Annotated in this window: 57 protein-coding genes (2 of these 57 running past the window's edge); 31 read left to right on the forward strand and 26 right to left on the reverse strand. The window is 65.2% G+C overall.

What is annotated here, in order from left to right; genetic code table 11:
• A protein-coding gene (locus XH96_RS14085; protein ID WP_194393028.1) for an aspartate aminotransferase family protein crosses the window boundary here: on the forward strand, window positions 1–195 show its end. Its footprint begins 1305 nt before the window's first position; only the last 195 of its 1500 coding nucleotides appear in the window; the start codon falls outside the window, past its left edge; it ends in the stop codon at window positions 193–195.
• An 86-nt stretch (window positions 196–281) separates the two neighbouring features.
• Here XH96_RS14085 and flbT read toward each other — a convergent pair whose 3' ends face one another.
• Window positions 282–722, reverse strand: a complete 441-nt coding sequence (gene flbT / locus XH96_RS14090; RefSeq protein WP_194393029.1) for a flagellar biosynthesis repressor FlbT — start codon at window positions 720–722, stop codon at window positions 282–284.
• A gap of 321 nt (window positions 723–1043) precedes the next feature.
• Here flbT and XH96_RS14095 point away from each other — a divergent pair, with 321 nt between their 5' ends.
• The 5 genes from XH96_RS14095 to flaF all read left to right on the forward strand — a co-directional run bounded on the left by XH96_RS14095 (window position 1044) and on the right by flaF (window position 11710).
• Window positions 1044–3314 carry a DUF1522 domain-containing protein gene (locus XH96_RS14095; protein ID WP_194393030.1) on the forward strand — a complete coding sequence of 757 codons (2271 nt, stop codon included), beginning with the start codon at window positions 1044–1046 and terminating at the stop codon, window positions 3312–3314.
• Window positions 3315–3672: 358 nt separating this feature from the next.
• Window positions 3673–5943: a DUF1522 domain-containing protein gene (locus tag XH96_RS14100; protein WP_194393031.1), complete on the forward strand. Its 2271-nt coding sequence runs from the start codon at window positions 3673–3675 to the stop codon at window positions 5941–5943.
• Window positions 5944–6268: 325 nt separating this feature from the next.
• A complete protein-coding gene (locus XH96_RS14105) occupies window positions 6269–8539 on the forward strand; it encodes a DUF1522 domain-containing protein (protein WP_194393032.1) in 2271 nt (756 codons plus the stop codon).
• Window positions 8540–8758: 219 nt separating this feature from the next.
• Window positions 8759–11047, forward strand: coding sequence for a DUF1522 domain-containing protein (locus XH96_RS14110; protein ID WP_131874760.1), 2289 nt, complete (start codon window positions 8759–8761; stop codon window positions 11045–11047).
• Window positions 11048–11341: 294 nt separating this feature from the next.
• Window positions 11342–11710, forward strand: a complete 369-nt coding sequence (gene flaF, locus XH96_RS14115) for a flagellar biosynthesis regulator FlaF (RefSeq protein ID WP_028181463.1) — start codon at window positions 11342–11344, stop codon at window positions 11708–11710.
• A 151-nt stretch (window positions 11711–11861) separates the two neighbouring features.
• On the opposite strand, the gene XH96_RS14120 is transcribed toward flaF, so the two are convergent.
• The 4 genes from XH96_RS14120 to XH96_RS14135 form a co-directional block, all read right to left on the reverse strand.
• On the reverse strand, window positions 11862–12221 hold the full coding sequence (locus XH96_RS14120; protein WP_194393033.1) for a hypothetical protein: 360 nt from the start codon (window positions 12219–12221) through the stop codon (window positions 11862–11864).
• A 157-nt stretch (window positions 12222–12378) separates the two neighbouring features.
• The gene (locus XH96_RS14125) at window positions 12379–12876 is read right to left on the reverse strand and encodes a hypothetical protein (protein ID WP_194393034.1); all 498 of its coding nucleotides are present in this window, start codon (window positions 12874–12876) and stop codon (window positions 12379–12381) included.
• 11 nt (window positions 12877–12887) lie between these two features.
• Complete coding sequence (flgJ, locus tag XH96_RS14130) at window positions 12888–13256, reverse strand: flagellar assembly peptidoglycan hydrolase FlgJ (protein ID WP_028181460.1); 369 nt, start codon at window positions 13254–13256, stop codon at window positions 12888–12890.
• Window positions 13256–14380, reverse strand: a complete 1125-nt coding sequence (locus XH96_RS14135) for a flagellar basal body P-ring protein FlgI (RefSeq protein WP_028181459.1) — start codon at window positions 14378–14380, stop codon at window positions 13256–13258. The genes flgJ and XH96_RS14135 overlap by 1 nt, the downstream gene beginning before the upstream one ends.
• A 282-nt stretch (window positions 14381–14662) precedes the next feature.
• Here XH96_RS14135 and XH96_RS14140 point away from each other — a divergent pair, with 282 nt between their 5' ends.
• Entirely contained in the window at window positions 14663–15076 is a 414-nt protein-coding gene (locus tag XH96_RS14140) for a flagellar assembly protein FliX (RefSeq protein WP_194393035.1), read from the forward strand.
• A 169-nt stretch (window positions 15077–15245) separates the two neighbouring features.
• Here XH96_RS14140 and XH96_RS14145 read toward each other — a convergent pair whose 3' ends face one another.
• Complete coding sequence (locus XH96_RS14145) at window positions 15246–15617, reverse strand: helix-turn-helix domain-containing protein (RefSeq protein WP_028182047.1); 372 nt, start codon at window positions 15615–15617, stop codon at window positions 15246–15248.
• Between the two features lie 165 nt (window positions 15618–15782).
• On the opposite strand from XH96_RS14145, the gene XH96_RS14150 reads away from it, so the two are divergent.
• Together XH96_RS14150 and dksA are read left to right on the forward strand one after the other, a co-directional pair.
• Window positions 15783–16394, forward strand: a complete 612-nt coding sequence (locus XH96_RS14150; protein ID WP_194393036.1) for an NAD(P)-dependent oxidoreductase — start codon at window positions 15783–15785, stop codon at window positions 16392–16394.
• Window positions 16395–16609: 215 nt separating this feature from the next.
• Complete coding sequence (dksA, locus tag XH96_RS14155) at window positions 16610–16975, forward strand: RNA polymerase-binding protein DksA (protein WP_085966600.1); 366 nt, start codon at window positions 16610–16612, stop codon at window positions 16973–16975.
• A gap of 280 nt (window positions 16976–17255) precedes the next feature.
• On the opposite strand, the gene XH96_RS14160 is transcribed toward dksA, so the two are convergent.
• Window positions 17256–17654, reverse strand: coding sequence for a helix-turn-helix domain-containing protein (locus XH96_RS14160; protein ID WP_194393037.1), 399 nt, complete (start codon window positions 17652–17654; stop codon window positions 17256–17258).
• Window positions 17655–17749: 95 nt separating this feature from the next.
• Here XH96_RS14160 and XH96_RS14165 point away from each other — a divergent pair, with 95 nt between their 5' ends.
• The 3 genes from XH96_RS14165 (at window position 17750) to XH96_RS14175 (ending at window position 21135) form a co-directional block, all read left to right on the forward strand.
• Window positions 17750–18778: an aldehyde reductase gene (locus XH96_RS14165; protein WP_194393038.1), complete on the forward strand. Its 1029-nt coding sequence runs from the start codon at window positions 17750–17752 to the stop codon at window positions 18776–18778.
• Between the two features lie 78 nt (window positions 18779–18856).
• Entirely contained in the window at window positions 18857–19636 is a 780-nt protein-coding gene (locus XH96_RS14170; RefSeq protein WP_194393039.1) for a 2-keto-4-pentenoate hydratase, read from the forward strand.
• Between the two features lie 332 nt (window positions 19637–19968).
• Window positions 19969–21135, forward strand: a complete 1167-nt coding sequence (locus tag XH96_RS14175) for a PcfJ domain-containing protein (RefSeq protein WP_194393040.1) — start codon at window positions 19969–19971, stop codon at window positions 21133–21135.
• Window positions 21136–21267: 132 nt separating this feature from the next.
• On the opposite strand, the gene flgH is transcribed toward XH96_RS14175, so the two are convergent.
• Genes flgH through flgF form a run of 4 tightly spaced genes read right to left on the reverse strand, consistent with a single transcriptional unit; the run spans window position 21268 to window position 24758 of the window.
• Complete coding sequence (gene flgH, locus XH96_RS14180; protein ID WP_131874771.1) at window positions 21268–22032, reverse strand: flagellar basal body L-ring protein FlgH; 765 nt, start codon at window positions 22030–22032, stop codon at window positions 21268–21270.
• 3 nt (window positions 22033–22035) lie between these two features.
• On the reverse strand, window positions 22036–23181 hold the full coding sequence (gene flgA / locus XH96_RS14185; RefSeq protein WP_194393041.1) for a flagellar basal body P-ring formation chaperone FlgA: 1146 nt from the start codon (window positions 23179–23181) through the stop codon (window positions 22036–22038).
• A gap of 10 nt (window positions 23182–23191) precedes the next feature.
• A complete protein-coding gene (gene flgG, locus XH96_RS14190; RefSeq protein WP_028182232.1) occupies window positions 23192–23980 on the reverse strand; it encodes a flagellar basal-body rod protein FlgG in 789 nt (262 codons plus the stop codon).
• Between the two features lie 16 nt (window positions 23981–23996).
• Window positions 23997–24758 carry a flagellar basal-body rod protein FlgF gene (gene flgF, locus XH96_RS14195; protein WP_131874789.1) on the reverse strand — a complete coding sequence of 254 codons (762 nt, stop codon included), beginning with the start codon at window positions 24756–24758 and terminating at the stop codon, window positions 23997–23999.
• A gap of 383 nt (window positions 24759–25141) precedes the next feature.
• On the opposite strand from flgF, the gene fliL reads away from it, so the two are divergent.
• The 5 genes from fliL to XH96_RS14220 all read left to right on the forward strand — a co-directional run bounded on the left by fliL (window position 25142) and on the right by XH96_RS14220 (window position 31783).
• Entirely contained in the window at window positions 25142–25639 is a 498-nt protein-coding gene (gene fliL / locus XH96_RS14200; RefSeq protein ID WP_194393042.1) for a flagellar basal body-associated protein FliL, read from the forward strand.
• Between the two features lie 19 nt (window positions 25640–25658).
• On the forward strand, window positions 25659–26861 hold the full coding sequence (fliM, locus tag XH96_RS14205; protein ID WP_061883026.1) for a flagellar motor switch protein FliM: 1203 nt from the start codon (window positions 25659–25661) through the stop codon (window positions 26859–26861).
• Window positions 26858–27304, forward strand: coding sequence for a DUF6468 domain-containing protein (locus XH96_RS14210; protein ID WP_035675328.1), 447 nt, complete (start codon window positions 26858–26860; stop codon window positions 27302–27304). Before fliM ends, XH96_RS14210 begins: the two co-directional genes overlap by 4 nt.
• 9 nt (window positions 27305–27313) lie before the next feature.
• Window positions 27314–28072, forward strand: a complete 759-nt coding sequence (locus tag XH96_RS14215) for a MotE family protein (protein ID WP_194393043.1) — start codon at window positions 27314–27316, stop codon at window positions 28070–28072.
• Between the two features lie 102 nt (window positions 28073–28174).
• Window positions 28175–31783: a tetratricopeptide repeat protein gene (locus tag XH96_RS14220; RefSeq protein WP_194393044.1), complete on the forward strand. Its 3609-nt coding sequence runs from the start codon at window positions 28175–28177 to the stop codon at window positions 31781–31783.
• A 196-nt stretch (window positions 31784–31979) separates the two neighbouring features.
• On the opposite strand, the gene fliP is transcribed toward XH96_RS14220, so the two are convergent.
• Window positions 31980–32738, reverse strand: a complete 759-nt coding sequence (gene fliP, locus XH96_RS14225) for a flagellar type III secretion system pore protein FliP (protein ID WP_131874777.1) — start codon at window positions 32736–32738, stop codon at window positions 31980–31982.
• Window positions 32735–33709 carry a flagellar biosynthetic protein FliO gene (locus XH96_RS14230; RefSeq protein ID WP_194393045.1) on the reverse strand — a complete coding sequence of 325 codons (975 nt, stop codon included), beginning with the start codon at window positions 33707–33709 and terminating at the stop codon, window positions 32735–32737. Before XH96_RS14230 ends, fliP begins: the two co-directional genes overlap by 4 nt.
• A 353-nt stretch (window positions 33710–34062) precedes the next feature.
• Between XH96_RS14230 and flgB the strand changes: the two genes are divergently transcribed.
• The 9 genes from flgB to XH96_RS14275 all read left to right on the forward strand — a co-directional run bounded on the left by flgB (window position 34063) and on the right by XH96_RS14275 (window position 42588).
• Window positions 34063–34467 carry a flagellar basal body rod protein FlgB gene (flgB, locus tag XH96_RS14235; RefSeq protein WP_194393046.1) on the forward strand — a complete coding sequence of 135 codons (405 nt, stop codon included), beginning with the start codon at window positions 34063–34065 and terminating at the stop codon, window positions 34465–34467.
• 36 nt (window positions 34468–34503) lie between these two features.
• Entirely contained in the window at window positions 34504–34929 is a 426-nt protein-coding gene (gene flgC / locus XH96_RS14240) for a flagellar basal body rod protein FlgC (RefSeq protein WP_028180906.1), read from the forward strand.
• Between the two features lie 16 nt (window positions 34930–34945).
• Window positions 34946–35254 (forward strand): flagellar hook-basal body complex protein FliE, encoded by a 309-nt coding sequence (gene fliE / locus XH96_RS14245; RefSeq protein WP_028180905.1) that lies wholly within the window; start codon window positions 34946–34948, stop codon window positions 35252–35254.
• A gap of 93 nt (window positions 35255–35347) precedes the next feature.
• The gene (fliQ, locus tag XH96_RS14250; RefSeq protein ID WP_028180904.1) at window positions 35348–35611 is read left to right on the forward strand and encodes a flagellar biosynthesis protein FliQ; all 264 of its coding nucleotides are present in this window, start codon (window positions 35348–35350) and stop codon (window positions 35609–35611) included.
• Between the two features lie 17 nt (window positions 35612–35628).
• Window positions 35629–36399 (forward strand): flagellar biosynthetic protein FliR, encoded by a 771-nt coding sequence (gene fliR / locus XH96_RS14255; protein WP_194393047.1) that lies wholly within the window; start codon window positions 35629–35631, stop codon window positions 36397–36399.
• A gap of 12 nt (window positions 36400–36411) precedes the next feature.
• On the forward strand, window positions 36412–37491 hold the full coding sequence (gene flhB, locus XH96_RS14260) for a flagellar biosynthesis protein FlhB (protein ID WP_194393048.1): 1080 nt from the start codon (window positions 36412–36414) through the stop codon (window positions 37489–37491).
• 154 nt (window positions 37492–37645) lie between these two features.
• Window positions 37646–40225: a cell cycle histidine kinase CckA gene (cckA, locus tag XH96_RS14265; protein ID WP_194393049.1), complete on the forward strand. Its 2580-nt coding sequence runs from the start codon at window positions 37646–37648 to the stop codon at window positions 40223–40225.
• A 393-nt stretch (window positions 40226–40618) separates the two neighbouring features.
• Window positions 40619–41632: a Tim44 domain-containing protein gene (locus tag XH96_RS14270; RefSeq protein ID WP_194393050.1), complete on the forward strand. Its 1014-nt coding sequence runs from the start codon at window positions 40619–40621 to the stop codon at window positions 41630–41632.
• 248 nt (window positions 41633–41880) lie between these two features.
• On the forward strand, window positions 41881–42588 hold the full coding sequence (locus tag XH96_RS14275) for a glutathione S-transferase (RefSeq protein ID WP_194393051.1): 708 nt from the start codon (window positions 41881–41883) through the stop codon (window positions 42586–42588).
• A 27-nt stretch (window positions 42589–42615) separates the two neighbouring features.
• On the opposite strand, the gene XH96_RS14280 is transcribed toward XH96_RS14275, so the two are convergent.
• From XH96_RS14280 to XH96_RS14290, 3 genes are all read right to left on the reverse strand, one after another.
• Complete coding sequence (locus tag XH96_RS14280) at window positions 42616–43290, reverse strand: isoprenylcysteine carboxylmethyltransferase family protein (RefSeq protein ID WP_194393052.1); 675 nt, start codon at window positions 43288–43290, stop codon at window positions 42616–42618.
• A 118-nt stretch (window positions 43291–43408) separates the two neighbouring features.
• Complete coding sequence (locus tag XH96_RS14285) at window positions 43409–43582, reverse strand: hypothetical protein (protein ID WP_194393053.1); 174 nt, start codon at window positions 43580–43582, stop codon at window positions 43409–43411.
• Window positions 43583–43885: 303 nt separating this feature from the next.
• On the reverse strand, window positions 43886–44359 hold the full coding sequence (locus XH96_RS14290; RefSeq protein WP_131871364.1) for a hypothetical protein: 474 nt from the start codon (window positions 44357–44359) through the stop codon (window positions 43886–43888).
• A gap of 211 nt (window positions 44360–44570) precedes the next feature.
• Here XH96_RS14290 and XH96_RS14295 point away from each other — a divergent pair, with 211 nt between their 5' ends.
• Window positions 44571–46226: a fumarate hydratase gene (locus XH96_RS14295; protein ID WP_194393054.1), complete on the forward strand. Its 1656-nt coding sequence runs from the start codon at window positions 44571–44573 to the stop codon at window positions 46224–46226.
• 170 nt (window positions 46227–46396) lie between these two features.
• Here XH96_RS14295 and XH96_RS14300 read toward each other — a convergent pair whose 3' ends face one another.
• The 6 genes from XH96_RS14300 to XH96_RS14325 all read right to left on the reverse strand — a co-directional run bounded on the left by XH96_RS14300 (window position 46397) and on the right by XH96_RS14325 (window position 50776).
• A complete protein-coding gene (locus XH96_RS14300; RefSeq protein WP_194393055.1) occupies window positions 46397–47320 on the reverse strand; it encodes an SH3 domain-containing protein in 924 nt (307 codons plus the stop codon).
• Window positions 47321–47337: 17 nt separating this feature from the next.
• Window positions 47338–47634, reverse strand: coding sequence for a hypothetical protein (locus XH96_RS14305; RefSeq protein ID WP_028181202.1), 297 nt, complete (start codon window positions 47632–47634; stop codon window positions 47338–47340).
• Between the two features lie 205 nt (window positions 47635–47839).
• On the reverse strand, window positions 47840–48394 hold the full coding sequence (locus XH96_RS14310; RefSeq protein ID WP_194393056.1) for an inner membrane-spanning protein YciB: 555 nt from the start codon (window positions 48392–48394) through the stop codon (window positions 47840–47842).
• Between the two features lie 12 nt (window positions 48395–48406).
• Window positions 48407–48982, reverse strand: a complete 576-nt coding sequence (locus tag XH96_RS14315) for a hypothetical protein (RefSeq protein ID WP_194393057.1) — start codon at window positions 48980–48982, stop codon at window positions 48407–48409.
• 75 nt (window positions 48983–49057) lie between these two features.
• Window positions 49058–49321 carry a hypothetical protein gene (locus XH96_RS14320; RefSeq protein ID WP_194393058.1) on the reverse strand — a complete coding sequence of 88 codons (264 nt, stop codon included), beginning with the start codon at window positions 49319–49321 and terminating at the stop codon, window positions 49058–49060.
• Window positions 49322–49384: 63 nt separating this feature from the next.
• Window positions 49385–50776, reverse strand: coding sequence for a carotenoid oxygenase family protein (locus tag XH96_RS14325; protein WP_194393059.1), 1392 nt, complete (start codon window positions 50774–50776; stop codon window positions 49385–49387).
• 105 nt (window positions 50777–50881) lie between these two features.
• On the opposite strand from XH96_RS14325, the gene XH96_RS14330 reads away from it, so the two are divergent.
• The gene (locus XH96_RS14330; protein ID WP_194393060.1) at window positions 50882–51607 is read left to right on the forward strand and encodes a TetR/AcrR family transcriptional regulator; all 726 of its coding nucleotides are present in this window, start codon (window positions 50882–50884) and stop codon (window positions 51605–51607) included.
• Between the two features lie 55 nt (window positions 51608–51662).
• Here XH96_RS14330 and XH96_RS14335 read toward each other — a convergent pair whose 3' ends face one another.
• On the reverse strand, window positions 51663–52268 hold the full coding sequence (locus tag XH96_RS14335; RefSeq protein WP_194393061.1) for a hypothetical protein: 606 nt from the start codon (window positions 52266–52268) through the stop codon (window positions 51663–51665).
• A 163-nt stretch (window positions 52269–52431) separates the two neighbouring features.
• Here XH96_RS14335 and XH96_RS14340 point away from each other — a divergent pair, with 163 nt between their 5' ends.
• Window positions 52432–52998, forward strand: a complete 567-nt coding sequence (locus XH96_RS14340; protein WP_194393062.1) for an SET domain-containing protein — start codon at window positions 52432–52434, stop codon at window positions 52996–52998.
• Between the two features lie 169 nt (window positions 52999–53167).
• Here XH96_RS14340 and XH96_RS14345 read toward each other — a convergent pair whose 3' ends face one another.
• Together XH96_RS14345 and XH96_RS14350 are read right to left on the reverse strand one after the other, a co-directional pair.
• Window positions 53168–53566: a hypothetical protein gene (locus XH96_RS14345; RefSeq protein WP_194393063.1), complete on the reverse strand. Its 399-nt coding sequence runs from the start codon at window positions 53564–53566 to the stop codon at window positions 53168–53170.
• Window positions 53567–53604: 38 nt separating this feature from the next.
• Window positions 53605–53835, reverse strand: coding sequence for a hypothetical protein (locus XH96_RS14350; RefSeq protein WP_194393064.1), 231 nt, complete (start codon window positions 53833–53835; stop codon window positions 53605–53607).
• A gap of 101 nt (window positions 53836–53936) precedes the next feature.
• On the opposite strand from XH96_RS14350, the gene XH96_RS14355 reads away from it, so the two are divergent.
• Both XH96_RS14355 and XH96_RS14360 read left to right on the forward strand, forming a co-directional pair.
• A complete protein-coding gene (locus XH96_RS14355) occupies window positions 53937–54758 on the forward strand; it encodes a helix-turn-helix domain-containing protein (protein ID WP_194393065.1) in 822 nt (273 codons plus the stop codon).
• A 70-nt stretch (window positions 54759–54828) separates the two neighbouring features.
• Window positions 54829–55494, forward strand: a complete 666-nt coding sequence (locus tag XH96_RS14360) for a DsbA family oxidoreductase (RefSeq protein ID WP_061026198.1) — start codon at window positions 54829–54831, stop codon at window positions 55492–55494.
• A gap of 5 nt (window positions 55495–55499) precedes the next feature.
• On the opposite strand, the gene XH96_RS14365 is transcribed toward XH96_RS14360, so the two are convergent.
• Window positions 55500–55647 carry the final stretch of a GNAT family N-acetyltransferase gene (locus XH96_RS14365; protein WP_194393066.1) on the reverse strand. The gene runs 1022 nt beyond the window's last position, so only the last 148 of its 1170 coding nucleotides appear in the window; its start codon lies beyond the right edge, outside the window; its stop codon occupies window positions 55500–55502.

A 55647-nucleotide genomic window follows, 5' to 3' on the forward strand; every position in this document is an offset into this window, starting at 1 on the left:
GTCCAGGAGTCCGGCGTCGCAGCGCCGTCGAGCACGACGCTGGACGGCAGGCTCGCGATCCGCGCCGCGATCGTCAATCACCGGACCGAGGAGACGGACATCGATGCGCTGCTCGCGGCCGTGCTGGAGTTCGGTCGAAGGCGGTGCGGCGGCGGACTGATTGAGGTCGAGGCGCCGCCGCTCGCGGCGCAGTAGCATCGATGTGTGCCTGAAACGACGACGGCCCCGGAGATGATCCGGGGCCGTTCGTCGTTCGTGCTTGGGCGCGCGAAATCGTGTGGTCAGGCGGCGGAGCTCACGTCGGCCTTGTCCGCTTCGGCCTTGGGATGCGTGGCGGCGTACTGATCCCGCAGCTTCTCTTCATAGGCAATCAGCTTGCGGGCGTCCTTCAGCGCCCGGTAGAGGTCGCCATTGAGGATGTTGTTGTTGATGCCTTCGATGATCGGCCAGGAGCTCGGCACCGCAGTGACGATGTCGCGCACCAGGTTGAAATAGGTGCCGTGCTGGGTCTGCGGATCCGGTGAGATGTACATGAGCTGGACCGCAAGATAGACGAGCTTGGCGGGCGTATTGGCGGTCTCCGGCGTGAGGATGTCGCGCTCGCGCAGGATCGGCACGTTGTCGCCGTCGATCAGGAGGCGGGCGCGCTGGTCCGTGTTGGTAATCACGCAGTTACCGACGATGATGCGTTCGTGCGGTCTGAGCTCGACCTTGAGGGCCATGCCTGTTCTCCATCAACGCTTTCGTAACCGAGCGTTCGTTGCGGCTCATCAAGGCCTGATTCTCGCCCGGAATTAGTTAACGAGCTGTAAATCTCCGGCATTCGCGAGAAAAAGCTCAATCTTCCCAACGTCATGTCTGTGTGGCGGTGTGGCGATGTGCGCGGCTCCGGCGCCCCGAATCACGTACGACCCGGCAAAAGCGCGGGTTTCATTTCATGCTTCGTTAGAAGTCTCGGCGCCACGGTCCGCCGGTCGCTGGGTCAATCTCGATCCAAGCAGACGCGTAACAGTAGCGTCGTTTACCAGAAAGGTAACAGAGTCATGTCCGGTATCGTTCTCTCCGCATCGGTTCGTCAGAACCTGCTCTCCCTCCAGTCCACCGCTGACCTCCTCGCCACCACACAGAATCGTCTGTCGACCGGCAAGAGCGTCAACTCGGCCCTGGACAATCCCACCAACTTCTTCACCGCCCAGTCGCTCGACAACCGCGCCAGCGACATCAACAATCTGCTCGACGGCATCGCCAACGGCGTGCAGGTGCTGCAGGCTGCCAACACCGGCATCACCTCGCTGCAGAAGCTGATCGACAGCGCCAAGTCGATCGCCAACCAGGCGCTGCAGACCACCGTCGGCTACTCCACCAAGTCCAACGTCTCCACCACGATTGCGGGTGCGACCGCCGCCGACCTGCGCGGCACGACGTCCTATGCCAGCAACACCGCGCTCAGCAGCGTGCTGTACAGCGGCGCTGCCGGCGGCACGACCGCTGCGACGGGCACGACGACTCTCGGCGCGACCCAGGGCACGTTCTCGAACGCGGTTGCCGTGAACGCCGCCGACGGCACCACCGCTGTGACGGGCACGATGACCCTGATCGGCACCACCGCCGCCACCAAGATCGGCACGGCTCCCGCCGACGGCGACACGCTGACGGTGAACGGCAAGACCATCACCTTCCGCGCCGGCTCGGCCCCGCTCGCTGCCGCGGTCCCGAGCGGCTCGGGCGTCAGCGGCAACCTCGTGACCGACGGCAACGGCAACACCACCGTCTATCTCGGCACCGCCGGCACCCCGGCCGCGACCGTCAATGACGTGCTGACCGCGATCGACCTCGCCAGCGGTGTGCAGACCTCGACGATCACCAACGGTGCAGCGACGATCGGCGCTGCCTCCGCTGCGACGCCGTCGTCGATGGCCGCAGGCATCGTGACGCTGAAGAGCTCGGCGGGTGCGGACGTATCCGTGACCGGCAAGGCCGACCTGCTCAAGGCGTTTGGCCTGACCACTGCGACGGGTGGCGGCAACGCCACGGCGACGGCGACCCGCACGACCAGCTCGGGCTCGCTGGGCGCTCTGATCACGGACGGTTCGACGCTGAACGTCGACGGTCACGTCATCACCTTCAAGAACGCGCCGGTTCCGGGCTCGACCAACGCCCCGGCGATCCCGACCGGCTCCGGCAAGAGCGGCAACGTGATCACCGATGGCAACGGCAACTCGACGGTCTACCTCCAGGCCGGCACTGTCGCCGACGTGCTCAACGCGATCGACCTTGCCACCGGCGTGCAGACCGCCACCATTGCCGCCAACGGTGCCGCGACGCTTGCGGCCGCCTCGGGCCAGATCGCCTCGTCGATCAACGCCTCCGGCCAGCTCAAGCTCTCGACCGGCATCAATGCCGACCTGGCGATCACCGGCACCGGCAACGCGCTGAACGCGCTTGGCCTTGCCGGCAACACCGGCACCGCCACTGCGTTCTCGGCGGCGCGCACCTCCGGCATCGGCGGCATCAGCGGCAAGACCCTGACCTTCACCTCCTTCAACGGCGGCACCGCGGTTGACGTCACCTTCGGCGACGGCACCAACGGCACGGTCAAGACGCTCGACCAGCTCAACTCGAAGCTTCAGGCCAACAACCTGTCCGCGACGATCGACGCCAACGGCCTGCTGACGATCTCGACCACCAACGACTACGCGTCCTCGACCATCGGTTCGAGCGCCGCAGGTGGTGCGATCGGCGGCACGCTGACCTCGTCGCTCACCTTCTCGACGGCTTCCACCCCCGTCCAGGACGTCGTCGCGCAGACCTCGCGTGCCAATCTGGTGTCTCAGTACAACAACATCCTGAACCAGATCGACACGACGGCGCAGGACTCCTCGTTCAACGGTGTCAACCTCTTGAACGGCGACCAGCTGAAGCTGGTGTTCGACGAGACCGGCAAGTCGAACCTGAGCATCACCGGCGTGACCTACAACTCCAAGGGTCTGGGCCTTGCTGCGCTGACCAGCGGTGTCGACTTCATCGACAACGCTGCCACCAACAAGGTGCTGACCAACCTGAACGCTGCGTCGAGCACGCTGCGCTCGGAAGCCTCGAGCCTCGGTTCGAACCTCTCGGTGGTGCAGGTGCGTCAGGACTTCAACAAGAGCCTGATCAACGTGCTGCAGACCGGTTCGGCCAACCTGACCCTGGCCGACACCAACGTCGAGGCGGCCAACAGCCAGGCGCTGTCGACCCGTCAGTCGATCGCGGTCTCCGCGCTGTCGCTGGCCAACCAGTCGCAGCAGAGCGTGCTCCAGCTGCTCCGCTAAGTCGCGGTCAACATCGCAAGCAGGATCCGGCGGCGGGGCTTCGGCCCCGCCGCTTTGTTTTTGCATCGGCATCTGAGTGCCGCTCGCCAAGACGGGACGGTGCATCTGGATACAGCAATTGCGTACTCTTAGTTATGGTTGACGAGTGGCAAATGCCTTCCCATTGGGCAAGAAAGCGTCGTCTTATCAGGGCGATATGCGCGAGCTCGACGGAGCGTGACACTGCCATATGGTGAATCCGCGCAAGGTTTGGCGCGACACGCTTTATGCTTTGTTAGCCGTCTGCGTTCACCGTCCCGCACATCGATTAATCCTAATCGAAGTTTTGTTGCGTTGCGTACCAGAAGGGTAACACTCAATGTCCGGTATCGTTCTCTCCGCGTCGGTTCGTCAGAACCTGCTCTCCCTCCAGTCCACCGCTGACCTTCTCGCCACCACGCAGAGCCGTCTGTCGACCGGCAAGAGCGTCAACTCGGCTCTGGACAATCCCACCAACTTCTTCACCGCCCAGTCGCTCGACAACCGCGCCAGCGACATCAACAATCTGCTCGACGGCATCGCCAACGGCGTGCAGGTGCTGCAGGCCGCCAACACCGGCATCACCTCGCTGCAGAAGCTGATCGACAGCGCCAAGTCGATCGCCAACCAGGCGCTGCAGACCACGGTCGGCTACTCCACCAAGTCCAACGTCTCCACCACGATCTCGGGTGCGACCGCGGCCGACCTGCGCGGCACGACGTCGTATGCCAGCAACACCGCGCTCAGCAGCGTGCTGTACAGCGGCGCTGCCGGCGGCACGACCGCTGCGACGGGCACGACGACTCTCGGCGCGACCCAGGGCACGTTCTCGAACGCGGTTGCCGTGAACGCCGCTGACGGCACCACCGCTGTGACGGGCACGATGACCCTGATCGGCACCACCGCCGCCACCAAGATCGGCACGGCTCCCGCCGACGGCGACACGCTGACGGTGAACGGCAAGACCATCACCTTCCGCGCCGGCTCGGCCCCGCTCGCGGCCGCGGTTCCGAGCGGCTCGGGCGTCAGCGGCAACCTCGTGACCGACGGCAACGGTAACACCACCGTCTATCTCGGCACCGCCGGCACCCCGGCCGCGACCGTCAATGACGTGCTGACCGCGATCGACCTCGCCAGCGGTGTGCAGACCTCGACGATCACCAACGGTGCAGCGACGATCGGCGCTGCCTCCGCTGCGACGCCGTCGTCGATGGCCGCAGGCATCGTGACGCTGAAGAGCTCGGCGGGTGCGGACGTGTCCGTGACCGGCAAGGCCGACCTGCTCAAGGCGTTTGGCCTGACCACTGCGACGGGTGGCGGCAACGCCACGGCGACGGCGACCCGCACAACCAGCTCGGGCTCGCTGGGCGCTCTGATCACGGACGGTTCGACGCTGAACGTCGACGGTCACGTCATCACCTTCAAGAACGCGCCGGTCCCGGGCTCGACCAACGCCCCGGCGATCCCGACCGGCTTCGGCAAGAGCGGCAACGTGATCACCGATGGCAACGGCAACTCGACGGTCTACCTCCAGGCCGGCACTGTCGCCGACGTGCTCAACGCGATCGACCTTGCCTCCGGCGTGCAGACCGCCACCATTGCCGCCAACGGTGCCGCGACGCTTGCGGCCGCCTCGGGCCAGATCGCCTCGTCGATCAACGCCTCCGGCCAGCTCAAGCTCTCGACCGGCATCAATGCCGACCTGTCGATCACCGGCACCGGCAACGCGCTGAATGCGCTCGGCCTCGCCGGCAACACCGGCACCGCCAGCGCATTCTCGGCGGCGCGCACCTCCGGCATCGGCGGCATCAGCGGCAAGACCTTGACCTTCACCTCCTTCAACGGCGGCACCGCGGTTGACGTCACCTTCGGCGACGGCACCAACGGCACGGTCAAGACGCTGGATCAGCTCAACTCGAAGCTTCAGGCCAACAACCTGTCCGCGACGATCGACGCCAACGGCCTGCTGACGATCTCGACCACCAACGACTACGCGTCCTCGACCATCGGTTCGAGTACCGCGGGTGGTGCGATCGGCGGCACGCTGACCTCGTCGCTCACCTTCTCGACGGCTTCCACCCCCGTCCAGGACGTCGTCGCGCAGACCTCGCGTGCCAATCTGGTCAACCAGTACAACAACATCCTCCAGCAGATCGACTCGACCGCGCAGGACTCCTCGTTCAACGGTGTCAACCTCTTGAACGGCGACCAGCTGAAGCTGGTGTTCGACGAGACCGCCAAGTCGAGCCTGAGCATCACCGGCGTGACCTACAACTCCAAGGGTCTGGGCCTTGCTGCGCTGACCAGCGGTGTCGACTTCATCGACAACGCTGCTACCAACAAGGTGCTGACCAACCTGAACGCTGCGTCGAGCACGCTGCGCTCGGAAGCCTCCGCTCTGGGTTCGAATCTGACCATCGTGCAGGTGCGTCAGGACTTCAACAAGAACCTGATCAACGTGCTGCAGACCGGTTCGTCCAACCTGACCCTGGCCGACACCAACGTCGAGGCGGCCAACAGCCAGGCGCTGTCGACCCGTCAGTCGATCGCGGTCTCCGCGCTGTCGCTGGCCAACCAGTCGCAGCAGAGCGTGCTCCAGCTGCTCCGCTAAGTCGCGGTCAACATCGCAAGCAGGATCCGGCGGCGGGGCTTTGGCCCCGCCGCTTTTTCGTATGTCATTCGACCTTTCGAGAAACCAGGGAGACGCTCTGAAAAGTAACCAGCGGTTATGGTTAATGGAGCGTAAGCGCAGAGAAACGCCAGTTATTTCAGACGGATTGTCGATGCCATCCGCGCCTTCCGGCAGCTTATGGTGAACCGCCGCTTATGCAGGCGAGACGCGTTTCACCCTTTGTTAGCCATGTCCGCGCAGGCTGTGCCCGTCACTCGATCCGAAGCGATCGAACGAAGACGCGTAAGCCAGAAGGGTAAGAGTCATGTCCGGTATTGTTCTCTCTGCGTCGGTTCGTCAGAACCTGCTCTCTCTCCAGTCCACCGCCGACCTCCTCGCCACCACACAGAACCGTCTGTCGACCGGCAAGAGCGTCAACTCGGCTCTGGACAATCCCACCAACTTCTTCACCGCACAGTCGCTCGACAACCGCGCCAGCGACATCAACAACCTGCTCGACGGCATCGCCAACGGCGTGCAGGTGCTGCAGGCCGCCAACACCGGCCTGACCTCGCTGCAGAAGCTGATCGACAGCGCCAAGTCGATCGCCAACCAGGCGCTGCAGACCACGGTCGGCTACTCCACCAAGTCCAACGTCTCCACCACGATCGCGGGCGCAACCGCCGCCGACCTGCGCGGCACGACCTCCTATGCCAGCGCGACCGCCTACAGCAACGTGCTGTATAACGGCACGGCGGGCGGCGTTACCGCGGCCGTCGCAACCACCACCCTTGGCGCGACGCAAGGTACGTTCTCGAATACGGTTGCCGTGAACGCTGCCGACGGCACCACCGCCGTGACAGGCACGATGACCCTGATAGGCACCACCGCCGCCACCAAGATCGGCACGGCTCCCGCCGACGGCGACACGCTGACGGTGAACGGCAAGACCATCACCTTCCGCGCCGGCTCGGCTCCCTTGGCGGCCGCCGTTCCGGCCGGCTCGGGCCTCAGCGGCAACCTCGTGACCGACGGCAACGGCAACACCACCGTCTATCTCGGCACCGCCGGCACCCCGGCCGCGACCGTCAACGACCTCCTGACCGCGATCGACCTCGCCAGCGGCGTGGGTACCTCGGTGATCGCAAGCGGGTTGGCGACGATAGCGACGAGCGCGGGCCAGACACCCTCCTCGATCGCCGCAGGTATCGTGGCGCTGAAGAGCTCGACGGGTGCGGATCTGTCGTTGACCGGCAAGGCCGACCTGCTCAAGGCGCTGGGCCTCTCCAGCGCAACGGGCGGCGGCAATGCGTCGCTGAGCGTCAACCGGACCACGACCGCGAGCTCGCTGGGATCGCTGATTTCCGATGGTGCATCCCTGAATGTCGACGGCCACGTCATTACCTTCAAGAACGCGCCGGTTCCGGGCTCAGCAGGTGCGCCGGCCATTCCAGCCGGGTTCGGCAAGAGCGGCAACGTGATCACCGACGGCAACGGCAACTCGACCGTCTACCTCCAGGCCGGCACTGTCGCCGACGTGCTCAACGCGATCGACCTCGCCACCGGCGTGCAGACCGCATCGATTGCGGCCAACGGCGCGGCGACACTGAATACCGCAACCGGCCAGAGCAAGTCGTCGATCAACACCAGCGGCCAGCTCCAGCTCTCGACCGGCATCAACGCCGACCTGTCGATCACCGGCACCGGCAACGCGCTGGCGGTGTTTGGTCTTTCGGGCAACACCGGCAATGCGACGGCGTTCTCGGCGGCGCGCACCTCCGGCATCGGCGGAATCAGCGGCAAGAGCCTGACCTTCACCTCCTTCAACGGCGGCACTGCGGTCGACGTCACCTTCGGCGACGGCACCAACGGCACGGTCAAGACGCTCGACCAGCTCAACTCGAAGCTTCAGGCCAACAACCTGTCAGCGACGATCGACGCCAATGGCCTGCTGACGATCACGGCGTCCAATGATTATGCCTCCTCGACGCTCGGCTCGACCGCCGCGGGCGGTGCGATCGGCGGCACGCTGACCTCGGCGCTGACGTTCTCGACGGCTTCCACGCCCGTCCAGGATGCGGTCGCACAGACGGCCCGTGCGAACCTAGTATCTCAGTACAACAACATCCTGAACCAGATCGACACGACCGCGCAGGACTCCTCGTTCAACGGCGTCAACCTCTTGAACGGCGATCAGCTCAAGCTGGTGTTCGACGAGACCGGCAAGTCGAGCCTGAACATCACCGGGGTGACCTACAACTCGAAGGGCCTCGGCCTCGCCGCGCTGACCGTCGGCGTCGACTTCATCGACAACGCCGCCGCCAACAGGGTGCTGACCAACCTGAACGCCGCCTCGAGCACGTTGCGCTCGGAGGCCTCGAGCCTCGGTTCGAACCTCTCGGTGGTGCAGATCCGTCAGGACTTCAACAAGAACCTGATCAACGTGCTGCAGACCGGCTCGTCCAACCTGACCCTGGCCGACACCAATGTCGAGGCGGCCAACAGCCAGGCGCTGTCGACCCGCCAGTCGATCGCGGTCTCCGCGCTGTCGCTGGCCAACCAGTCGCAGCAGAGCGTGCTCCAGCTGCTCCGCTAATAAGCCACTGAAATTACAAATCAAAATCGAGCGGCGGGGCCATTTGCCCCGCCGCTCTTTTTGCATTTGGAGGCGGGCAGGAGCCTTCACCCGCCATTAACCCTATCCCTTAAACCGGCGTTAACCATACTTTAAAGGACACCTTCTAAAACTGGACCAAAGCCCCGCTTTGCAGACGGCGCGGCCGATTCGTATCCGGTTCAAGAGGAAGACTCGCCAATGTCCAACATCGTTCTCTCGGCGTCAGTTCGCCAGAACCTGTTGTCGCTGCAGTCGACGGCCGACTTGCTGGCCACGACGCAGGAGCGGTTGTCGACCGGCAAAAAGGTCAATACGGCGCTCGACAATCCAACCAATTTCTTCACGGCGCAGGGGTTGGACAACCGGGCGAGCGACATCAGCAACTTGCTCGACGGCATCAACAACGGTGTGCAGGTGCTGCAGGCCGCCAACACCGGCATCACCTCGCTGCAGAAGCTGATCGACAGCGCGAAATCGATCGCCAACCAGGCGCTGCAGACCACCGTCGGCTACTCCACCAAGTCGAACGTCTCGACTACGATTCCCGGTGCGACGCCGGCCGATCTGCGCGGCACGACGTCGTATGCAAGCGCAACCGCCAACAGCAACGTGCTCTACACCGGTGCGCCCGGTGGCGTGACACCGGTGACGGCCGCCGCCGCACTCGGTGCATCATTGGGCTCGACCGCGGGCACGTTGACCGGCGCCGCTACCAACGCGGCCGACGGCACCACTGCACTGACCGGCACCGCGACGCTGATCGGCACAACGGCAGCCAGCACCCTCGGTTCTTCGCCTGCCGACGGGGACTCGATCACGGTCAACGGCAAGACCATCACCTTCCGGACCGGCGCGGCGCCCGCGACGCAGCCGACCGGCTGGGGCCTGGATGCCAGCGGCCATATCGCCACCGACGGCAACGGCAACTCGATCGTCTACATGGGGACGGCCGCCGCGCCGACCGGCACCGTCAACGACCTGTTGAGCGCGATCGATCTGGCCAGCGGCGTCAAGAGCGCGACGATCAGCGCCGGCGCCGCGACCATCTCGGTCAGCGGCTCGGCCGGTCCCGTCGGCACGCTGCAGGTGGCATCGTCCATCACGGGCGGCCAGGTCACGCTGAAGAGTTCGACCGGCGCCGATCTGAGCGTGACCGGAAAGGCCGACTTCCTCAAGGCGCTCGGTCTGACGGCCGCAACCGGCGCCGGCAATGCCAACGTCACCGCGGCCCGGTCGACCACCGCGGGTTCGCTCGGGACCCTGGTTCAGGACGGCTCGACGCTGAACATCGACGGCCACACCATCACCTTCAAGAACGCGCAAACGCCGCAATCGGCGGCAAGCGTCACGTCGGGTGGCGTCAGCGGCAACATCGTCACGGACGGCAACGGCAACTCGACCGTCTACATCCAGAGCGCGACGCTGACCGACCTGCTCAACGCCGTCGACCTCGCGACCGGCGTCAAGACGGCCAGCATCTTCAACGGCGCGGCGACGCTGTCGACCACGGCGGGCCAGATCCCGTCGTCGGTCAACAGCAGCGGTCAGCTTGCGCTTTCCACCGGCGTCAATGCCGATCTCTCGATCACCGGCACCGGCAATGCCCTCGGTGCATTCGGTCTCAGCGGCAACACGGGAACGGCGACCGCCTTCACTGCGGCCCGTACGTCCGGCGTCGGCGGTATCAGCGGCAAGACGCTGACTTTCACCTCGTTCAACGGCGGCACCCCGGTAAACGTCACTTTCGGCGACGGCACCAACGGCACCGTCAAGACGCTGGACCAGCTCAACGCGCAGCTGCAGGCCAACCACCTGACGGCGACGATCGACGCCAACGGCGTGCTCACGGTGACCACCGTCAACGAATACGCCTCGTCGACACTCGGTTCGACCCTCGCGGGCGGCGCAGTCGGCGGCACGATCACCGGCGTTCTGGCCTTCACCACCGCGCAGCCGCCGGTCCAGGATCCGGTGGCGCAGACCGCGCGCTCCAACCTGGTCAACCAGTTCAACAACATCCTGGCCCAGATCGACACGACGTCGCAGGACTCCTCCTTCAACGGCGTCAACCTGCTCAACGGCGACACGCTGAAGCTCGTCTTCAACGAGACCGGCAGCTCCACGCTGAGCATCAACGGCGTGGTGTTCAATGCGGCGGGCCTCGGTCTCAGCAATCTCGTCAACGGCGTCGACTTCATCGACAACGGCGCCACCAACAAGGTGCTGGCCAGCCTGAATGCAGCCTCGAGCACGCTGCGCTCGGAAGGCTCCACCCTCGGTTCGAACCTGTCGATCGTGCAGGTGCGTCAGGACTTCTCCAAGAACCTGATCAACGTGCTGCAGACCGGCTCGTCCAACCTGACGCTCGCCGACACCAATGAGGAAGCGGCGAACAGCCAGGCGCTTTCGACACGCCAGTCGATCGCGGTCTCCGCGCTGTCGCTGGCCAACCAGTCGCAACAGAGCGTGTTGCAGCTGCTCCGCTAAGTTCGCGGCGCAAGTTCGCTATTCGAGATTTCGCGGCGGAGCTAACGCTCCGCCGTTCTTTTAAGGGAGATCGCTAAGACAAGATTAGCTGAGATCGATGCGCATCACGCCGAGCGAGTTTACATCGTGCGTGCGTGCATCTAGCGTTGCGCCGTCGAAGAGCTCCGTGCCCCGTAATTGTCCGGAGTGCTTCCAAGCACAACACGTAAGCAAATCTTAAGCGGTGCTGCCTAGGGTTGGGAAAGAAATCCTTAAGCGCGTATAACGCGCTAGGTAACGTCCAGGGTGTGATTGATGTCGAATTCCGCTGCCTCGGCTTATGCGCGTGTTGCAACGACCACCGCATCTCCTCGGGACATCGAGGCGCAGACCCTGCTCAAGGCGGCCAACAAGCTCCAGGACGCGGTGAACAACGCCGATCCGCTCAGCGAGCAGACCATGCAGGCCCTGATGTTCAACCGCAAGCTCTGGACCATCTTCCTGAGCGAGGCGATGCGTGACACCAATCCGCAGCCGATCGACGTCCGGCAGAAGATCGCCAACATCAGCGTGTTCGTGCTGAGCCAGACGGCCGCGCTGCAGATGAGCCCGCAGTTCGATCATTTCCGCCCGTTGATCGAGATCAACCGCAACATCGCTGCAGGCCTGTCCGGACGGCCGTGACGGAGAACGGTCGTGGTCGAGCATTTGCCGGCCGCGGACCAAGTCGATGCTGATGGAAGCCGGCGCTGGGGCGGATCAATGACATCGCCACCGAACTTGCGGCGGAATCGACCGGTGTCGATCCGCCGTCGTGACGGTCGACACCTGGTCGTCAGGCGCTGACGTCCGTGCTGAGCGGACGCGAGGGCTCGGACTGCATATCCAGCGCATGGAAATAGGCGCGCCGGCGCAACATCGCCTCGTCGGGGAACTGGGTCACCACCGCGTCGGTCCTGGCGTTGACGACCTGGAAGACGAAGGACGCGGCCGCCTGGTCGAACACGACCTGGCGCGAGACGTTCTCGTGGTTCGGCAGATCATTGCGCACAGGCGCGCCCGTATCGCTCGCGGCGACCGTCTGGCTCACCGGAAGATCCGTTTGCACGGCCTCGTTCGCCGCCACGTTGGACGTCGGTACGATCTGCGCGGGTGCCGGGATCCCCACCGGCCTGATGCTGAAATCTGTACTCATGGCAGCCTCCTGGTTGCCTTACGTGAGTCAAATCCCAACCCCTCTAATAGCGCAACCATGGAACACCAGGTTTGAAGACCTGGTAAGGAAACGTGACTAATCGCGCGACGCTATCGCCACGCAATATTTCGTAAAAATGTCGCTTGTTCCTGCGCGCTCAGAGCGAGCGGCTGACCGCGAGCGGGGTGATGTGGCGCGGCCCCGGCGCGGCGCGGCGTCCCGCGGCCGTATAGGTGTTCGGCACGTTGCGCTTCTGGATCTCGGCGTTGACGCCGCGCACGACGCTCTCGGAGACAGCGTGCGCCGTCGCGAGCACGGTGAGATTGACCTGGAGCATCGCGCGAAACGCGTCGTGGTGGCGATGCAGTGTCGAGAGCAGCTCCGGCGCGGATTTCGCGAGCTGGGCCTGGTTCGCCTTCAGCTGGCCGACGGCGCCGACGTAGTTGCGCGACAGCTCCTGCTTCTTGCTCTCGAGCGTCATCGCCTCGCGGACCTTGCCGGCGCGAACGAGCTCGGTCTCCCGCTCGATCAGTCCGAGCAGCGCGCTCATTGCGTCCATCAGGCCTTCGGCGAGCTTGCGCGCCTCGGTGCTGCCCGGCGCGGTGTTCGGACGCTGGGCTTGCATCGGCTGACGTGAGGCGTTGAAATGGTTCATTTCGTTTGACCTTATGCCGTGCGGATCGTTTTCGCCTGCTGCATGATCAGGGTGCGGTAGACTTCGGTGGCGACGCCGACGCCGCCGGCCTGGGCGAAGCTCTTGGAGTATTGCTCGGTCAGCATCGAGCGCCACACGCCGGTGCCGGTCGTATCGCCGAACGGACCTTCGCCCTTCAGGCCCGAGGTCATCTGCGAGAACATGCTGTTGAGGAACATCGCCTCGAAATCGGTGGCGGTCTTCTGCGCCTTGGCCTGCTGCTGCGGTGAGACTTTCTGCAGCGCGGCGGCGAGCTCGAAGTCCGGCCGGCCGTTGCGGCTCTCCACCGAGAACGCCGAAGCGGTGGCGAGGCGCGGGGTGTTGATGGAGCCTGCCTGCATCACATCACCTCGATGTCGGCTTCGATCGCGCCGGCGGCCTTGATCGCCTGGAGGATGCTGATCATGTCGCGGGGACCGATGCCGAGCCCGTTGAGGCCGTCGACGAGCTGCTGGAGCGAGACGCCGTCCTTGACGACGGCCAGCTTCTTGCCGTCCTCGGTGACGGTGACGCTGCTGCGCGGCGCGACCACGGTGCGGCCGCGCGACAGCGGGTTGGGCTGGCTGACCTGCGGGCTCTCGGAGATGGTGACGGTGAGGTTGCCCTGCGCCACAGCGACGGTGGCGACGCGGACGTCGCGGCCCATCACGATGATGCCGCTCCGTTCGTCGATGATGATCTTGGCGGCGAGATCGGGATCGACCTGGAGCTGCTCGATCTCGGTGAGGAATGCGACGACGTTGCCCTTGAACTCCGGCGGGACCGACAGCTGCACCGTCGAGGGGTCGATCGGCTCGGCGGTCTTGACGCCGAGATAGTCGTTCACCGCAGCCGCAATGCGCTTGGCGGTGGTGAAATCGGCGTTGCGCAGCGCCAGGCGCACGTTCGGCAGCCGATTGAGCGCGAACTCGATCTCGCGCTCGATGATGGCGCCGTTGGCGATGCGTCCGACGGTCGGAACGCCGCGCACGATCTTGGCCGCCTCGCCCTCGGCCTGGAAGCCGGAGATCGCGAGCGAGCCCTGTGCCACCGCATAGACGTTGCCGTCGGCGCCCAGGAGGGGGGTCACGAGCAGGGTGCCGCCCTGGAGGTTCTTGGCGTCGCCGAGCGCGGAGACGGTGACATCCATGCGCGTGCCCTGGGTGGCGAAGGCCGGCAGGTTGCCGGTCACCATCACGGCCGCGACGTTGCCGGTGCGGATGGTGGCGCCGCGGATGTTGACGCCCATGCGCTCGAGCATCGCCTGCAGCGATTGCTTGGTGAAGGGGATGTTGTTGAGCGTGTCGCCGGTGCCGTTGAGGCCGACGACGAGGCCGTAGCCGATGAGCTGGTTCTGCCGCACGCCCTCGATGTTGGCGAGGTCCTTGATGCGCGATGTCGCGCTTGCAGGCGTGACCGAGAGCGCCAGCGCTGACAGCGCGGCGCAGGCCACCCCAACAATCCTCACCCAACGAACGCCTGGCATCCTCTGCTCCCCAAGGCTCCTTGAAAGGCTCCTCAAATCGGAAGGACCCGCACGACACTCCCATGACGAGCTGGTCCGGCGCTTTCCTTGCGAGCGCTGTGCCAACCCGGGGCTTCGGCATAGACCGCTGAATAGGTTGAATAAATCTGTTTCGACCAGTGTCAGCGGGTGTTGTGCCTGAGGAGCGAAACTGCCGCCTGTCGGCAGATTTTGCCGGGCTGTTTACGGGCCGTTAACCATAAAACGGCGAAGCTCCGGCATCGATCACCCGGATTCCTTCCGATGCGCATCTACGGACCGAACGGAACCACGCTTGGAACGCCGGCCAGCCAGGCCAGGCGGACCGGCTCCGGCACCTTCGTGCTGCCCGACACCTCGTCGGCACAGGAGACGCGGAGCGCTGCCGCACCGAAGGCCACCGCCAACATCGACGCGCTGCTGGCATTGCAGGGCGTCGAAGAGGATCCGGTCGAGCGCCGCAAACGCTCGGTCGCCCGCGGCAGGACCGCGCTCGATGTGCTCGACGATCTGAAGATGGGACTGCTGTCCGGAAATCTCGACGCCTCGACCGTGATGCGTCTGCGTGATGCTGCGGCGAACCTCAAATCCTCGTCGGGCGATGCCGGACTCGATTCCGTGCTCTCGGAGATCGAGTTGCGCGTCGAGGTCGAGCTCGCGAAGGCCGGGCAGGTGTAGTCAGGCATATCGAGCTGTCATCGCCCGCGAAGGCGGGCGATCCAGTATTCCAGAGACAGTTGTTGTTGAATCGAGAGGCCGCGGCGTACTGGATGCCCCGGACAGGTGTTCAGGCCGGGGCATGACGGCGGAGTTTGGCGTGGCGCGGAGCGGAGCGCACTCCAGCACCTTACGCCGCTTCCTCCTTCTGCTGCGCATCGTAGCGGCGCTGCGCCGCGAGCACGTCCTTCAGATTCTGCTCGGCCCAATCGCGCAGGTGATCGACCGCCGCGGCCAGCGTCAGCCCGAGTGGCGTGATCGAATATTCCACCGTGACAGGAACGGTCGCGATGGCATGGCGCCTGATCAGGCCGTCGCGTTCGAGCGACTTGAGAACCTGACTCAGCATCTTCTGCGAGATGCCTTCAATCGTGCGCCGCAACTGATTGAAGCGCATCGGCTCCTCGCGCAGCAGCAAGAGGATCAGCACCGCCCATTTGTCGCCGACGCGATCGAGGATTTGTCGGGTGGGGCAGTTCGCTGCGTAGACGTCGGGTTTCATCGTCGGTCCTCATTTCGTCGCAGGCCGTGCGCGTGCCGGCTGTGCGTGATCGGTTATGCGTCCAGGTCACCCTTGCGTAATCAGGTAAGCACAAAGTGCTCTCTTAACACCAGCATCCTTTGCGATATCTAGTCACTGATAGTTACTACAGAAAAGGAGCCTTCCATGAAAATCGCAGTCGCCGGCGCCTCGGGCCGGGCCGGGTCGGAGATCACCAGGGAACTGTCCCGCCGCGGCCACGCCGTCACAGCCATCGCCCGGAACCCCGAGAAGATCGCAGCCCTGCCCAATGTCACGCCGACCAAGGGGGACGTGCTCGACCAGGCCGGCCTCGCCAAGCTGTGGGCCGGGCACGACGTCGCCGTGAGTTCCGTCCACTTCCTGGCCAGTGACCCGCTCAAGCTGATCGGCGCGGCGAAGGACTCCAGGATCGGTCGTTACCTCGTTGTGGGCGGCGCCGGCAGCCTTGAGGTCGCCCCAGGCGTGAAGCTGGTCACAACTCCCAATTTTCCGACCGAATATAAGGCTGAGGCGGAGGCGGGCTCGGCCTTCCTCGACCTGCTGCGGCAGGAAAAGGACCTGAATTGGACCTTCATCTCGCCGTCGGCTTTGTTCGTCGAGGGGGAACGCACGGGCAAGTTCCGGCTTGGGACCGACCAGCTTCTCGCAGATGCGAACGGTAAGAGCTGGATTACCTTCGCCGACTACGCCATCGCGCTCGCCGACGAGATCGAACGGCCCGCCCATCCGAGGCAGCGCTTCACGGTCGGCTATTGAGCCGTCAGCCGCCCCCAGGTCCCTCCAGGATAAACCTTCCTGTGCAAGGGCTTGGGGGCGGCACCCGGGCGATGAGGGGAAATATTGTCTGTCACAAGAGGCCGCTATATAACGCCCCGCTCGACGGACCCCGTCCGTTTGCGAGTCGTTGCTAGACAGATAGGCCTCCCTTGGAAAAGTTGAAAAACTACCGACCGACCGACAAAGAGCCTTTCATGAACGACCGGCAGAAGGAGTACTTCCGTTTGAAGCTCCTCGCCTGGAAGGATGAGATCCTCAAAGAGTCCAAGCTCACCCTGCAGGCTTTGCAGGAGGAGAACGTGAACCACCCCGATCTCGCCGATCGGGCGTCGTCCGAAACCGACCGTGCCATCGAGCTCCGCGCCCGCGACCGCCAGCGCAAGTTGATCGCCAAGATCGACGCCGCGCTCCAGCGCATCGAGGACAACACCTACGGCTATTGCGAGGAAACGGGCGAGCCGATCTCGTTGAAGCGGCTCGAAGCCCGGCCCATCGCAACGCTCTCGGTGGAAGCGCAGGAGCGCCACGAGAAACGCGAGAAGGTCTATCGCGACGAATAGAGCCCGGGCCGCCAAGTGCGGCTCTTTGTTTTTGGCACGCAAGGCGCCGCTTGGCGCCGTGATCCGCATTTTGCCTGCCGCTTGCAGCCGCGCGGCAACGCGCGAAGCGTGATCGCGAAAAGTGAATCACGATCAATGGGCTAGACTCGATTCCTCCGAGCTCACGTGAGTTCGGATGAGAACAGCCTTCACTTCAGGTGGGGCGAGTTTTGCGAGTCGCATCAACGACATCGGCTCGAATGGTGAGACGCCGATCCAGCTGCATCAAGCATCGCTGCAATCAGGTCTGCCGCGCCGCCAGGAGGCGCGCGTCCCCATAGAGCCTGGACCAGCTCAATATTTCCTTAAATGCCGGCAAGAGGCCGTAAGCCGCATCCGTCAGTTCGTACGCGACCCTCAAGGGTTTCTCCGCGAGGACGATGCGCGATACGAGGCCATCCTGCTCGAGTTCGCGAAGCTGCGTCGTCAGCATGTGCTGGGTGATGCCGCCGATCGATCGTCGCAAGGCACCGAAGCGAACCGCGCCGTTCATCAGCGTAAACAGGATCTCCAGTTTCCACTTGCCGCCGAGCGCGTGGATGGCGCGCTTGAAGTCGCCGAGCAGGGCAGAATCTGGGCTGCAATCGCAGCCGTCGTCGCAGTTGCTGGTCAGGTTTTCCATACCGGTCTCGAAATCCATTCTACTTGTCCCCTTGGAGATAGTGACCAGATGCGACCTCGAGCAGGGCCGCGGCGGAACCGATCCGCCGGCCCCGCATCGAGGGGAATTTGGCAATGAGCACTGTTCTGGTCACCGGCGGGTCGGGCTTCGTCGGCATTCACGTCGTCCTGCAACTTCTGGCCGCGGGCCATGCCGTGCGGACGACGGTACGCCGGCCTGATCGTCGGGACGACGTGCTGGCGATGCTGCGCGAGGGCGGGGCGGCTTCGCCCGAAACCGTGTCCTTCTTCACGGCGGACCTCACGGCAGACGCGGGCTGGCGCGAGGCGATCGACGGGTGCGACTACGTCCTGCACGTCGCCTCGCCGCTGTCGACCAGCGTGCCCAAGGACGAGAACGAGATGATCGTCCCGGCCCGCGACGGCACGCTGCGGGTGCTGCGCGCCGCGCGCGAGGCCGGCGTCAGGCGCGTCGTCATCACCTCGTCGCTGGGCGCGATCGGCTACGGCCATCCGCCGCGCGAAAAACCGTTCGACGAGACCGACTGGACCAATCTCGCCGGTGTCGACGGGCAGCCCTACATCAAATCCAAGACGCTGGCCGAGCGGGCAGCCTGGGATTTCATCGCGCGCGAGGGCGGCGGCCTCGAACTGTCGGTGGTCAATCCCGCCGGCATTTTCGGTCCCGTGCTGGGGCCGGACTTCTCCGGCTCGATCGAGATCGTCAAATCGCTTCTCGACGGCATCATGCCGGCGGTGCCGCGGGTCTATTTCGGCGTGGTCGACGTGCGCGATGTCGCCGATCTGCACCTGCGTGCGATGACGGCGCCGGAGGCCAGGGGCGAACGCTTCATCGCGGTCTCCGGTGAAACGATGTCGATCCTCGATATCGCCAAGGTGCTGCGGCAGGAACTCGGGCCGTCCGCACGCCGGGTTCCCCGGATTCAGGCCCCCGACTGGCTGGTGCGGCTGGCCGCGACCCGGATTCCTCTTTTGCGTGCGGTCGTGCCGATGCTCGGCAGGGTGCGGCATTCCACCAGCGCCAAGGCGAGGTCGCTGCTCGGCTGGGAGCCCCGTTCCAACCACGAGGCAATCCTTGCGACCGCCGAGAGCCTGATCCGGCTCGGCCTGGTCAAGGCGTGAGGTTGCCCCTGGCTTGTCACGCCCGGGCGGGGATGCTCAAGTACCGCCTTCGAATGCGTAGCGTGGGAGGCGGCGCCGATGGACAGGATTCTCCAAGCCGCAAAGGCGATCGCGCTGGCGCGCCGCAACCATGCGCCGCTCGCGGCGCTGGAGCGTCCTCCTGCTGACGAAGCCGAGGGCTATCTGGTCCAGCGCTCCCTGCACGATCTCCTGCTGCCGCATCTCGGCCCGCTCGTCGGCTACAAGATCGGCTGCACCAGCCAGGTGATGCAGGAGTACATTGGCATTCCGCACCCCTGCGGCGGCGGCGTGTTCCAGAAGGGCGTCCATGACAGCGGCGCCAAGCTCGCCACCTCCAATTATGTCCGGGTCGGCGTCGAATGCGAGATCGCGGTGCGGCTCAAGCGGGACCTTGCCGCCGGCGAGGCGCCGTTCACGGCCGAATGGGTCGGCGAGGCGGTCGAGGCCTATCATCCCGCGATCGAGATCGTCGACGACCGCTACGTGAAATGGGAGACGATGGGCGCGCCGACCTTGATCGCCGACGATTTCTTCGCCGCCGGCTGCGTGCTGGGCCCGTCGGTGCCACGCTCGTCGGTGCCTGACCTGAAGGCGGTCAAGGGCCGCGCCATCGTCAACGGCGAGGAGGTCAGCCAGGGCACCGGCGCCGACGTGCTCGGCCATCCCCACAACGCCCTCGCCTGGCTCGCCAACCATCTCGCAGCCGAGGGCAAGGGCCTGCACGCGGGGCAGCTCGTGCTGACGGGCAGCCTGGTGAAGACCCTGTGGTTGAAGGCCGGCGACAAGGTGCGGATGGAGCTGGACGGGCTCGGCGTGGTGGAGGTGGAGTTTACGTGAGCTCTCGCCACCGTCATTGCGAGCGCGGCGAAGCAATTCAGACTGCCGCCGCGGAAAGATTCTGGATTGCGTCGCTGCGCTCGCAATGACGGAATGTGCTGTAGCGGCGTTGCAATAATGTCGCGGACCTGGCTCGCAGTACGCAGTTTCCGACACCATCCCGACGAGACATCTTGCGCTCGCCCTTGATCGGGTCTATGAGCCCCGTCCCGTTCAACCTGTACGTTCAACTATGAGGAGACCAGCCGTGAGTACTTTGTGGCGATCGACACATTCCGTGCCGACGCTCTCAGTGCGTCCGGCTGACAGTCATCCAATCATGTTGAACGACAATGGCACAGTCATTGATTCAGCGCCGGCGGGAGGCCGAGCGCGCGCGGGTTGAAGCCTACGAGCTGTCGCTGCGGCACGTGTCGCAGCGGACTCGCCCTCCACCGGATTTCAAGAATGCGATCTGCGAGGCCAAGCGTGGCTTCGAGGCCGACATCGTGCGCGATGCCGAGGCCTGGCAGCCGCGGATGAAGACTCGCGATGCCGCGCGTCTTCGTCTTGCCGCGGCTCGCTATCTCTTCGCGCGCTATCCTGTCGCAGAACATCTGGAGCAGATCTGGATCGACGGCGCGGGACTGGGCGTCGACGAGATCCGCTTGCGCAAGCGCTGGTACATCGCGGCGGCCGGCGGCGGTTCGCTCTACGCTGCCGGTGCGGCCGAATGGCTGTCTCGCAAGGAGGTCCATGCGTTCCTCAATCCGTTGGGGAAGGTCGGCTTCGAGGCTGCGATCTGGCAGGCGATTGCGCGTTCCTATGCGACCGATCCCGCTGTTGCGATGCGGATCGCGCGCACCAGGATCACGCAGACGCAGCGCGCTCAGCATCGCTTCTGGCGCGAGGTGGTGCGCTTCTTCTGCGCGCATCCGACCACGGTCGAGGATATGGATGACTTCCATGACTACCTCGCCGATTGCCACCGGCGTGATCCCGAGTACACCCTCAAGGGGCGTTCACTGATCTCGCTTGGGCGGCAGATGCGCGAATGGCATCGCGATCTCGATGCGATTGCTCGTATCGAGGCCGCACGCCGTCGCGCCGAGGCGGCGCGAAACCGTGCGCGGGGGCTGGCAGCAGGCCCCGAGCAGAGCGAGGACCGTTGGCTCGGTGCAGCGATCGCGGATTGGTCATGGACCAAGTCTTCCAAGGACCCGACCAAGCGCGAAGAATATGTCGTGGTCCAGTTGCGGACCGCGGCCGATCTCGTGGCTGAGACGCGCGGCATGCGTCACTGCGTTGCCAGCTACGCGTCGAAATGCATCGCTGGGCATGCGTCGATCTGGTCGCTGCGCCGCCGCGCTGCGGGTGCTCCAGATCGGTTGCTGACCATTGAGCTTGATCGACGCGCTCGGGCGGTCCAGGTCCGTGGGTTTGCAAACCGTGTACCGCATCCCGAGGAGTGCAAGATCCTCGAGCGATGGGCGCAAGCACGCGGGATCGAACTGCTCTAGAAGAAGCCTGCGCCGCTTCGGCGGCGCAGGCAAAATACATGCGGCCTCCGGCAGGGGAGCTACCGGAGGCCGCGTCGTACATCGTCGTTCGCGCCTAGGTTCGCGAACACGATGTGGGAGCTCGGGAGAGGACTAGAAGGGCAGCAGCACGTCCATCACTTGCTGGCCGTAGCGCGGCTGCTGCACGTCGGTGATCTGGCCGCGGCCGCCATAGGCGATGCGGGCCTGGGCGATCTTGGTGGAGTCGATGGTGTTGTCGCTCTGGATGTCCTCGGGGCGCACGATGCCGGCCACGATCAGCTCGCGGATCTCGAAGTTGACGCGTATCTCCTGCTTGCCTTCGACGACCAAATTGCCGTTCGGCAGCACCTGGGTCACCACGGCGGCGACGTTGGTTTGCAGGGCTTCCTTGCGGTCGACGCTGCCCTTGCCCTCGCTGGAAGAGGTCGAGTCGGCTGTCAGGATACGGCCGGGCAGGATCTTGTTGGCCTGGGTGATCGTTTGGGAGCCGATGAAGTCCGTGATTCCGGAATCTTCCTTGTTGGTGCGGCTGCGCGAGGTGTCGTTCTCGATGTTGGCCTTGTCCGTGATGTTCACGGTCACGGTCAGGAGGTCGCCGACCTGGCGGGCGCGCTGGTCCTTGAAGAACGCGCGGCTGCCGTTGCGCCACAGCGAGTTCGGATTGTAGGAGGCAACTTCCGGCTTCGGCATCGGCATCTGCACCGGCTTGTAGCCGGGCTGCGTCGTCGGATTGTCGATCGCCGACAGCTTCGGCTGCTCGCCGATCTGCGACAGGCGGTCGATCGAGGAGCAGCCGCTCGCCAGGGCACAAGTTGCCAGCAGCAGGGCAGAGATCGCGATGCGACGAAGGCGGAAGGCCGAACTGAACCTGGACATGACTTACTCTGACTTGGCTGGAGCTTGCGAGAGGCGAACTTGCGGAATCTGAGCCTGCGGGATCTGTGCCTGGGCGATCTGGGCCGGAGACGCGGGCGTCTGGATCAGACTCTGCGCCAGGGCTGCGGCCGGCGGCACGTCGTCACGCCTGATCGACGAGGTCTGCTCGACCGCAGGCGCCATCGGTGCAGACTGGGCGGCGCCCTGGACCGTCACCTGGCCGCGGCCGGTGACGACGCCGGTCAGCGTGCGCTTGGAGTGTAAATTCAACACGCTGACGGTGTCGCCCTCGGCGCCGTTCTCGATCGCCTTGCCGCGCGTGGTGAGATAGAGGCCGGGCACCTGGTAGATGATGGTGACGGCCTGATCGCGCAGCACGAAGTCGGGCTTGACGATGTCGGCGACGCGGAGCGGCGTGCCCGCGCGCATCGCCCGGCGCAGCTGCATGCCGATGCTGCGGTCGCGCGCGGCCGGTTCCCCGGTGACCTCGGCCTTCGGCCGGCGCTCCAGCGAGACGTCGGAGGATTTCAGAAGCTCGGCGCGGTCGATGTCGCGGGTCAGCACGGCCACTTCCACGGTCTCGATCGCGGTGCCGGTGAAGCGCAGCTTGGTCGGCGCAGAGTTGCTGTCGTTGGCAATCTCGAAGGCGATGTCGAAACGGCCGCTGCGGGCGTCGTAGCGGGTTGCAGCCGGCTCGAGCGCACCGGTGTTGGAGGCATCGAGCCGCATCTCGGCGACGCTGCGGTCGAACGTGACGGTGATGTTGGCGGCTTCTCCGAGGCCGAAGCGGCGCTCGAGCGCAGCGGTGACCGCGTTCTGGATGTCCTTGCTCGCGAGCGTGCGGGCGAGGCGGGTGACCTGGACCTCCTTGATGTCGCCGGTCGTGACGCCGATCACCTGTTTTGCCCGCAGCACCGAGAGCACCTGGCCGACCGTCAGCGTGCCGGTGGTGCCGAGATCGGGCGAGCGGTAGACCGGGATCAGCGCGGCGGATCCTGCGTTCTCGATGAGATCGCCGATCCGCACCACGTCCGCCGTGACGGTGACGCTTGCGCGCAGCGCCGGCGAGGCGATGAATTCGTCGGCGGCCACTGCCGGCAATGCCAGCAGGAGAAGGGTGGAGATCGAGGCGAGCGTGGTGCGGATCATCGTCATCACCTCAGCGGAACAGCGCCGTGGTCGACTGCATCATCTGGTCGGCCGCGCTGATGACCTTGGCGTTCATCTCGTAGGCGCGCTGCGCGGCGATCAGGTCGCTCATCTCCGAGACGACGTCGATATTGGCCTGCTCCAGGCTGCCCTGCGTGATCTTGCCGTAACCCTCGGAGTTGGCCGTGCCGTCCTGCGGCGCGCCGGACGAGGGGGTCTCGATGAACTGGTTGTTGCCGACGGGCTGAAGGCCCGCCTTGTTGATGAAGCGCGTGACGCCGATCTGGCCGATGATCGACGAGGTCGACGAACCCGGCAGCGTCACCGAGACCTGGCCCTGCTCGCTGACCGAGATCCCCGAGGCGTTGTTCGGAATGGTGATGGTCGGCTGCACCGGGTTGCCCTGCGCGGTGACGACGCGGCCCTGATTGTCCATCTGGAAGGTGCCGTCGCGGGTGTACTGGTAGGTGCCGTCGGGCATCAGGATCTTGAAGAAGCCATCGCCCGAGATCGCGAGATCGAGGTCGTTGCCGGTCTGCGACAGCGTCCCCTGCGTCATGCTGCGAGGCGTGCCGACGGTCTTGACGCCGCCGCCGATGTCGACGCCGACCGGCAGGATGGTGCCCTGGTCGGACGACTGGGCGCCAACGCGGCGGACGTGCTCATAGATCAAGTCCTGGAATGCCGCGGTCTGCTTCTTGAAGCCGGTGGTGCGCAGGTTGGCGATGTTGTTGGAGATCACCTGAACGTTGAGTTCCTGTGCCGCCATTCCGGTCGCAGCGGTGTGAAGCGCCTGCATGTCAGTTCTCCTTCAATCAGGCCGGAACGTCGGCGAGCTTGTCGATCGCCGATTTGTGGAGGTCGCTCTGCTGCTGGAGCAGGCTGGCGATTGCCGTGTAGCTGCGCATCACCTCGACCATGCGGGTCATCTCGCCGACCGCATTCACGTTCGACTTCTCGATGTAACCCTGCTGCAAGGTGGACTTGGCGTCGGCCTGCTGGTTGGCCGAGCCGGCGCCATAGAGATTGCCGCCGAGCTTGGTCAGCTTGGCCGGATCGTCGAACGACACCATGCGGATCTTGCCGCGGATCGAGTCGGTCCGCGCCGTACCCTCGAGCACCGTGACGGTGCCGTCGGGCGCGACATTGATGTCGTGGTCGGTCGGCTGGAAGGTAATCGGGCCGGCATTGCCGAGCACGAGATTGCCGCTCGCGGTGACGAGCTGGCCGGTGCTGTTGAGCGAAAACTTGCCGTCGCGGGTATAGAGCTCGCCGCCATTGGCCTGCACCGCGAAATAGGCGTTGCCGTTGATCGCGATGTCGAGCGGATTGTTGGTTGGCTCCATCGGCCCCTGGCCGACGTCTCGGAAGGTGCCGCGATCCTGCACATAGGAGATCCGGCGGTCGCGACCGATGAAATTGTCATGACGTGCGTTCGAGTTGAGATACTCCTCGAACAGCGAATGGTCGGCCTTGAAGCCGTTGGTGTTGGCATTGGCGACGTTGTTGGCGATGACGTCCATCTGCCGTTCCAACGTCATCTGCCGTGACAAGCCGATCAGAAGCGCGTTCTGCATCGGAAATCTCCCCTGAGTGAGATCTGCCATTTCGCTCTCCCAAGCGCCTTGGCGGATCCCGTGAACGAGACCTCGGGTTCTCCCAAACCGTGAGGTCTCGCCCCTTTCTCAGCGAAAGCCGTGCCAACTTAAAAAATTACATTATTTCAAATGGTTGTTGATTTTTGATGGGCGCGGAAGGGCGGCAGAAAGGTTCTGTTAGCCATGTTTGCCCGGCAGATTTTTCCTAGCGGAGGCCCAATCGAAAGGTTCCGTTAACCATTATTACCGTAGCGTTTGCACATCAGAGGAGCGCATTGCGCTGGGGCATTTGTATCGCGTCATTGTCTGCCAGGAGGCTTCGCTCTTTCGACCCCTTTGAGAAATGAACGAGCGCGGCAACCATGGCAGAGAATGAGGAAGGCGGCGCAGCCGCCGACGGCGCGGAAGCCGCTCCGCCGAAGAACAAGCTCAAGCTCATCATCATGGCCGTCGGTCTGCTCGCCGTCCTCGGAGGCGGTGCAGCGACCTGGTTCGTCTTCTTCCGTCACGGCGAGGGCGAGCACCATGCCGAGGCCGCGCCGCCGCCGAAGCCGCCGGCCTTCGTCGACGTCCCCGACCTGATGGTCAACCTCGCCGGCTCGCCCGGCGAGCGCGTGCAATATCTGCGGCTGAAGATCGTGCTGGAGCTGAAGGAAGAGAAGCAGATCGAGGCGATCAAGCCGACGATGCCGCGCGTCACCGACATCTTCCAGACCTATGTGCGCGAACTGCGCCCCTCCGACCTCAACGGCTCGGCCGGCATCTTCCGCCTCAAGGAGGAACTGACCAAGCGCGTCAACGCGGCGGTCGCCCCGATCCAGGTCAGCGCGGTGCTGTTCAAGGAAGTCGTGGTCCAGTGAGCATGACGGGCTAGGGATCATGGCGGGCAACGACCAGGTCGACCAGGATGCAATTGCCGCCCAGTGGGAGGCCTCGCTCGATTCCGAGGATCCCGCCGAGGCCGCCAAGGCTGCCGCCGAGAACGAGCTGTCGGAAACCATGGCCCTGCAATGGGCGGCCATGGTCGAGGACGGCAGCCGCGACCTCGGCACCGGCAAGAATTCCGGCGAGCGGGTGCTGTCGCAGGAGGAGATCGACAATCTCCTCGGCTTCACCGTCGGCGACGTCACGCTCGACGATCATTCCGGCATTCGCGCGATCATCGATTCTGCGATGGTCTCCTATGAGCGTCTGCCGATGCTCGAAATCGTCTTCGACCGCCTGGTGCGGCTGATGACGACATCCTTGCGCAACTTCACCTCCGACAACGTCGAAGTCTCGCTCGACCGCATCACCTCGGTGCGTTTCGGCGACTACATGAACTCGATCCCGCTGCCCGCCGTCCTCACCGTCTTCAAGGCCGAGGAGTGGGAGAACTTCGGCATGGCGACGGTCGATTCCAACCTGATCTATTCGATGATCGACGTGCTGCTCGGCGGCCGCCGCGGCACCAGCCAGCTCCGCATCGAGGGCCGGCCCTACACCACGATCGAGACCGAGCTGGTCAAGCGGCTGGTCGAGGTGGTGCTGGCCGATGCCGAGCAGGCGTTCCGGCCGCTGTCGCCGGTGACCTTCACGATCGACAGGCTCGAGACCAATCCGCGTTTCGCCGCGATCAGCCGTCCCGCCAACGCCGCGATCCTGGTCCGCCTGCGCATCGACATGGAAGACCGCGGCGGCAATATCGAGCTGCTGCTGCCCTACGCGACCATCGAGCCGATCCGGGGCGTCCTGCTCCAGATGTTCATGGGCGAAAAGTTCGGCCGCGACCCGGTCTGGGAAGGCCATTTCGCCACCGAGATCGTGCAGGCCGAGATCGCCGTCGATGCGGTGCTCTATGAAGCCGACATTCCGCTCAAGCAGCTGATGCGGCTCAAGGTCGGCGACACGCTGCCGCTGGACATGCGCGCCGACGCCAACGTCACCGTGCGCTGCGGCGACGTCACGCTAACCGAGGGGCGGATGGGCCGGGTCGGCGACCGCGTCGCGATCCGCGTGACGAAACCCTTGCGCAAGCCAAGTACGACACTGGCGATGTTCGAGAAGGTGGACGAGCAGAACAAGATGATGGAGGCCCCATGAACCACTCCCTGGGAATGGCGATCGAGACGCTGGTGGCTATCCTGCTGATGCTGACGATCGTCTATTGCGTCATGCTCAACAAGCGGCTGACGCGGCTGAAGGCGGACGAGCATTCGCTGAAGGCGGTCATCGGCGAGCTGATCACGGCGACGGAGATCGCCGAGCGCGCGATCGGCGGGCTGAAGCTGGCCGTGCGCGACGTCAACGAGAACCTGGGCAGCCAGCTCGCCGCCGCGACGCAGATGTCCGATCAGCTCTACAAGCAGCTCGGCGAGGCCGACAACGTGGTGCGGCGCCTGTCCAAGATTGCGATCGCCGCGCGTCCCGTGACGAACCCCGAAACAGCTGCCGCGCCTGCAGCCAAGCCGTCGACGGCGAAGGCGGTGGCGGCTGCGGCCGAAGCCTTCTCCGAGCGCCGGCGATCCAACGGCCTTGCCGCATAAAGCCAGGGTATGAAGTCCTTTCGTAACATCCGCGTCATTCCGGTCGTCCTGGTCGCCGTCGCAGGCCTCGCCACGCTGAAGGTGGCCGGCCTCGTCATCAACGGCGGCTACGTCTTCGACTACAAGCCGAACCAGACCAAGAAGTCCTGGGCCGAGGAGAACCTAAATTTCCCGACCGGCCGCGAGGATCTTGATATCACGGGATCCAGCGCGCCGAAGGAACCGCCGAAGCCGGCCGCACCCGAGACCAAGATGGAGGGCGGCACCCCGGTCAAGATCGACGAGACCCAGCCGCAGGTCTCGGCCTCGGAACGCGCGATCCTGGAACGGCTGCAGGCGCGGCGGCAGGAGATCGAGGCCCGCCAGCGCGAGATCGACATTCGCGAAAGCCTGCTGAAATCGGCCGAGAAGCGCATCGAGAACAAGGTCGAGGAGATGAAGGCGGTGGAAACCCGCATCTCCGCGACGCAGGCCGAGCAGAAGGCCGCCGAAGCCCAGCGCATGAAGGGCCTCGTGACCATGTATGAGGGGATGAAGCCGAAGGATGCCGCGCGGGTGTTCGACCGGCTCGAGATGGGCGTGCTGATCGAGATCGCCTCGGCCATCGCGCCTCGCAAGATGTCGGACATCATGGGATTGATGTCGCCGGAGGCGGCAGAGCGGCTGACGGTCGAGATGGCCCGCCGCGCCAATGGCGGCGGCGATCAGTCGGCCTCGGCCGTTGATCTTCCCAAGATCGAGGGCAAGCCGACGCAAAAGCCGAATTGAGGGCTCATACTTAAGAAGTCCTTAATTGGGAAAACCTTAAATTCGACGGCACGGGCCGGCGCCAGTGCCGGCACGCCCGCCGAACCGGAAGAAATGCCGCCAATGGCGCGAGAGGCTGCCGCTGGATTTGTGTCGCGAGCCCGCGCAGTGGCGCGGGGATTGTCGCGTCATGTCCGAAGGGCGCGCGCGCTGGCGGCCTGTGTCCTGATTGGCCTCACGGCGCCGGCCCGGGCGGCCGACCCGATCAGGGGCGAGGCGAGTTTTTCCGCCGGCGGCGGCTTCGCCCGTCTCGTCATCAAGCTCGGCGAGGATGTTCCCTCCGAGGTGACGACCGCAGGCTCCATCCTCGTGATCCGCTTCGACCGGCCCGTCGACGTTCCCGTCGACCGGATCCCGGAAGGTGCGCCCGACTACGTCAACTCCGCCCGCCGCGACCCGGATGGCAGCGCGATCCGCCTGTCGCTGGCGCGGCGCGTCACCGTCAACACCATGAACGCGGGCGAGCGCACCTTCGTCGACCTGCTGCCCGAAGGCTGGAAGGGACCGCCGCCGAGCCTGCCCATGGACGTGGTCAAGGAGCTCGCCGAGCGCGCCCGCGTGGCCGAGCGCGCGTTGCGTGCCCAGCGCGCCGCGGCCGAGGCCAGGAAGCGCCCGCAGATCCGCGTGCGTGCCTCGGTGCAGCCGACCTTCGTGCGCTTCGTGTTCGAGATGCCCGACGGCGTCGGCGTCTCCTCCGTGCTCAACGAGCAGAAGCTCACGCTCATCTTCAACGCCAACCTCAATTTCGACCTGGCGGACGCGGTCGTCGCGGCGCCGCCGAACGTCGCCTCGATCAAGCAGAAGGCCGACATCGACCAGACCAATGTCGAGATCGCGCTGATCGGCGATTCGGACGTGCATTCGTTCCGCGACGAGAAGAACTACGTCGTCGACGTCGCCTTCCAACCCGACAAGGGCAAGGCGGCTGCGACGCCCGAGGCGGCGATCGCACAGATGAAGCCCGCCGGTCACGCACCGGCGCCTGCGCCGGAAAAGCCGGCGGCCGAGAAGCCGAAGGATCCCCGCAGCGAGATCGCGCCGCCGACCTCCGAGACCATCGCGCGCGAAGCCAAGATCGACATCAGGCCCGAGGTGAAGCCGGAAGCCTCCGCCGCGCTGCCGTCCACCGAGGCGCCGAAACCGGCAGCCGCTCGCGCGGTCGAAGCTGCGCCCGCTCCGGAAGTGCCCAAGGAGGCCGCGAAGCCGGCGGCGCCGGCCGCGCAGCCCGTCGTTGCCAGCGTCGATGCGCGCCGCGACAGCGACGGATTGCGCGTGACGTTCCCGCTCCAGGTCGCAACGCCGGCGGCGGCGTTCCGCCGCGGCGACACGGTGTGGCTGGTGTTCGATACGCCGAAGCCGATCGATGTCGAGGCGATCCGCACCAAGGGCGGCGCCATGATCGGCGAGGTCGGCCGCATCCCGCTCGACAAGGGGCAGGCGGTGCGCATCCGTCTCACCCGTCCGCTGGTCTATTCGCTGACGAGCGAGGAGGTCGGCAAGGAAACCAACTGGCTGTTGACTCTCGCCGACAAGATCCAGGCGACGCCGCTGCCGCTGATGATGTCGCGCAACATCACCGATCCCGCGCTCGCCAACATCGCCATCCCCTTCGCCAATCCGGGCCTCCTGCACAAGCTCACCGATCCCGACGCCGGCGATACGCTCTATGTTGTCACCGCGCAGCGGCCGGTGCGCGGCTTCATCAAGCGGCAGGACCTCGTCGATCTCTCGCTCCTGGAATCCGCGCACGGCATCGCGATCCGACCCAACTCCGACGAGGTCGGCGTCGAGGTCGGCTCCGACAAGGTGATTGTCGGCAAGAAGGGTGGATTGACGCTCTCGCCGGTCGACATCTCGGCCGAGCGGGCGCCGACCGCGGTGCGCCCGATCTTCAGCCCCGAAGGCTGGCGCAAGGGACAGTCGGAAAACTTCATGGCGCGCCAGAGCGAACTGATGATGGCGATCTCGGCGGTCGAACCGGCGCTGCGTTCGCTGCCGCGGCTCGACCTCGCGCAGTTCTACATGTCGCGCGCCATGTATCACGAAGCCAAGGCCGTCACCGACGTGATGCTGAGCGATCCCCTCAACAAGGAGGAGAGCGGCGCGCTGATCATGCATGCGATCGCGAGCATCCTGATCGGCCGGCCGGCGCAGGGTCTGAAGGACCTCGCCAATCCCGTGATCGGCAACAGCCACGATTCCCAGCTCTGGAAGGCGCTCGCCTATGCGCGCCAGGGCAAATGGGCGGACGCGCGCGAGAAGTTCAAGAACGTCGAATTCGCCATCGCCTCTCTGCCGCTCGACATCCAGCGCATCGTGACGATGGACGCGATGCGCGCCTCGCTCGAGGTGAAGGACTATGCCGGCGCCTCCAAGCGCCGCAGCGAGCTCGAGGTGGTCGGTGTCCCGCCTGAGGCTGCGCCCGGCTTCGCCGTGCTGCGCGGCCGGCTCGCCGAGGCGCTCGGCCACGACAAGGATGCGCTGGACGATTACAAGTTCGCGGTCGCCTCGAGCGACCGGCAGGCTGCGGCCGAGGCCAAGCAGCTCGAGGTCGCACTGCGTCAGAAGCGCGACGAGATCAGCAAGGAAGAGGCGCTACGCGAACTCGAGACGTTGTCGATGACCTGGCGCGGCGACACGACCGAGGTCAAGACCCTCCAGATGCTATCGCAGCTGTATGCCGAGAACGGGCGTTACCGGGATGCGCTCACCGCCGCGCGCACCGCGACGAGGCTTCAGCCGAACGCCGAAGCCTCGCGTCAGGCTCAGGATCTCGCCTCCGAGCTGTTCACGCAGCTATTCCTCGGGCTGAAGGGCGACGAACTGCCGCCGGTCGAGGCGCTCGGAATGTTCTACGAGTTCCGCGAGCTGACGCCGATCGGCCGCCGCGGCGATGAGCTGATCCGCCGGCTCGCCGACCGCCTCGCCTCGATCGATCTGCTCGACCAGGCCGCCGAGCTCCTGCAATATCAGGTCGATCATCGCCTGGAGGGCGCGGCACGCGCCCAGGTGGCCGCGCGCCTGTCCATGATCTATCTCGCCAACCGCAAGCCCGACATGGCGATCACCGCGCTGCGCGCGAGCCGCATCAGCGATCTCTCCGGCGAGCTCCGGCAGCAGCGCCTGCTCCTGGAAGCGCGCGCGCAGAGCGACGTCGGCCGCCACGATCTCGCGCTCGACATCGTCTCCAACGTCTCCGGGCGCGAAGTGCTCCGCCTTCGCTCCGACATTTTCTGGGCGGCGCGGCGCTGGCGCGAGTCCGCCGAGCAGATCGAACTCTATTACGGCGACCGGTTCCGCGACTTCAAGCCGCTCAACGCGGTCGAGAAGAGCGACATCATCCGCGCCGCCGTCGGCTACGCGCTTGCCGATGATTCGATCGGCCTGTCGCGCTTCCGCGAGAAATATGCGCCGCTGATGAGCGAGAGCGCCGACCGTCTCGCCTTCGACATCGCCAGCAAGCCGGCCGCGGCCTCGAGCGCCGAATTCGCCGAGATCGCCAAGTTGGCTGCCAGCGTCGATACGCTCGACGGCTTCCTGCGCGAGATGAAACAGCGCTTCCCCGACGCCACGGCGCGCGCGCCCGGCGCGCCGCAGGCCAAGGACGAGGCCGACCACACCGGCTCGCTGCCCACGATTCCGGTCGTGCGACAGATCAAGATGACGCGGTAGGATTCCTCTGCCGCATCGAGCGCGGACCCGGCTATACCGTCATTGCGAGCGGAGCGACGCAATCCAGAATCTTTCTGCGGTGGGAGTCTGGATTGCTTCGTCGCGAAAGCTCCTCGCAATCACGGGGAGGGGCGGAGTTCGTGGCTGCTTGCTGAGAGCATGCGATGCTTGGCTGGCGGCTCCCGCAAAGCCTGCCTCACCCCCCGTAGCTCTGCACCAGGCTTCCTGCGACCAGCGACCAGCCGTCGACCAGCACGAAGAAGATCAGCTTGAATGGCAGCGAGATCGTCGCCGGCGGCAGCATCATCATGCCCATCGACATCAGCACCGAGGCGACGACGAGGTCGATGATCAGGAAGGGGAGAAACAACAGGAAGCCGATCTCGAAGGCGCGCTTCAGCTCGGAGATCATGAAGGCGGGAACGAGGATGCGCAAGGCGAGTTCGTCGGGGGTAGCCGGCGGCGGCTCGCCCGACAGATCCAGGAACAGCTTGAGGTCCTTCTCGCGCACGTTCTTCTGCATGAAGCCGCGCAGGGGAACGGAGGCGCGCTGGAGCGCATCCTCGACGCCGATCTGGTTGGCGACAAGCGGGCGGATGCCCTCGTCGTAGGACTTTTGCAGCACCGGGCCCATCACGAAGAAGGTGAGGAACATCGCGAGCGCGATGATCACCGAGTTCGGCGGGGCGGTCGCGGTGCCCAACGCGGTGCGCAGCAGCGACAGCACCACCACGATGCGCGTGAACGAGGTCATCATGATCAGGATCGACGGTGCGATCGACAGCACCGTGAGCAGCGCGATCAGCTGGATCGCGCGCTCGGTGACGCCGCCGCCACCGGCGCCGCCGCCGAGATTGATGCTGATGTCCTGGGCATGCGCCGGCATCGCGAGCGAGGCCGCGCCGACCAGGACAGAAAGGAAAAGAACTCTACGCGGGAGGGCCGGCAACCTCACGAAGACGGCTTCGGACGGCCGAGCAGCGAGGCCATCTCGTCTTCGAGATTTTCAAAGCTGGTCTTTTCCGCGGCCGGCTTCGCGGCCGGGGCGGGCGGCGCCGGCGGCTCGCTGCGTGCGGCACGCGGGGGCGCGGCCGGCGGCTCCGGCGCAACCGGAGGCGCGACCGTTTCGCCGGCCGGGCGGCGCAGGGCAGCCTCCAGCCGCTGCGCCATTTCGGCGAGATTCTGCTCGGCGCTCGAGGGCACAGGGGCCGGCGCCGGCGGCGGAACGGGCGCAGCCTGCGGCACAGGCGGAGGCGGCGGCGGCGCTGCGGCGCGCTCGGGGCGCAGCGGCGGCATCTTCACCGGCTCACTCTGGCGAGGCGGACGCGGCATCAGCGGCGGTTCGCTGCGGGCCATGCGCGGCGGCAGGGGCTCGGGCCATGGTTCGCGCTCGGGACGCGGCGCGATCGGCTCGGGTGTAAAGCCTCCCAAGGGCGGTTCGCTGCGACGTTCGGCCAGCGCCGGAGCAGGCCGGCGCACCTCATCGGCGAAGGATGGGCGGGCGGGCCGCGGCGGGGGCTCGGGCATCTGCGGTTCGGGATGATCGAGCAGTTCCGGTCGCGGCGCCTCGTCGGCCCAGCCGCCGACGTCGGGCATGGGGGCAAGGCGCGGCGGCTCGGCGGCGTTGGGACGCTGCGGGAGCTGGTCGCGGCTCGGCGCGGCGCGAACGATATTGGGCTCGACGACGATGTCGGTTGGGCCGCCGATCATCAGGAGATGCTCGACATTGTCGCGCCGGACCAGCACCAAACGGCGCCGGCCGTCGACCGCGGCGGCGTCGATCACGGCGAGCCGGGGCATCCTGCCGCGCTGGGTGTTGGCGCCCAGCCGGCTGCTGCCGAATCGGCGAACCAGCCATGCAGCGACGCCGATCAACGCCAGAACGACGATGAACGCGACGATGAAGGTGATAGGGCTGCCTTGCATACTTGTCCCCGACAAATGGCGCTTTTCTCGTACCCGTGGTCAGCTTTGCCAACCACCGGCGTACGATGCCCCAAGCTGCGATTTCTTAACGTTCCACGGCAAGTTTTGCCGTCCCCAACTCTTAATAACCCATGAATCGCCCGATCCAAAACGACTTCTTGGCCTGTGCGCGCCCCGCCAAACGGTTGGGTTAATGCCACTTTTCGAGGCGTAGAATCACGGGCGCGCAAAATCGTGTCTCGCCTGGGGGCATGCATCGAAAGCGCTCTTAACCAGCTGTTAACCATACAGGCGGCAAATTCTGCCTAGCTTCGGACCTCGGGTCCGCAAGGGTGGCGGAAGGAGCCGCGACGATGTCCATCAACGACCTCCCGGTGCTGTCGGCGCTTCGTACCAAGATGCAGTGGCACCAGGAGCGCCAGCGCGTCCTGTCCGAGAACGTCTCCAATTCCGACACGCCCAAATTCCGGCCGCGCGACCTGGTCGAGCCGAAGCTCGACAGGACCGGCGCCGTCACGGGGTCCATGGGGCCGCTGGCCCTGACCCGTACCAGCGCCTCGCACATGACGCCATCGGGCGCCGCCTCCGCATTCGACCAGGACAAGAACGCCGGCTTCGAGACCCGCCCTGCGGGCAACGCCGTCAATCTCGAGGAGGAGATGATGAAGGCCGCCAGCAACCAGATGGACTACGCGGCGGCGACCTCGCTCTATTCGAAGAGCCTGCGTCTGCTCAAGACGGCGATCGGCAAGGCCTAGGCGTGATCCCGCAACCAGGAGAGCTAGAGGCGCATCATGGCGAATGACAGTAGCGACTTTGCCCGCTCGATGGCGATCGCCACCTCCGGCCTGCGCGCGCAGGCCGGGCGCATGAGGGTGATCTCGGAAAACATCGCAAATGCCGACTCGACGGCGCAGACCGCCGGCGGCGATCCCTATCGGCGCAAGGTTCCGACCTTCTCCTCCGCGCTCGACCGCACGCTGGACGCGCAGGTCGTCACTCTCGGCAGGATCAAGCCCGACCAGTCCGACTTCCGCGTCAAATACGAGCCGAACAATCCGGCCGCGGATGCGAGCGGCAACGTCAAATATCCCAACGTGAACTCGGTGGTCGAGATAACGGACATGCGCGATGCGCAGCGGTCCTACGAGGCCAATCTCAACATCATCAGTGCGACGCGCCGGATGATCCAGCGCACGCTCGACATCCTCAAGAGCTGAACAGGACATCTGAGTCATGGCATCACCGACAATCGCCGCGAACGCCTATGCCAACCTTGCCCGCGTGCTCGAGAACGGCGGCGCCGGCAAGGGCAGTGAGCCGACCGGGCAATCCTTTGCCTCGCTGCTGAAGGACGCCGTCGGCAGCGTCATGGAGTCCGGCCGCAAATCCGATGCGCAGACGGTGGCGATGGCCGCCGGCAAGGCCAACGTGATGGACGTGGTGACGGCGGTCGCGGACACCGACGTCGCGGTATCCACGCTGGTCTCGGTCCGCGATCGCGTGATCGCGGCGTATGAAGACATCATGAAGATGCCGATCTGATTTGAAGCGAATGGCGAGTGGCGAATGGCCAGCTCAGGCCACCATTCGCTACTCGCTTCTCGCGCCTTCCTCTAACCCCATCGGAACCTCCAAATGACCGGACCCGAGACCCTCGATGTCGCACGCGATGCGATCTGGACCATCGTGATCGTGTCCTCCCCGCTGATGGTGGTCGGCCTCGTGGTCGGCGTCATCGTGTCGCTGTTCCAGGCGCTGACGCAGATCCAGGAGCAGACGCTGATCTACGTGCCGAAGATCCTGGCCATCTTCGCCACGATGCTGCTGGCGCTGCCGTTCATGGCCGACTCGCTCCACGCCCACATGATGCGTATATCGTCGCGAATCATTGGCGGCTGAGGCAAGATGCGTGAATTATGCGCATCGACGTCTCGCTGCTGCCGGCACTCGCCGCCTCCTTCATGCTGGCCTTCGCCCGGGTCGGCGCGATGGTGATGCTGCTGCCAGGGCTGGGTGAGACCAACATCCCGACGCGGATAAAGCTGTCGATCGCGCTGATGCTCACGCTGATCATCCTGCCGCTGCATCGAAACGCCTACCAGGTCGACATGGGCTCGCTCGCGCCGCTGCTGGTCCTGATGCTGCATGAGATCGCGATCGGTATCGTACTGGGCGCGACAGCGCGCGTGACGCTGTCGGCGCTCCAGGTTGCGGGATCCGTGATCGCGCAGCAGATGGGGCTTGGCTTCGTCACTTCGGTCGATCCGACGCAGGGACAGCAGGGCGTGCTGGTCGGCAACTTCCTGACCATTCTCGGCGTGACGCTGCTGTTTGCCACCGACAGCCACCATCTGGTGATCGCCGCGCTGAACGACAGCTATACGATCTTCTCGCCGGGCGAGACCGTATCGAGCGGCGATGTCGCCTCGCTGGCGACGCGCGCCTTCACCGCCGCGTTCCGCCTGGGCCTGCAGCTCTCGGGACCGTTCCTGGTGTTCGGCCTCGTCTTCAACATCGGGCTCGGCGTGCTGGCGCGGTTGATGCCGCAGATGCAGGTCTATTTCGTCGGCGTGCCGTTGTCGATCTTCGCAGGCTTCCTGGTGCTCGCCGTGGTGCTGACCGCGATGATGGGCACTTTTCTCGATTATTTCATCGGTGTCATGCACCAGATGATGCCGCTCAAGTGACGGGGTCGATCGATGGCGGAAGACAACGATCCCGAAAGTCAAACAGAAGACCCGACGCAAAAGCGCCTCGACGATGCGCTCGAACGCGGAGACGTCGCCAAGAGCCAGGAGATCAACACCTGGTTCATGATGGCGGGCGGCACGCTCGTGGTCTCGACCTTCTCGGGCTCGGTCGGCAGCGGGCTGCTGACGCCGATGCGCAACCTGCTCGCCAATTCCTGGATGATCAAGACCGACGGCAAGGCTCTGCTCGCGCTGATGCAGCAGATCGAATTCGTCGTGCTCGCGGCCGTCGGCGTGCCCCTCCTGATGCTGATGCTGGCGGCGATTGCCGGCAACATGCTCCAGCACCGCCTGGTGTGGTCGGCCGAATCCCTGAAGCCCAAGTTCAACAAGATTTCGCCCGGCGCCGGCTTCAAGCGCATCTTCGGCAAGCAGGCGGCCGCTAATTTTCTCAAAGGCATCGGCAAGCTGGTCTTGCTCGGCGCGATCATGACCATGATCCTGTGGCCGGAGCGGCACCGCATGGAGGCGATGGTCCGGCTCGATCCGGCCGGCATGCTCGGCGCGACAACCAGCATGACCATTCATCTGCTCGGAGCGGTGGTCGCGGCCCTCGCGATCGTCGCCATCGCCGATTACTTCTTCCAGTACCGAAGCTGGTTCCAGCGACAGAAGATGTCGCTTCAGGAGATCAAGGAAGAATTCAAGCAATCCGAAGGTGACCCGCACATCAAGGGCAAGATCAGGCAGTTGCGGCAGCAGCGCGCCAAGAAGCGCATGATGGCGGCGGTTCCCAAGGCCTCGGTGATCATCACCAACCCGACCCACTATTCGGTGGCGCTCTCCTACGAGCGGGGCATGTCGGCGCCGATCTGCGTCGCCAAGGGCGTCGACAACCTCGCCTTCAAGATCCGGGAGATCGCGCGCGAGCACGACATCCCGATCGTGGAGAACGTCCCGCTGGCCCGGGCGCTCTACGCCACCGTCGACATCGACCAGGAAATCCCGACCGAGCACTATCATGCGGTGGCCGAGGTCATCGGCTACGTCATGCGGCTGAAGCGCGGATTCGGCGCCGGGCGGGGATAAAATACCCGAAAAATACCGGAAATGGCCGTAATCTGGGAATCAGCGTACCTTTCGCCGCTGCTGCCCTTGCACCTTTGGGTCCGATTCAGGCAGGGAGGACCCCACGCGCCCCGTAACGCGTTGATTCTCTGCCGACAGGCTGCGCCAGCTCGATATGACTGCTGAGACCGACCACGACCTCACACGCGAGCCCGTTGCGGCGCACGAGCCGTCGCCGCGCTCGGGCAGCATTGCGCTGGTGCTGCTGGTGGCCGCCGGCCTCGTCGCGGTCGCCGTCGGCCTGATGACGCTCGGGCGCGCGCAGGCGCAGCCTTATATCCTGGGCATCCTCGCCGTGCTGGCGATGGTCGGCCTGTTCAACCTGTTCGCCTTCGCCGCCGGCATCATCCGCTTCGCGGACCGCAATCTCGACGATCCCATCGTTGGCCACATCTCCGATCACGCCTTCGACGGGCTCGCAGTCACCGATGCGCGCGGACACGTGGTCTATTCCAATGCCGCCTATCTGACGCTGACCGGCGCCAGCGGCCCCCAGGACGTGCGTCCCGTCGAGCGTGTCTTCATCGGCAACCCTGATGTCTCCGAAGCGGTGTTCCGCCTGCTCAAGGCCGCACGCGAAGGCAAGCGGCAGCAGGAAGAGGTGCGCATCTCCGGCCATGACGGCAGCCAGGGCCGCTGGTTGCGCATGCGGGTGCGCCCGCTCGGCACCGGAAAGCGCGAGGCGAAATACGCGGTGTGGTCGATCGCCGACATCACCCGGGACCGCGAACGCCAGGAGGACGTGTTCCAGGAGCTCCAGCACGCGATCGAATATCTCGATCACGCGCCGTGCGGCTTCTTCTCGGTCAATCCGGCCGGAGAGCTCGCCTATGTCAATGCGACGCTGGCGAACTGGCTCGACTACGATCTCGCCGAGATCGGTTCGGGCGGCCTCAAGCTCACCGACATCGTCTCCGGCGACGGCGCCTCGCTGCTCACCTCCATCGTGGCGGTGCCGGGCGAGGTGAAGACCGAAGTCTTCGACATCGACCTGCGCATGCGCACCGGCAAGACCATGCCGGTGCGGCTCTATCACAAGCTCGCCTTCGGCGCCGACGGCGCTCCGGGGCCGTCGCGCACGCTCGTGATCAGCCGCGCCCGCGACGAGCGCAGCGACCCCGACCGCGCCGCCGAAGTGCGCTTCATGCGCTTCTTCGACCACACGCCGATGGCGATCGCGACCGTCGATCGCGCCGGCAACGTCGTGCGGGCCAATGCGCGCTATGCCAAGCTCGGACAGGCGCTCGGGCTCGACAGCGCCGGCAAGTCGATCTTCCGCGCGGTCAGCTCGCGCGACCGGCAGCTTTTGATCGCGGCCATCAACCAGGCCGCCGAAGGCAAGGCCGACATCGCGCCGGTCGAGGTGGCGCTGGAAGGGGCCAAGGAGCGCTGGGGCCAGTTCTTCGTCACGCCGGTCGATTCGGCCGAGAACGACGCGGAAGCCGCCATCGTGCACATGCTCGAGACCACCGAGCGGCGCGCGCTGGAGAACCAGATCAACCAGTCCCAGAAGATGGAGACCGTCGGCCAGCTCGCCGGCGGCATCGCCCACGACTTCAACAACGTGCTGTCCGCCATCATGATGGCGAACGACTTCCTGCTGAACGCGCACAAGCCGACCGACCCGTCGTTCCAGGACATCATGCAGATCAAGCAGAACGCGACGCGCGCCGCGACCTTGGTGCGGCAGCTGCTCGCATTCTCGCGCCGCCAGACGCTGCGGCCGCAGGTGCTCGATCTCGGCGATGCGCTTTCCGATCTCACCATGCTGCTGCGCCGGCTGATCGGCGAGAAGGTCAAGCTCGACCTCGTCCACGGTCGCGACCTCTGGCCGGTGAAGGTCGACGTCTCCCAGTTCGAGCAGGTGATCGTCAACCTGGCGGTGAACGCGCGCGACGCCATGCCGGATGGCGGCAAGCTGATCATCCGGACCGCAAACGTCACCACCGAGGACGCAGGCAAGCTCGCTTACAAGGGCATGCCGGCTGCGGACTATGTCCGGATCGAGGTCGCCGACACCGGCACCGGCATTCCCGCCGATATCCGCGACAAGATCTTCGAGCCGTTCTTCTCGACGAAGGAAGTGGGCAAGGGCACCGGCCTCGGGCTCTCCACCGTCTACGGCATCGTCAAGCAGACCGGCGGATTCATCTATGTCGATTCCGAGCCGGGGCAGGGCACCTCGTTCCATATCTTCCTGCCGCGCCATCACGCCGAGCAGGACGTGCAGGTCGAGCAGCCCGCAGCCGCGGCCAGCGCGGCCGGCGGCGCCGCGAAGGAAGCCGCGCCCGCCGAGGCCAAGCCGCGCACCGATCTCACCGGGCAGGGCACCATCCTGCTGGTCGAGGACGAGGAAGGCCTGCGCGCGCTCAACGCCCGCGGCCTGCGCTCGCGCGGCTACACCGTGGTCGAGGCCGAGAACGGCGTCGAGGCCATGGAGGTGCTGGAGGAGCAGAGCGGGGCGATCGATCTCGTCGTCTCCGACGTCGTCATGCCCGAGATGGACGGCCCGACGCTGCTGAAGGCGATGCGAGAAAAGAACCCCGACATCAAGTTCATCTTCGTCTCGGGCTATGCCGAGGACGCGTTCGAGAAGAGCCTGCCCGAAGGCCAGCAGTTCGACTTCCTGCCGAAGCCCTTCACGCTCAGCCAGCTCGTGGCGGCGGTAAAGGAGACGATGAACAAGCAGGGGTGAGGGCAAGAGGCACTACGCCGTTCCCGCATTCTCCGTCGTTGCGCTCGACTGCTTCACGCCGTCATTGCGAGGAGCCCGCGAGAAAATTGCGAAGCAATTTTGCGCTGGCGAAGAAGCAATCCAGGCTGCCTTCGCGGAAAGATCCTGGATTGCTTCGTCGCAAGGGCTCCTCGCAATGACGGTGGATAGAGCTGCGCCTCCAACGACGAGGAAAAAGCGGAATTCCGGTCGTATAGCCACCGGTAATGTGAGACCATGGTTCCCCGCGCACCCCGGCCAAGCCCCCGCCAAATATGGGTTTTTGCCACATCCCCGCGACTGAGGGCCGCAGTCACAAGTTCCGAAACCGGCTTCACTTTTCGGGAAGTCTGCCCATCTTAAGCGCACGTCCCCATGCCGGGGATTTGGGAAACGCACATGACTTTCTCGCTACGCTCCCGCAGTCTCTTCAAGGCTATCGCCGTCGTGCTGGCGCTTGCGCTGCCGACTGCACTCGCGATCTCGTCCGCCGACGCGCGCGCCGGCGGCGGCATGTCGTCGGGTTCGCGCGGTTCGCGCTCCTATTCGGCCCCGCCGTCGACCACGACCGCGCCGGGCTCGACCTCGCAATTCAACCGCACCTACACCCAGCCGGGCGCAGGCATGAATTCGGCTGCCTCCGCGCCTGCGCGCGGCGGCATGTTCGGCCGGGCTGGCGGCTTCATGGGCGGCCTTGCGGCCGGCTTCCTCGGCGCTGGCCTGCTCGGCATGCTGTTCGGCGGCGGCCTGTTCGGGGGGCTCGGCGGCCTGTCCTCGATCCTCGGCCTGATCATCCAGATCGCGCTCGTTGTGCTGGTGGTGCGGCTGGCCATGTCGTGGTGGCAGCGCCGTCACGCCCCGCGGGCGGCTTATGCAAATGCTGATGCAGGCGCAGCGCCTGGACCGCAGACGAGCCATCGCAGCGGTCTCGGTGGCGGGCTCGCCGGTGGTCTTGGCGGCTTCGGCTTCGGTGCCAACAACGCGCCGCTCGAGATCAAGCCGGACGACTATGAGGCGTTCGAGCGCCTGCTCGGCGACGTTCAGGCCGCCTGGTCGAACGAGGACGTGGCCAAGCTGCACACGCTCGCGACCCCGGAAATGGTCTCCTATTTCGAGCAGGACCTCGCCCAGAACCGTACGCGCAACGTCGTCAACAAGGTCACGGATGTGAAGCTGCTGCAGGGCGACCTCGCGGAAGCCTGGCGGGAAGGCGAGACCGAGTACGCCACGGTGGCGCTGCGCTTCGCGCTCACCGACAAGACGGTCGACCGCAACACCGGCGCCATCGTTGCCGGCAGCGAGCAGCCGGGCGAGGCGACCGAGATCTGGACGTTTGCCCGCAGGCCGGGCAGCGGCTGGGAATTGTCGGCGATCCAGCAGACCAACTGATCGCTCACGGATTGACGAAGAGGGCGTCGTGCTCAGGCACGGCGCCCTTTTTGTTGAGGCCACCGCTCCTTCCCGGCGTCATTGCGAGGAGCACTTGCGACGAAGCAATCCGGAGCGCTTCCGTTGAGGGATTCTGGATTGCTTTGCTTGCGCTCGCAATGACGTGTGTGGGCGATGTTCCGCCCCACGACGACGGAACTTGCATCGCATGCTAGGCTTGTCCCGCGCGCGCTTCAAAGGACTGTCCCATGAAATACGAGCTCTATTACTGGCCCGAGATTCAGGGCCGCGGCGAATATGTGCGGCTGGCGCTGGAGGAGGCGGGGGCCGCTTACGTCGATGTCGCGCGCGGTCCGCGCGGGACTGCTGCGATGATGAAGATGATGGATGCGCATACGGGCACGCCGCCCTTTGCTCCGCCATTCCTGAAAGCAGGCAAGCTCGTCATCGGCCAGACCGCCAACATCCTGCTCTATCTCGGCGCCCGCCATGGGCTTGCGCCGAAGACGGAAGCCGGCAGGCTCTGGTTGCACCAGCTTCAGCTCACGATCACGGACTTCGTCGTCGAGATCCACGACACCCATCATCCGCTCGGACCCTCGCTCTATTATGAGGACCAGAAGGCACCGGCGAAAAGGCGTACGGCGGACTTCTGGGAAGAGCGCGTGCCGAAATATCTCGGCTATTTCGAGCGGCTTCTCGACGGGAGCGGCGGCACCCATGTCACCGGTCGCCGCCTGACCTACGTCGATCTATCGCTATTCCAGATCGTCGACGGGCTGCGTTATGCCTTCCCCAGGCGCATGAAGGCGTTCGAGAAGGATGTCCCGGGCCTTGTCGGCCTGCACGACCGCATCGCCGCGCGGCCGAACATCAAGGCCTATCTCGAAAGCGAGCGCCGCATTCCCTTCAACGAGCAGGGCATCTTCCGCCGCTATCGCGAGCTCGACGGTTAGCGGTTCGGCGGGGACAATGATCAGTCCTCACCAGACGCCGGGGATGAGGCGATAGCGCACCCGCGCCGCATAGTCGGTGTAGCCCGGCAGGCCCTCGCGCAACGTGCGCTCCTCGATAGGGATGCGGACCGCGAACAAGGCGATGAAGAGCGGCAGCATCGCAAGTCCCCACCACGATCCCAGCAGCAGCGGCAGGCCGGCGAAGAACAGCACCATGCCGCTGTACATGGGGTGGCGGACATGGGCGTAGGGACCGGTCGAGATCACGTGCTGCGCACGCTCGGTCTGCAGCTTCACCACGGGCGCGACGAACGAGTTCTCGCGGAACGCCCACATGGTGAACAGTGTCGAGGCCAGGAACAGCGCGAGGCCGAGCGCCTGCAACGCAGTCGGCATGTCGGAGGATTGAAAGCGCCGCTCGAGCCCCATCACGACCAGCCAGGCCAGCATCACGAAGACGAAGACCGTCATGAACATCTTGTCGGCGGCGGGCTGATCCTTTTGCAGCACCGGCCGCAGACGTTCGGCCAGCAGCGCCGGATCGATCCGGTAGAGCCACCAGCCGCAGAGCGGGCCGAGGAGCGCGGAGGTGGCGAGGAACGTCCAGGCCGACGGCCACTGCAGTGTTCCGGCGCATGCGAACAGCACCGCGCCCATGGCGACGACGAGGACCGTGTTCTGCAACAGCAGCCGTGCGATCATGCGCAGGTCCCCGGTGAGCGGCGCACGATATTGATGCAGCTATATCCGGCAAAGATGCGGCCGGACGCGCGAGAGGCCCGATCGACCGGATCGGGCGTCTCAGCCGTGGCAAACCTGCTCAGGCGAGCTGATCGATCCGCGTGCCCTGACCCGGCGGCAGGGGCGCGGGCGGTTGCGGCTTGAAGGTCGGATCCTCGTCCTTGACCTTGGTCTGGTCGTCCTGCTGCTTGGTCGTGTCGTAGTTAGGAACCACGATCGCGATCGGTGGGGGCGCCACGGTGGAAACCTTCATCCACAAATCCTCACATCTGGAAACAATTCAGTCTGCCCTGCGAGGCGCGAAATTTCCTTCAAGGCAATCGCTAAAATGCGAGGGAATTGGTGCGGGGAATGCCGTGTATGCGTGGCGCGACGCGGCTCACCACGTACTCCGTCATTGCGAGCGTAGCGAAGCAATCCAGAAATCTCTCCGCGGAGACAGTCTGGATTGCTTCCTCGCAAGGGCTCCTCGCAATGACGGGGAGAGGCCTCGTCGTCTCGGTTTGCACCGCGCGGATCAGATACATATCCGCAGCGAAACGGAAGGAACTCCGCCCTATTCGTCCTTGCCGCGGGTGATCGCGATGGAAGCCTCCGTCTTGGAGCGCGTGCATTCCATGTTGAGCCGGCGATAGCGCATGCTGACCTTGTCGCCGCGGAGCAGGCCCATCCGCTTCAGGCAGCGTGTCGCGCCCGTCGTCGTGTCGTCCTTCGTCACGGTGAAGACGATCGCGGCCATCGATCCCACCAGCGCATAGAACTCCGGCTTGGGCTTGCGATCGCCTTTGGCATAGAGCTCGATCGAGTACTTGTCGCCGCGGCAGGCGACGGACAGTTCCTTGGCCGCCGGGTGCGTCATGTAGACGACGTTGGCCGCCCGGAAATTCACCTTCAGGCGATCGACCTGGTTTGCAAGCTCCTTGGCGCTGTCGTCGCAGCGGTCGGCGCGCGCGGGTGAAGCGAGGGCCACAAGGCCGGCAATGGCGGCGGCGACCAGAATCGCGCCGCGGACGTTCAGTTTCAATGTCATGATGAAAAGCCCCTTAGGGCGCGCATTCAAGCGTCGGCGGACGCGAAGCGCAAGGGCGGGCAGAGGCATTTCCACGAGCTGTGCCAATGCCTTCCCCAGCTCGGACTGCCTCTCCCATGCGCACCGCTCCCTTTCTTTTCTGGTCAAAATGCGCTTAGAACCTTTCTATGCCTGGAGGCCCGCGAGGCCCCGAAACCCCGAGATCCGCCCCATGAACGCTCCCACCGCCTTTCCCGATCAGTCCAAGCCCGTTCCGCCCTACAAGCACACCCCGCTGTTCCCGCTGGGCAAGGACGAGACGCCCTACAAGAAGATTTCGTCCGAGGGCGTCAGGGTCGAGAAGGTCCTCGGCAAGGACATGCTGGTGGTGTCGCGCGAGGCGTTGCGGGCGCTGTCGGAGGCGGCTTTTGGCGACATCAACCATTACCTGCGGCCCGGTCATCTGAAGCAGCTCCGCGCGATCCTGGAGGACGGCGAGGCGAGCCCGAACGACAAGTTCGTGGCGCTCGACTTCCTGAAGAACGCCAACATCGCCGCCGGCGGCGTGCTGCCGATGTGCCAGGACACCGGCACCGCGATCATCATGGGCAAGAAGGGCTGCAACGTCATCACCGACGGCGATGACGAGGCCGCGCTGTCGGAAGGCGCGCGCGACGCTTACCTGCGCCGCAATCTGCGCTACTCACAGGTCGCGCCGCTCTCGATGTACGAGGAGAAGAACACCGCCAACAACATGCCGGCGCAGTGCGAGATCTACGCCGAAGGCGACGACGCCTACAAGTTCATGTTCATGGCGAAGGGCGGCGGCTCCGCCAACAAGAGTTTTCTGTTTCAGGCGACGCCCTCGGTGCTGACCAAGGACCGGCTGCTCGCTTTCCTCAGGGAGAAGATCCTCACGCTCGGCACCGCGGCGTGCCCGCCCTATCACCTCGCCATCGTGATCGGCGGCACCTCGGCCGAGCTCTGCATGAAGACGGTGAAGCTCGCCTCGGCGCGCTATCTCGATGCGCTGCCGACGCACGGCTCGCCCGACGGCAACGCCTTCCGCGACGTCGAGATGGAGAAGGAAATCCACAAGATGACGCAAAGCCTCGGCGTCGGCGCACAGTTCGGCGGCAAATATTTCTGCCACGACGTGCGCGTGATCCGCATGCCGCGGCATGGCGCCTCGCTTCCCATCGGGCTTGGCGTGTCCTGCTCGGCCGACCGCCAGGTGCTCGGCAAGATCACCAGGGACGGCGTCTATCTCGAGGAGCTCGAGCACAACCCGGCGCAATATCTGCCACAGGTTGAAGAGTCGCTCGGCGGCGAGGTCGTCAAGATCGACCTCAACCAGCCGATGAAGGACATTCTGGCGACATTCTCGAAATATCCGATCAAGACCCGCGTCTCGATGACCGGCACCATGATCGTCGCGCGCGATAGCGCCCATGCCAAGCTGCGCGAGCGGCTGGAGAAGGGCGAGCCGCTGCCGGACTACTTCAAGAACCATCCGGTGTACTACGCCGGCCCCGCCAAGACGCCCGAAGGCTACGCCTCTGGCGCGTTCGGGCCGACCACGGCAGGCCGCATGGACTCCTTCGTCGACCAGTTCCAGGCCGCCGGCGGCTCGATGGTGATGGTGGCCAAGGGCAACCGCGCCCCTAGCGTGCGCGAGGCCTGCAAGAAGTACGGCGGCTTCTATCTCGGCTCAATCGGCGGCGCCGCCGCGAACCTCGCCGAGCACTGCATCAAGAAGGTCGAGGTGCTGGAATATCCCGAGCTCGGCATGGAAGCGATCTGGCGCATCGAGGTCGTCGACTTCCCCGCCTTCATCATCATCGACGACAAGGGCAACGACTTCTTCAAGGAGTTGAACCTGGGCTAGCCTTACGTACCGCGCATGCGCGCAGTGATGTCACACGTGTCTTTGCAGGAGACCGTCGTGCCCGGGCTTGTCCCGGGCATCCACGTTCTTCGTGCCGCGAGGAAGGCGGTGGATGGCCGCGACAAGCCAAGGTCAAGCCCGGTCATGACGATGCGGAAGCTTCCGCGGCCCTAACTGCAATTGGTAACCTGGTTCGAGCACAACGCGCGCCACCAGCCGCGGACGCCGTCGTGGCTCTCGACCAGACCCCAGAGCCCGCTGCAGGCGAAGATGCGCTTCGGGCCGCCGTCGGTGTCGAGCGCACCGCCGAGCTCGCGCTGGGCCGGCATCCATTTCGCATCGACGAAGGGTGCTTGGAACAGCCCGCCCATGCGCGTGGCGCCATTGGCATAGGCCGCACCCACCTTGTTCGAGGCGACCCAGCCGCGCCCGGCATAGGGCTTCGGCGCGCTGCGCGGATATCTTTTGTCGTCCTCGTAGTCCTTGCCCGGCGGTTTGGCGCCCTCGATCAGGAACCAGCCGTCCCTGAAACCGATGATGCGGAACTCGGTGAGCCAGCCGCCCTCGGGTGTGTTCTCGCTACCGCCGAGCTTCAGCCGATAGGGCGGCGGCAATGTGCCGAGCACACGCGCCTTGACCGACGGCTCGGCGCGCACATTGAGGCCGCTCGGGTCCTTGTCGATGGACCAGGCGCCGAGGTCGCAGGGCTCGGTGCCTTCGGGCAGGCTGGCGCGCTTGGCGGCGAGTTCGGCGTGCAGCTGTGCGAAATCGGTGTCGTCGTTATCAGGATCGGGCCCGGTGCGCGGCTTCAACTCCGCCGAGACCGCGCGTGTCGCATCCGCCGTCAGCATGACCACGAGCGCCTGGCGTGCGGCGAACACGCTCGCGGGCGTCTTCGGATCGTTCGATGTCGCGGGATCAACGGCGAGATAACCGGTCGAGCCATCGGTCCGATAGGCGGTGCCGGCCACAAGGCCTGGCGGCACCATGGCGAGCGCGCTTGCGCGCCACGCCGGTTCGGTGTCTTCCGCGTGCGCCACCACCAATGCTCCAACACACAGCAATGTCGCCGCTGCGAGGCGGATGTTGGGCATGTGCTGAAGCCGCGGCGTTACGCCCGTACGCCCGTAAACGGAAAGCTGCCCATCGGGCCGATGCCCATCTCGCCGCTCATGCTGTCGCCGGAGACCTTTCCGATGAACTCGAGCGTCAACGGCATCGGATTGGTGATGGAAACCTTCCAGTTGACGGCGTCGCCACTGATGGTGCCGTCGAAGATCTCTGCGGTGTTGCCCTCTGCGCCCTGCGTGCCCGTCAGCGTGCCGCCGGAACTCAGCAGGGTCAGCGTCGCCTGGCGCTCGCCCATCGGCGTCGTCATCGTCAGATTCCAGTTGCCGTCTACGGCCATTCCCGTCTCCCGAACAGATCTCGGCGGTCCGCGACGATCCGCGGCCCGTCCCGAGCGAGGCTATAGCCCAACTTGCAGCTCCTGCCTAACCCTGCGCTAAGGCATGAGCCGGAAAAGTGCGCAGCGGCTTTCCGAAAAGATCATGCTTAAACAACGACCTAAAGCGCGATGACGATTCATCCCAATCGCATCGTGCTCAGGGCATTTAGGCGCGGGCGGCGGCACGCCGGCGGCTGGTGACGATGAGGCGCAGAACGACGTATTGAACGGCAAAGGCCAGGATCTTGCCGCCGCCTGCGACCACCGTGAGGTAGAACGCCCACAGCTTCAAATCGCCGGTCGATGCGACAGCGATCATGCCGGCGCCGATGACGAACATCAGCACGGCCCAGGCATAGCCCGCAGCCGTCACATATTCCGGAACGGTCTCGGTGACGATCGGCGGCATGTAGCGCAGCATCCAGCCGCGCTTGAGCATGATGAGGCCGATCGCGAAATGCGCGATCGCGGGCTTCGCCAGCATGAAGCGGGGATCATTGGTCAGCAACGTGATCGCGCCCAATCCGACGACGAGCGCGAGGCTCGCATATGTCATGTAGTTGAGCTGCTGTCCCTTGATGCGGGCGTAGACCACTTGTGCGAACGCGCCGGCGATCGCCACCGACGTCGCCAGGATGACGTTGTCGGTGACGAGATAGACGACCAGGAAGAGGATGGCGGAGAAGAGGTCGGAGGCGAGGCGGGCGAATACGTCCTTCATCGTCAATCCTGTTCAGCGTGCGCTGAGCAATGCGCGGGCAGGCGTACCGTACTTGATCCGGCAATACTCAGGATACCACTTTGTGAAGTAAATCGCACTGTTCCGGGCGGCAAAAGCAACCGCAAGGCTCGACCAGAGCGGCAGGCCGGGGGCGTAGAGCAGCACGAGATTGGCGGCCGTCATCAACAGGGCGGCTGCCGTCCACGCGGCGGTGATGATGTAGTTGGCGCGGAGAAAGCCGGGCATCGCCGCGGTCTCGGTCGGCACGGATTCGAGCGCATATTGCAGCGTGAACGGGCGGCGGATCAGCATCGAGCCCAGCGAGATGACGAAGATGCCGACATCGACCGACAGCTTGACGCCGAGCGTGCCGAGCGCGGGGTCGATCAGCGCGAGGTAAAGGCCGATCGCTGCGAATAAGACCGCCGAGCCGGCGGCCAGGATCTTCACGGAGCGGCCGCGCACGACATCGATCGCAACCGTGCCGAGGCAGATCGCGGAAGCCGCGAACACGCTTGAAGTGGCCGAGGTCACCAGCATCAGAAAAGTGAAGGCGCCGTAGGGCGCAAGGATCGCGAAAATCGTCATGGTCCCCTCGGTCAAGTTAATCTTGACGTTGTAAAGATTAGTAGTTCAGGAGCGAGGTCGGATCAAGCATAATCTTTACAGTGTCAAAATAACGTAGGCGACCTCTAAAAAATGAAGTGCTGCAACGAGTTGATCGGACACCTCGTCAACCAGCTCCGCCCAGGGCAGGCGCGACAGGATCGGCAGCGCAGAGACGATGAGAAGGCCGGCGGCGAGCAGGATGCCGCCGTTGAAAATGGCATGGCTGCTTCGCCGCAGCCGGATCATCTGGAATGCGAGCGCAGCACCGGTCAGGGCGAGGACGGCGAGGCAGTCCGCGGTGATCGAGGGCATGTGCATGGAAAACTCCTCTTTCGTCATTCCGGGGCGCGCGTCAGCGCGAGCCCGGAATCACGATGATGGCTACGCTGCGCCCACCCAATTGCCGTGAAAGCCGTCGGGTACGCGATGGCCGAGCTGCACCAGCGCGACGGGACCCGCCTCGATATCGGTGGCATTGAAGACGGCGAGGTCGCTGCGGTTCTCCCGCGCGCGCCAGACCACCGCAAGGAGCCAGCCGTCGCCTTCGGCTGCATCCTTGGATCGCTCGACGAAAACAGGCTCGGAGATGGTGTCGCCGGTGGGCAGCAGATAATGGCCGAGCCGTCGGCCGTTGCCGTCGACATGCACGATGCCCGACAGCGCGCCGAACATCGGTAGTTTCGGATTGGCGCAGGCGTACCAGCCGTGTCGGTTTTTCAGCCCGGCGCGGCGGTCGTCGATGCGGGGGAATTCGCCAGTGAGATCGTCGAGGTAGGTCTGCTGGAAGTGGTCGGTATTGCCTGCGAGATCGAACGTCCAGCGGCAGTGGCGGGCCCGCGACTTCTCCGGATCGGTGGGGCGGCCATCGGGGTGCGGAAACAGCGGCGCTTCCTCAAACTGCATGACGTCGGCGACGATGCGGTGACCGTCTTCCCACGCATTCATGACGTGGAAGACGTAACAGGCCTCGCTGCGAAACCAGACGATGTCCTTGGTGTTGCCGCTGCGCTTCATCACGCCGACATAGGCGCCCTTGTCCGGCTCCCAGGCATAGGGCGGCCGTCCGCTCATCGCGCGTTCCATGCTGCCCGTGATCGGCAGGATCGGAAACAGCACATGGTTTTCGGTGACGATGAAATCGTGCACCATGCTGGCATAGGGCGCCTCGAAGCGCTCGAAGCGCGTCGCCTTGCCGGATGCGTCGATTGATCCGTAGGAGAGGGCAGGCGTCAGCGGGCCCGCCGCATTGTAGCCGAAGAACACCAGTTCGCCGGTGACGGGATCGATCTTCGGATGCGCGGTGAAGCTGCCGGCGACGCGGCCCTGATAATTGTGATAGCCGCGCGTCGCCAGCGTGCCCGGCTCGATTTCCGTCGGCAGGTGCGCTTCTTCCAGCGCGAGCAGCTTGCCGGCGTGGAAGATGATGTTGGTGTTGGCGACGCCGCCATCGGTCAGGTTTGCCGGCGCATCCGGCAGCTTGCGGCCGAAGCCGCCGAACAGGGCGCGGCCGGCATCGTGCTCGGCGAGCCATTTCGGCGTGCGGACCCAGCGGTTGCGATAGCTTGCGCGGCCGTTCTCGAGATGGAAGGCGTGCAGCATGCCGTCGCCCACGAACCAGTGCGCGCCGGGCGATTCGAACTGCGGATTGGGCCCGTTGCGGTAAAGCGTGCCGTTCAGCTCGCGCGGCAATTCGCCGATGATCTTGAGGAAGGGCGCGTCGGCCTCGAACGGGATCGGTGCGATATTGTTGCGGCGCTCGGCGACCTGCTGCACGGCGTTGCTCCCTATCTTTACATCGTAAAGATCAGATAATACCGATTGCCGTTCCGGTCAAGTGAAATCTTTACACTGTCAATATTGCGTCATATAGCTTGTCCGATGGGCAAGAGCGAAACCGCGCGTAACCCGCGCACTCCGAAAAAGACATCGTCGGCAGCGAAGGCGCAGGCGCGTCCCGCCCGGCGCCCGGCGGCTGCGAGGACCGAGACACCCTATCATCACGGGGCCCTGCGCGAGGCGCTGCTCAAGGCCGCCGAACGCGTGCTCGAGCGCGACGGGCTCGGCGGCCTGACATTGCGCGCGGTGGCGCGAGAGGCGGGCGTCTCGCATGCCGCGCCCACGCATCATTTCGGCGATCTCACGGGGCTTCTCAGCGAGCTCGCCGCCGTCGGCTTCCGCCAGTTCAACGCCGCGATGGCGTCGGCCTGCGATGACGCCACAACGCCGCTCGAACGCGCGCTGGCGAGGCCGAAAGCCTATGTCGTCTATGCGCAGGCGCATCCCGGCATGTACGGCATCATGTTCCGCACCGAGCGGCTCGACTATTCAAGGCCGTCGCTGCACGAGGCCGCCGAGGCCTCCTTCGCGGGGCTTGCAAATGCGATCGGCATGATGCGGCAGGAGCAGATCAGCGAAGACGCGCTGACGCTGACCCAGGGCGCGGCGATCGCGCGCGCCTGGTCGATGGTGCACGGCTTCACGATGTTGCTGCTCGACGGGCGGCTCAAGGACATCCTCGATCGCTTGCCCGAGGGGACGACGGCCGAACGCCTGCTCGAGGCGATGCTGACGGCGCCGATCACGGGCAAGCCGACGGGCCCCTGATCCCAACGCAACTCTCGCCATGGTGAGGCGTCCATCGCCTCGCCAGGGCGAGAGGCTAGCGCATCGTGGCCAGTTCGACGGCGCGCCCGCTTGTGCCGATGATCTTCACCTTGTCCTTTCCGCACGTGAAGCCCCGGGCGAAATCGTCCGCGGCCTTGCGGGCGAGCTCATTGGCCGTCGGGTTGGCGATCGCGTCGACATAGGCGACGTGGCAGACCGGGCCCGGCGGCAGCCGGGTCACCACCAGCATGGCCTTGGTCTTCGGCCGTCCCTGCCTGTCGGGATCGGCGTTGTCCGCGATGTGCCAGCGCTGGATGATCGCAAACGGCTTTTCGCCGGCAGCGCGCCATTCGACGGTGCTCTCGGATGAGTTGAACGGCGCGAACCAGACGTTGGCTGCCGGCTCCTCCGCCGCTTGCCTGCGATTGCGGCCGACGGAGACGATCTCACGCAGATCATCCTCGGCGATCAGCACCACGAGCCCGTCCTTGCCCGGACACACCCGCGTGGTGCTGCCGTCGAGGTCGCTGGGCTTGCCGATCTGGCGGCAGTCCTTTGGCGCCGTCGAGGTGTAGCTGCTGCCCACGGATTGGGCGTTGGCGCAGCCGAGGCCGGCGCAGATCAGCAGCGCGGTGAGCGATGGGGCGGTCATACGGATCATGATGACACTTCGAGGCAGCTGGAACTTCGTACCATCAGACGCCTTGACTGTGGGCAAGGTTCAAACAGCACCGCCAGACACCTGACAGCGGCACGGAATCGTTCTAGAAGAGCGGCTTCGCTTGGGCTCCTCCAGCCTTGTTCGCGCCTTCGTACTCCTGATCATGCCAGCCACATCCTCGAACAAACCCTATCGCGTCGGCCGTTCCAAGACCGGGCTCGGCCTCTTCGCCACCAAGCCGATCAAGAAGGGCACCCGGATCATCCGCTATTTCGGACCGATCCTGGATTCCAAGATTCCCGAGCAGGACGAGATCGAGAACAAATATCTGTTCGAGCTCAACGGCCGCTGGACCATCGACGGGTCGGTGCGCAAGAACCTCGCGCGCTACATCAACCATTCCTGCCGGCCCAACGCCGAATCCGACGTCCGGCCGCGCGAGCGCAAGGTCTTCATCCGCGCCATCAAGAACATCGAGCCGGGCGAGGAGATCAACTACGACTACGGCACCGACTATTTCAAAGCCTATCTGAAGCCGATCGGCTGCAAGTGCGACTCCTGCGAGAAGAAGCGCAAGAAGCTGCGCGCCGAGGCGAGGGCGGAAGCCGCCAAGGTGAAGGCGCGGGCCGAGCGCAAGGCCAAGAAAGCGGATGCGAAGGTCGGGTCGGCGAAAAAGAAGAAGCTGAACGGCAAGCACTTCGCCGGCAAGGTCGGTCGCGCAAGGGCATAGCCCGCATTTGCGCCTCTAGCTCCGCGGTCATGCCCCGCCACCGGGTCTCGCCTACGGCGAGCCCGATGACAGGCTCCGGCGAGGCATCCAGGACGCCGCGGCTTCTCCGTATCCAACTGACTTCTCGGAATACTGGATCGCCCGGTCAAGCCGACGGCGAGTGATGGCCTCACGCTGCCACCACGCTCGCGCTCTTCCGCAATCCCACATATTGCAGCTCGGCGAACACGCCGGTCGCGATCGCCTGCGCCACGACCATGAGCTCGCCGGCGAGGTTCGGTGACACCGCGCCCGAGAGCAGCAGAGCGATGCTGCCGACCGTCCAGGCCGCATTGCCGACGACGACCAGCAGGACGAGCAGTCTCGGCACGGAGGCGCGCGAGGCGAGCCAGCCGACCAGCGCGGTGTAGGCGATCAGGAACAGGCCGGCTTCGAGCAGTAATGCTCCGGGCAGATTGAACAGTGTCGCGAACGCGCCTGCAGCGAAGGTGAAGCCGAGCGCGGCGATGCCGCTGAAGATGGCGTCGGCGAGAAGTGCGCGGCGCAGGAAGGTGGAGGCTTGGATCATCTTGGGTCTCCTGGGTTGGGGTGGGCTCGGGGTGAAACTCAACGCCGACTGCGCCAGCGGGCGCGGAGCAGGCGGGCGAGACGGAACGGGCAGAGGCTCCTGCCGACGCCGTGCTCGAAGGCGACGACCCGGGCGACGACATAGTCGCCGGTCGAATGCACCAGCGGCTCCGGCATGTTGAGGCTGCGCGCCAGCATCCGGGTTGCGAACGCCATGGCCCAGGGTAGGACGTGGTCTGCAACGGTGCGATAGAGCAGCAGTGGGATCATGATCGTCTCCTGTTGCGACCAAAGATGCGCGCGGTCGCGTCCCAATTCGATTACCTCGCGAGTAATGGAAGGGCCGAAATCCGCATGCTAGGTTTTCGACCATGAACGCACATGCTTCCACGGCACGTATCGAACGCAGCCAGCCGGTCCATATTGGCGACCATTTGCGCGAATGGCGGCGGCGCCGCCGCATGAGCCAACTCGATCTTGCGGGCGAAGCCGAGATCTCAGCGCGGCATCTGAGCTTCGTCGAGACCGGCCGCGCCGCGCCCTCGCGCGACATGGTGCTGAGGCTTGCCGAACGCCTCGACGTGCCCTTGCGCGAACGCAACGTGCTGCTGGTCGCCGCCGGTTACGCGCCGGCGTTCCCGCAGCGCCCGCTGGAGGATCCCGCCTTGAAATCAGCCCGCCGGGCGATCGACCTCGTCCTTAGAGCGCACGAGCCCAATCCAGCGCTTGCCGTGGATAGGTATTGGAACCTGGTCTCCGCCAACCGCATGGTGGCACCGCTGCTTGCCGGCGTCCCGCCGCATCTGCTCGGCCAGCCCCTCAACGTGCTGCGGCTCGCCTTCCATCCCGAGGCGCTGGCGCCTCGCACGGTCAATCTCGCGGAATGGTGCGGCCATCTGCTGGAGCGGCTGCACCGCCAATGCGAGGCGACGGCCGATCCGGAGCTGATCAAGCTCTACAACGACCTGAAGAGCTATCCCATTCCGGCGCGTTCGGCGCCGCTGTCGAGCGACAATGTCGCCATCCCCTTCAAGCTGCGGCACGAGGGCGAGATACTTAGTTTCTTCTCCACCACCATGGTGTTCGGCACGCCCGTGGACATCACGTTGTCGGAGCTCGCGCTGGAGACGTTCTTTCCGGCCGACGAGCGCACGGCCGAACGGCTGAAGCAGATAGCGGCAGCCATGACCTAGCGCTCTTGCCTCGGGGCGGGTTCTGCTTATCTTTGGGCGAACCCGTGACCTGCCCGAAGGAGGCGCTGAAATGAGCACGCTGAAACCGCTCCAGATCGACGTCGTCTCCGACGTGGTGTGCCCCTGGTGCTATATCGGCAAGCACCGGATCGAGAGCGCGCTGGCGCTCGTGCCCGACGTTCCCGTCAAGCTCAATTTCCGTCCCTTCTTCCTCAATCCCTGGGTGCCGCGCGAGGGCATCAGCCGCGAGGCCTATCTCACCCAGAAGTTCGGCTCGGTCGAAGCCTACAAGGGCATTGCGGGGCGGGTCGTCGCGGCCGCGGGCGAGGAGGGCCTCGTCTACAAGCCGGAGCTGGTGGCGCGCCAGCCCAACACGACCGACTGCCATCGCCTCATCCTGTGGGCGGAGGCGATCGGCAAGGCGCCCGAGATGAAGCAGCGCCTGATGGAGCTGTACTTCCGCGACGGCGGCGATCTCACAGATGTGAACGTGCTGGTGCAGGCGGCCGCCGATGTCGGTCTCGATGCCGACGACGTGCGCAAGCGCCTCGCCACCGACGAGGACGTGGCGCGCGTCTCGGCGGATGCGCAGGAAGCCGCCGAGAAGGGCATCTCCGGTGTGCCGACCTACGTCTTCGCGCAGAAATACGCCGTCTCCGGTGCGCAGGATCCGAACCTGCTCGCGCGCGCCATCCGCCAGGTCTCGGCGGAGATCAACGCGCAGGCGGCGGAGTAGCTGTTCTATCTGCGAAGCAGGCGAACTGCGCGGCGCGCCGCTGCATACGCGATGCCGTGCGCCGCGACCGCCGCGTGAACCAGCGTCACGACCGGATCGTGCCGGCGCAGCGGGACCAGCACATCGCCGATCGCGAAGCGTCCGCGCCAGATC

This window comes from Bradyrhizobium sp. CCBAU 51765 (assembly GCF_015291725.1).
GTDB classification, from domain to species: Bacteria; Pseudomonadota; Alphaproteobacteria; order Rhizobiales; family Xanthobacteraceae; genus Bradyrhizobium; species Bradyrhizobium liaoningense.

Excerpts from the sequence above, each read along its gene's own strand:
- fliE (WP_028180905.1), top strand. The coding sequence starts at position 34,946 with ATGGCATCACCGACAATCGCCGCGAACGCCTATGCCAACCTTGCCCGC.
- fliR (WP_194393047.1), top strand. The coding sequence starts at position 35,629 with ATGCGCATCGACGTCTCGCTGCTGCCGGCACTCGCCGCCTCCTTCATG.
- XH96_RS14135 (WP_028181459.1), bottom strand. The coding sequence starts at position 14,380 with ATGCCAGGCGTTCGTTGGGTGAGGATTGTTGGGGTGGCCTGCGCCGCG.
- XH96_RS14170 (WP_194393039.1), top strand. The coding sequence starts at position 18,857 with ATGGACAGGATTCTCCAAGCCGCAAAGGCGATCGCGCTGGCGCGCCGC.
- XH96_RS14285 (WP_194393053.1), bottom strand. The coding sequence starts at position 43,582 with ATGAAGGTTTCCACCGTGGCGCCCCCACCGATCGCGATCGTGGTTCCT.
- XH96_RS14210 (WP_035675328.1), top strand. The coding sequence starts at position 26,858 with ATGAACCACTCCCTGGGAATGGCGATCGAGACGCTGGTGGCTATCCTG.
- XH96_RS14165 (WP_194393038.1), top strand. The coding sequence starts at position 17,750 with ATGAGCACTGTTCTGGTCACCGGCGGGTCGGGCTTCGTCGGCATTCAC.
- flhB (WP_194393048.1), top strand. The coding sequence starts at position 36,412 with ATGGCGGAAGACAACGATCCCGAAAGTCAAACAGAAGACCCGACGCAA.
- XH96_RS14230 (WP_194393045.1), bottom strand. The coding sequence starts at position 33,709 with ATGCAAGGCAGCCCTATCACCTTCATCGTCGCGTTCATCGTCGTTCTG.
- XH96_RS14110 (WP_131874760.1), top strand. The coding sequence starts at position 8,759 with ATGTCCAACATCGTTCTCTCGGCGTCAGTTCGCCAGAACCTGTTGTCG.
- XH96_RS14345 (WP_194393063.1), bottom strand. The coding sequence starts at position 53,566 with ATGATCCAAGCCTCCACCTTCCTGCGCCGCGCACTTCTCGCCGACGCC.
- XH96_RS14360 (WP_061026198.1), top strand. The coding sequence starts at position 54,829 with ATGAGCACGCTGAAACCGCTCCAGATCGACGTCGTCTCCGACGTGGTG.
- fliQ (WP_028180904.1), top strand. The coding sequence starts at position 35,348 with ATGACCGGACCCGAGACCCTCGATGTCGCACGCGATGCGATCTGGACC.
- flgA (WP_194393041.1), bottom strand. The coding sequence starts at position 23,181 with ATGATCCGCACCACGCTCGCCTCGATCTCCACCCTTCTCCTGCTGGCA.
- XH96_RS14350 (WP_194393064.1), bottom strand. The coding sequence starts at position 53,835 with ATGATCCCACTGCTGCTCTATCGCACCGTTGCAGACCACGTCCTACCC.
- fliL (WP_194393042.1), top strand. The coding sequence starts at position 25,142 with ATGGCAGAGAATGAGGAAGGCGGCGCAGCCGCCGACGGCGCGGAAGCC.
- XH96_RS14330 (WP_194393060.1), top strand. The coding sequence starts at position 50,882 with ATGGGCAAGAGCGAAACCGCGCGTAACCCGCGCACTCCGAAAAAGACA.
- XH96_RS14290 (WP_131871364.1), bottom strand. The coding sequence starts at position 44,359 with ATGACATTGAAACTGAACGTCCGCGGCGCGATTCTGGTCGCCGCCGCC.
- XH96_RS14315 (WP_194393057.1), bottom strand. The coding sequence starts at position 48,982 with ATGACGATTTTCGCGATCCTTGCGCCCTACGGCGCCTTCACTTTTCTG.
- XH96_RS14220 (WP_194393044.1), top strand. The coding sequence starts at position 28,175 with ATGGCGCGAGAGGCTGCCGCTGGATTTGTGTCGCGAGCCCGCGCAGTG.
- XH96_RS14160 (WP_194393037.1), bottom strand. The coding sequence starts at position 17,654 with ATGGATTTCGAGACCGGTATGGAAAACCTGACCAGCAACTGCGACGAC.
- flgB (WP_194393046.1), top strand. The coding sequence starts at position 34,063 with ATGTCCATCAACGACCTCCCGGTGCTGTCGGCGCTTCGTACCAAGATG.
- XH96_RS14125 (WP_194393034.1), bottom strand. The coding sequence starts at position 12,876 with ATGAACCATTTCAACGCCTCACGTCAGCCGATGCAAGCCCAGCGTCCG.
- XH96_RS14120 (WP_194393033.1), bottom strand. The coding sequence starts at position 12,221 with ATGAGTACAGATTTCAGCATCAGGCCGGTGGGGATCCCGGCACCCGCG.
- XH96_RS14140 (WP_194393035.1), top strand. The coding sequence starts at position 14,663 with ATGCGCATCTACGGACCGAACGGAACCACGCTTGGAACGCCGGCCAGC.
- fliM (WP_061883026.1), top strand. The coding sequence starts at position 25,659 with ATGGCGGGCAACGACCAGGTCGACCAGGATGCAATTGCCGCCCAGTGG.
- XH96_RS14270 (WP_194393050.1), top strand. The coding sequence starts at position 40,619 with ATGCCGGGGATTTGGGAAACGCACATGACTTTCTCGCTACGCTCCCGC.
- XH96_RS14305 (WP_028181202.1), bottom strand. The coding sequence starts at position 47,634 with ATGGCCGTAGACGGCAACTGGAATCTGACGATGACGACGCCGATGGGC.
- XH96_RS14340 (WP_194393062.1), top strand. The coding sequence starts at position 52,432 with ATGCCAGCCACATCCTCGAACAAACCCTATCGCGTCGGCCGTTCCAAG.
- flaF (WP_028181463.1), top strand. The coding sequence starts at position 11,342 with ATGTCGAATTCCGCTGCCTCGGCTTATGCGCGTGTTGCAACGACCACC.
- flgH (WP_131874771.1), bottom strand. The coding sequence starts at position 22,032 with ATGTCCAGGTTCAGTTCGGCCTTCCGCCTTCGTCGCATCGCGATCTCT.
- XH96_RS14145 (WP_028182047.1), bottom strand. The coding sequence starts at position 15,617 with ATGAAACCCGACGTCTACGCAGCGAACTGCCCCACCCGACAAATCCTC.
- flbT (WP_194393029.1), bottom strand. The coding sequence starts at position 722 with ATGGCCCTCAAGGTCGAGCTCAGACCGCACGAACGCATCATCGTCGGT.
- XH96_RS14355 (WP_194393065.1), top strand. The coding sequence starts at position 53,937 with ATGAACGCACATGCTTCCACGGCACGTATCGAACGCAGCCAGCCGGTC.
- XH96_RS14105 (WP_194393032.1), top strand. The coding sequence starts at position 6,269 with ATGTCCGGTATTGTTCTCTCTGCGTCGGTTCGTCAGAACCTGCTCTCT.
- XH96_RS14215 (WP_194393043.1), top strand. The coding sequence starts at position 27,314 with ATGAAGTCCTTTCGTAACATCCGCGTCATTCCGGTCGTCCTGGTCGCC.
- XH96_RS14280 (WP_194393052.1), bottom strand. The coding sequence starts at position 43,290 with ATGATCGCACGGCTGCTGTTGCAGAACACGGTCCTCGTCGTCGCCATG.
- XH96_RS14150 (WP_194393036.1), top strand. The coding sequence starts at position 15,783 with ATGAAAATCGCAGTCGCCGGCGCCTCGGGCCGGGCCGGGTCGGAGATC.
- cckA (WP_194393049.1), top strand. The coding sequence starts at position 37,646 with ATGACTGCTGAGACCGACCACGACCTCACACGCGAGCCCGTTGCGGCG.
- XH96_RS14335 (WP_194393061.1), bottom strand. The coding sequence starts at position 52,268 with ATGATCCGTATGACCGCCCCATCGCTCACCGCGCTGCTGATCTGCGCC.
- XH96_RS14320 (WP_194393058.1), bottom strand. The coding sequence starts at position 49,321 with ATGCACATGCCCTCGATCACCGCGGACTGCCTCGCCGTCCTCGCCCTG.
- flgC (WP_028180906.1), top strand. The coding sequence starts at position 34,504 with ATGGCGAATGACAGTAGCGACTTTGCCCGCTCGATGGCGATCGCCACC.
- XH96_RS14310 (WP_194393056.1), bottom strand. The coding sequence starts at position 48,394 with ATGAAGGACGTATTCGCCCGCCTCGCCTCCGACCTCTTCTCCGCCATC.
- flgG (WP_028182232.1), bottom strand. The coding sequence starts at position 23,980 with ATGCAGGCGCTTCACACCGCTGCGACCGGAATGGCGGCACAGGAACTC.
- XH96_RS14275 (WP_194393051.1), top strand. The coding sequence starts at position 41,881 with ATGAAATACGAGCTCTATTACTGGCCCGAGATTCAGGGCCGCGGCGAA.
- flgJ (WP_028181460.1), bottom strand. The coding sequence starts at position 13,256 with ATGCAGGCAGGCTCCATCAACACCCCGCGCCTCGCCACCGCTTCGGCG.
- flgF (WP_131874789.1), bottom strand. The coding sequence starts at position 24,758 with ATGCAGAACGCGCTTCTGATCGGCTTGTCACGGCAGATGACGTTGGAA.
- XH96_RS14295 (WP_194393054.1), top strand. The coding sequence starts at position 44,571 with ATGAACGCTCCCACCGCCTTTCCCGATCAGTCCAAGCCCGTTCCGCCC.
- XH96_RS14100 (WP_194393031.1), top strand. The coding sequence starts at position 3,673 with ATGTCCGGTATCGTTCTCTCCGCGTCGGTTCGTCAGAACCTGCTCTCC.
- XH96_RS14300 (WP_194393055.1), bottom strand. The coding sequence starts at position 47,320 with ATGCCCAACATCCGCCTCGCAGCGGCGACATTGCTGTGTGTTGGAGCA.
- XH96_RS14175 (WP_194393040.1), top strand. The coding sequence starts at position 19,969 with ATGGCACAGTCATTGATTCAGCGCCGGCGGGAGGCCGAGCGCGCGCGG.
- XH96_RS14095 (WP_194393030.1), top strand. The coding sequence starts at position 1,044 with ATGTCCGGTATCGTTCTCTCCGCATCGGTTCGTCAGAACCTGCTCTCC.
- dksA (WP_085966600.1), top strand. The coding sequence starts at position 16,610 with ATGAACGACCGGCAGAAGGAGTACTTCCGTTTGAAGCTCCTCGCCTGG.